A 57,671-nucleotide genomic window follows, 5' to 3' on the forward strand; every position below is an offset into this window, starting at 1 on the left:
CGGATCAACGCAGCGGTCGACACGCTTGTGGCGCATATCAAGCTGCGTCGTGTTCTGCGATCGCAGCGGAGTAAAGCAGCGGAACAACAAGCTAGGGCGCGGACACGGGCTGCGCAGCGCCCCGCGAGCGATGGCCGCGTGAATGCCAAGCCAGGCGCCGGGCAGCGAGAAACTCGCGCGCGGCGAGAGACCAAGAGATCGCGAGAGCAGGTGCGCCCCAAGTCGGTTGATGCGACACCTGCGCGCGCAACGCCTTGTGTGAAGGACACCGCCGGTCCCGACGTCACACTTATTCGTTTGGCCGCCGCCTCTTATCGTAGGGTGCTCGACCAGATCAGCCAAATTGAGACAGCTCCTACAGTGGATGTGATGGCGCTATCTTTTCCTGCTGCATAGCATTCTCTGAAAAACAAGCGGTTGATACCCGTGCGCTATCATGGCGTTTTCGATAGAATTCTTGGAGCAGCCTTAGAGTAAGGTACTTCCGGTTTCACCAAGAAACGCCCTAGGTGTCGGCCTTCGCGCGAACTTCGGTTGAGCCGTCGGTGGCAGTTGCGAATTCAGAGCTAGCTGATCGTGTCATTTCGCCAACGGAGCTTGGCAGGAAGAATAGACGGTCCGAGTGCCAACCGGTGAATTGACAAAGTCCACCTCAAAGCCCGCCGTAGCTTCCACATGGCTTCCGATCGTCTTTTCCTTGAACACTGTCCCATATCCGCCAAGTGACGCTAATTTGCGCCAGATCAAGGCGGCACGAGAGAAGAACTGTGATTGTGCGGTAAATCTGGTTGAGTGCGAGGAGCCAAGGGCGATGCCCAAGGAAAAGGAACACGTCAGTATCGAGACCGGCAAACGTGCCATCTTGGACAACGCTCAATTCGTCAACGCCCATGAAAATCCGGAAACCTGGAACCAGCACGTGGCGATTCATGCCATTCTCTGCGCATTGGAAGATCAAGCGGACCGGCTGAAAGCGATTGAAGAGCAAATCAAGGCGACCTGATCGCCGGTCAATCTGCTTAGGCGCTTTCGGTTTCGGTGGTCGGGATGCCGCGGAAGCACAAGGATTTCGCCTATTGTGTTGAGCGCGCAGCCCGCGAGGGCAGGTGGCTGTCATTCTTACCAAGCGGGGGGCAGACCAGAGCACTTGGTCAGATCTACATTTTTAGGTCTTGCAGCCCTCGGAAAAACGCGCTCCCTTGGCCACTACCTTCAGTCACCCTAAAGTGCAAAAAGGGACTGACGAGCGAATTCAGTTTATTTGTGCCCACGCAAACTCGGGAAAGCGCGTAGCATCTTTCACTGCAGGCGACGATAGCGTCGTCGCTTGCTCACCCATTGTGTAGATGTTGTTCTTGGCCACTGTCCTCTGTGCGCGGGTTTGATAGCAAAGTGCTGGTGATGGCCTCACTGCGGCCCACGGCGTTCGCGGCCTAATGGTGCGATGCGTTTGGTTGCTCAACACCAACTTACCTAAAGAGTCTCCTCAAGCCCCACGCGGTTATGCAAAACATGGTAGCTGATTAAGCCTGTGGTGGAGCAGATAAAGCAGAGCGAAATCGACCTATGAGATTGATCTTCGGGAGAGTGGTGCCCCCAAACAGAGTTACATCAAACGAGGCTCTAGATATATTGGAAGAGTGGGGCGAGCTTCTCAATGACCAAAATGAGGTTATCCACAAGCTGGACATGCAACCCTCGACAACAGCAGACCTTGGCTGACAGCGCGACAAAAGAATCGACAGAGCCCAATCTGCAAATTTAGTTTTGTAGCTGAGCGAGCTAGCGGCATAGTTTTGGCAGCAGGTGCATGATTGCCAGTGCAGTGACGAAGTACAAAAAGCTGACATTCGTGCCGCGCGCAGCGGTGATAATAACAACGAGGATCAAATCGCCGACAAATCCGACTCTGAGTTATTCGTCTCCGCTGACGTAGCACAGTTTCGCCGGTGCGGCAAAGTTTGCCGTACTTCGAAGCGGGCTTTCGATTTCCGGCCATTCAAATGCGCGATTGAAGCAAACTCAAGGCCGAGCGTAATCTACTCTGCCAATCCCAACAGGTCGTTTAGAGCGCTTGTCGCTGCATTTTCTACGGTCGTGGCGTCGAGCAAAGACATCATCTGATTGGCATAACTTAGTAACAGCCCTGGCTCCTGACTCTGTTGTAAAGTAACCTGAACGTTCACAAGTCCAGTGCGCACTGGATCCTCAATTACCATGGCGAGATCCTCGTCGCTTGGCGTGGATGGATTAGCTATCCAAGGTGACGAGGTGGTGAAGTAGCCAGCTGGATAGTAACTGCCGGGAGTAAGTTCAGTCAGGGCAAAGGCGAAAGCGGTCTCCTTTTCTCCGCCGGGAGTCGAAATCGTGACCGTTATTGCAAGATCCATTGTTCTGCGTGAGTTTATTGCCTCAAGTGGTTCGCGGAGATACACCGCACCTAAAACTGGACGAAACGCTTGGGCTTGGTGCCAGTCAAGCCAGATTTCAGCATATACCTCAGGTGGCAAGACAAGATTCATCTCATTGAGATCGACCGGGTCAAATTCTTCTGCGTCGTCGCCTTCATGGAAGTGCTTAAGGCGATCTAGTCCCATGACCCGCTCTATGGTAACCGCGTCACGCGGACTGTCATCCAGTCTACGCAGCCCATGATTTACTGATATGCAAGTCAGCGGTGAAGATGCATCTATCCCTCCACCCTCTTTGGGATCCAGTTGCACCGCCAGCGCACCTCTCGACACTATCACCGGCGGAGGGGTGTTTGCGTCAAGACGATGTTGGACAAATGCGCGCGCAAAGGACACGGCAGTTGAGGCACCCGCTTTAACGAGCGCTCCCGCCAGAATACTCAGGGCGGCGCCCCCTTCGGCACCGCCTACGGCGAACGGTGGTTTGTCATCAACGAAGCAAGCGCCATCGTCGCCCAATTTGAGTTCGGTTGTCTCACGCGGTTGTGCTTCGGAAACTTGCCCAACTGCAGGTGTTACAGCCAAGACCACCAATATTACCCCAGTGATTAGTCTCGTCGTCATTGGGCTACTCCTCCATCATTAGCTCAATTACTTTCTTGGAATAAGTAATACCTATATTCATACCCGGGATATCCCCGCAGGTAGCGCGACCGACCTCTGGTTTGTCGCCCGATCGAATAAACACCCCCCCGGAGAACAGCGTATTCTCCTTTGTGTTAAAGCCAATCACCGGCGCACCACTCATGCCGGGATAGGTTTGGCAATTCACGACAATGCAGCGCTGATTCCTAAAATTGGTTTTAGGATAAAATTGCTCTGGGTTAGTTGCTTTCGAATTTTTTTGTATGCATTGGTACTCAAAATTTCCACTTCTCCTAACACAGGTATCTGTGGCGTCCACGCGCACGGCTTTCGCCCATTCTCCGGGCAGCAAGTCATTTTGAACCACAAGAGATGGTCGGAATACGCCAGGAATTAAGACAAAGGCATCCCCACATAGATCCTTAGGGATTTCTAGATCAAAACGATTTTTTGAGCTAAGCTTTGGCAATTCAGCTCGCGCGCTTGTCCCGAGCTCAAGAATGGCAAGATCAGACTTGTCGGCAAGCTTGCCTCTACTTTGTGCTGGGTTGGTCAATACACTAAATGAAAAGCGGTCTTCTGGTGCTCCCAAAAGGCTGAAACGTAGTTCATGCACTTTTCTCCGCTTGCCCCCCGCGTCCCACAAACAGTGTTCAGCCGTGGCCACACGAGCATCGCTGAGACGAAAAGCCGTACAGAACGGAATCGCAGAATCCTTGGAAACCGAAAACAGAGCGCCAAGACGGTCATAGAGATAGTTACGAGTGCTTTCATGCCTTAGGTTTTCGAGACCCTTTTGGCATGCGGAGTCGTAGCGCTCATAGGCTGCTGCATTTCGTAGAATTACGTCATTGCTGATATCGGCCCACCGGAGGTTTCCGACGGCATGCTCGAGTTCGGACAGCGCGTCCGAACAAGCCTCGATCTTCAGCTTGAGTTCGTCTTTGTGGGTATCGATTTCGCTTTCGGCCCAAACCGTTTGAGGTGCCCCGACCCCCATAGTAGCCAAGGCCAGACACATGAGTTTCTTCTTTGTGAATCGAGTCATGTGGCTTACTGCGCTGGAGCTGCGAAGAGCGTTTCGCTTTCGCGAGACAGTATGTCATTGAACTTCATACTACGTAGGTCGATGCCCGATTTAGGCGCGACCTTAAGCGCCTCGGTGTCTGCAAGACCTTTTTTCCGATCCTCTGTAAGCAGTATCTGTTGCGCCTTCGACATTGAAAGCCCTGCGTGATCTAGACCACTTGTCTGAGCAAGGTCGGCCGCCCATTCGGGGTTCGCGTCGATGCCGATCTTCTCTCGTACCGCGAAAGCTATCCCATAGCTGGTCTCGGCTGAGGATTTGATTTTGATATCCAAAAGCACATTTTGTTCAACTCCAAGAAGGAAATCCATCGCTGGTCCTGGATAAAACGGTGGCGCCGGTATGGGCCCTGGCGGGAGAGGCAGTGGGCCAACGGGAATCTCATCGGCTCCCCCACCCTCGAGCACAGTCATTTGGTACGGTCCGACATCGAACGGGCTCACGGGAATCGGACCATCATCCGGTAGAGGCAACGGCTTTGCAGGGCTAAGAATTCTAGGATCCACACCAAATAGCACGCCGAGATTTGCTTCAGACACTCCTTCTTGGCGAAGTGCTTCAAACCAAATTATGCCAGGATCTAAGTTGGTTTCAGCTTCAGCGTTGCTTACGGTTAACGACAATAGAAAACATAGGAAAAACAGCCTTAGAAAGTCTCGCACGACAATATCTCCATTGCTCAAGAACTATTTCAGATTGCATTCTAGAAAAAGTAGTCTAGCACAATTGACCTTGCCCTGACCAACAGAATCGGCTTGTTTCGGTGGTGACGGTAGTATCGTTGCCTGACCCAGTCTCCTCATCGCCTAGTTTCAGAGGCTTCGCTGACCGAGGCAATCCCATCGAGAAGACGGCTTTGCTGAGGGTTTCCTGGTAGGATCGCAAGAACGACATGGCCTCCGCAAGCCCCAAAAAAGCTCACAAGGCATCGTGGGTTGCGGGCCGAATTCATGCTAAAGAACAAAAATCTTCTGTACAAGATGAGAATAGAAGTTCTATCGTATGGACGAAAAAATATTATAAACGAACGGGGAGCGCTCCAAGCTCTCCAGTAAGGTTTAAGTACAATTAGCATAGGGAAATTTCATGCTTAGGTTCTTGTTCCTATTTCTGCCCCTAGTACTTCTAAGCTCCTGCACAATCAGCCTTTTTCCGGAATTCGACGCCAAAATAGTTGAGAGAATAGAGGAAGCCAACGATCAAGCGCAAGTGCTGTTTGCGACGGTTGAACGTGGTTCTCCCGCTTCAGAGTTCACATCTTTGGAACCAACATATAATGAGGTGCTGGGCGGTCTATCGGCTGCACTGCTGCAAGTTCAGGTGCGCTCACAACCTAACATCTCGGAGCGAATTTTAAAGAAAATCGTGGGTAAAGAACGAATACGGGACTTTTGTCGCGAAAACGAGGATGTGGTGGCTGACGATCCACGAGCCTGCTTTTTAATCGTGACTCCGCTTGCTCTAGGCGAAGCACGAGAAAGCATTGCAGAGATGAAGAATGCCCATGAGCGACTCGGCCTTGGACCAGTTTTAGCCGCAAACTTTATAAATCTTTTCAATATTTCGATAGAGCAAGCGCTGACCGTTGAGGCGGCACTTGCGGGCAACTCGAGAGGGAACTAATGAGTATCGCATTGGATGAAGTTGCCGATGACATTTACTCCAAAATAAAGGAGTCGTTGGAGAGTGATTGGAACACGCTAAGTTCATTTCACAAATCACAGGGCAAGAAATTGGCGCGTCAAGCCGCTCTTTTGGCTCAGTTGAAGTTAAGCAACGAAGTGCCTCAAGACGATCCAGTTTTTGGAACTTTAATCGAGCAATTCGAAGACGCTACAAAAAACTTTGCTCAAGCGGTTGCAAACCTCACGATACTTACGCTCCAGAATGCATGGAATGCGATCGTTGATACGCTTTGGGGGGCTGTCAATGAGCTTCTTTCCGGGGCAGGATTGGGTCTACTACCGATTCCGCAACTTGGTGATTAGTTCTTGTTTTACGTTACAAGAGCCCCTTGCTGAGTAGGATGGAGTGGTGCTGACGCCACCCTTCCTTCTCATGACGCTAGCGTGGAATAGATCGAGTTGAAGGAGATTTCAGATGAGCCTTTCTTCCACTGTTTCCTTTGATGAATTGGGGATCAATCGACGCATGATCAATGGCGATTTGCGAGGATCACGCAATTCGACGATGCTCGGTCTGATCGGCAATCCTCGCGGCACCTACGATCAAACCTGTCGGAACCCGACCAACCCTCAGATTGCCGCACTCATGGTCACTGCCGATTTTGGTCCTTTCCGAGCGACGGGCTTGAAACCAGCGGTGGACGCGCTCAAAGACATCATGAAGGAAATCAAGCGCGACCATAGAGACGTTCACGACGCTCTGTCGACTGCCGGTATGTTGTGCTGCCGCTTAGTACGCGGCTCTTCGACGGCAATTTCGAACCATTCTTGGGGTACGGCGATCGATCTAAAGCTCGAAGGTAAACTCGATCGCCGCGGTGACGACCGAACTCAGGAAGGTTTGCTAAAAATCCGTCCGATTTTCAACAAGCACGGCTTCTTCTGGGGCGCTGCTTTTAGTACTGAAGATTCGATGCATTTCGAGGCCTCCGATCAACTCATCCGTGAATGGGCAGCAGGAGGGAAATTCGGGGACTTGCCGGGCGCACTTGATGATGGAATTCTCAATTTTGGCGATCGCGGTCCTGAAGTCGAAGTGCTTCAGCAGTTGCTGAACCTTAAGCTTGCCATGGACATAGACGTTGACGGCATTTTCGGCATGGATACTCAGAACGCGGTCAAGGAATTCCAGAGGCGCAATGGCTTGTCCATCGATGGCGTTGTCGGCCCCTCAACGGCAGGGGCACTGGGGGTCGATATTGGGTAAGATGGTTCTTATGGTGGCTGCACTTGCTACCATTTGCTTGAACACAACCGCCTGTAGCGGCATTTTGGACTGCCGACCGGCAGCTGCAAGCGAATACAGTGACCCGCTAAGCCGAAGCGGTTTGTCGATGGTGATCTGCGACCTGCCAAAGCCTGGCGAAGCCTTAGTCATTGTTACCGATCCAAGCCTCAGTTGGCCGGTTCTCCTAACACCCACACAGACCATCAGCTTTGAAGAAGATGTATTGGGTGGTAAACTCGAACTTGCAGGCCTGCCCTATTTCAATCCCGAACTAGATCAGGTGGTACATTTTGCCGACCCTGAGCGTCTGTTCATCTCTGTCACCATCAGCGATCCAACCACACTCGCCACCGCTCGCGTGTGGTTGCGCGTCGATACTCTGACCGGTCGCCTCGACATCACACACTAAGCACACCCTGTTTACTAGCCAAGGCTCCCGAACGTCTGTCGCACATAGGGCTGATCAAGGGCAATTCGATCCTGCTTCGGAATATCCCAGTACTTGTCGCTTGAGTGGCGAATACGGCCAAGTAAGTCCTTTAGTCGCATTCCATAAATGTCTTCTTCCGTCGCAGTTCTAAGCGCTTCAATCGAAGTGACTTGGACGTTGGTCAGGTTGGCCGCTTCGACGGCACCGCTTTGGGAGCCCGACTCGGACAACAATATCCCTCGGTCTGCTCCGACCTCTCTAACAATCTCGCGAAGCGCCAGCACATGGAGTTTCGAGACACTAGATTTCCAATTCTTGCACTCTACGATCCAAGTCGTTTCAAATCCGACATGCTTCGACTTTACAAGTACGTCAACGTCGTGTGTCGTACGAACCCCTTCGACCCGAACGTCGGTCTCAGCGCTAAGCCCTAGGCTTCTGAAAAAGCCTGCTGCCTCTTCTTGATAGTCTTTCCACTCCATAGGTTTTGCAGCTATCTTTGTTTTTTTGCTATCCAAGGCCTGCTCAATGTCACACCCTGTACATAGCGGTTTTTGAGTTTATTGTAGCAGGGTACATCATCGGAACAATGCAGGAGCTTCTCAACGAACTTGAGCAGCTCCGATGAAAGCACTGTCTCGATGATGTTCACTGTGAAGGCTCAGGTATCAAAGTCTGGAGGACTGACCACCCGAGGACGTAACGCGACAAGTGATGATTGTGGGTCCACTCAAAGACCTGAGCAGCGTAGCGGCCCCAAATGGGGGACGTTTTGCAATGTACGGGTTCATCAACCTATCTTGGGCTTAGGGCATCCACGCCGGAGTTGGATTGCAAAATGAGTATCGGTACGAACCAATGGCTGGCACAGTATTATGTAACCGATTGATCTTTAAGTGTTTGAATGGTGCCCCCACACGGACTCGAACCGCGGACCTACTGATTACAAATCAGTTGCTCTACCAGCTGAGCTATAGGGGCGTTGAACGGTCGTTTAGTCAGTTTGCGCAAAACGCGCAAGACGGAAAATGAACCCGGTTTGCGTTTGAACATCACAAGATGGCACGTTACTTTGCGGGACGTTCTTCCAATGGCGTGGACCCATATGCAGCTGCTCTTCCACACCGGCGCCCACTTCACGGAAGAAGAGCGTCTGATGCGGTGTCTTCTGAAAAACAAAGAGACGTTCAGCGCCTATGGTGCGGCGGTTCCGGGGCCGGGCAAGTACCGAAAACTGCTGCGTCAGACGATGGAAGCGATGGACGTGGCCGAGCCAGCCGAGAACGCGCGGGACATCCTGCTCGATGCAATCCTGGACAATGCCACCGCGGACCGCGTGATCCTGTCCAACAGCCACTTTTTCGGGCAGGCGCGGTGGGCACTGCGACGGGGTCTGATCTATCCGAATGCGCCCAAGCGCATGGTTCAGATGGCCGACATCTTCCAGTCTGACGAGATCGAATTGTTCATGGCGCTGAAGAACCCGGCGACGTTTCTGCCGGCGGTCTATCAGCGTTCGGATCAGGACGATCTCAGCGACTTCATGGGCGGGACCGATCCGCGCGCGGTGCGGTGGTCGGACACCCTGTTGCGCATCCGCGAGGCGGTGCCGCGCATATCGATCACCGTGTGGTGCAGTGAGGATTCCCCGCTGATCTGGCCCGAGATCATCCGCGAGATGGGGCAGGTTGAGCACGGCGATGATATCGTGGGTGCTTACGATCTTCTTGGCGAGATCATAGCCCCCGAGGGGATGGACCGGTTTCGCGCGTTTCTGGAGAAGCATCCCAAGATGAGCGAGATCCAGCGGCGACGCGCAATGGTTGCTTTTCTCGACAAATTCGCGATCGACGACGCGATTGAAGAAGAACTCGACATGCCGGGATGGACCGACGCCTTGGTCGAGGAACTCACCGAGATCTATGACGATGACGTCTTTGCGATCGCGCGGATGCCGGGTGTGCAGGTGATCGCGCCCTAGCCGCGCTTTGGGAACCAGTCAGAGCAGCACGCCCTGACCGGTGCGCGCAGACTCTTGTGCCGCCAGCCCCATCCGGACCGCCCATAGCCCATCGTCGAACGACACCTCAGGCGCGGCCAGATTGCCGCGCACCAGGTCGAGAAAGCGCTGGTGCTGATAGAAGGTCGAACCATTGTGATCACCCGCAGCGAGCAGGGTAGGGTCCACCGGGACGGCGCGCGTCTCGGGGCGTTTTGGGCTGCGCGGGCTGATCTCGACCATGGGCGTAGGAGCGGGGCCAAGGTCCTCCGGCCAGAAGCGTGTGGGCCCCGGCACGAAGGCCTCGATCTTGCCTGCCGGGCCCATAGCGGCGATGGTTTCCTGATAGCGTGCGCCCTCGGCAAACATGCACAGCTCCAGCATCGCGCGCGCGCCGCCGTCGAAGTCGACGATGACAAACCCGTTGTCGAGGATATCGGGCACGGCGCCACCGTAGCTTTCGTCGAGGTGGTTCACCGATTGCGCCGCGCTCGCCATGACGCGCAGGGGCCGGGTGCCGATCATCAGCCGCATCAGGTCAAAGAAGTGGCAGCATTTCTCAACAAAGGTCCCGCCGGTCTGTGTATTGAACCGGTTCCAGTGCCCCACCTTGTGCAAGAAGGGAAAGCGGTGCTCCCGGATCGTGAGCATCTTGATCCCGCCTGTCACGGCCTCGACCTCCTCCAGCAGCGCGGCGATTGGCGGCATGTAGCGATACTCCATCGCCACCCAAATTGGCGCCGGGTAGTGCGCGGCGAGATCCTTCAAAGCCGGGATGTCCGATGGATCGGTTAGAAGAGGCTTCTCCATTAACACGGGCAGGGGGCGTTTCGCCGCGATTTCGGTCAATTGACCCGCGTGGCAATGGTTGGGGCTCGTCACAACGAGACAATCGGTGGCGGCGCTCTGCAGCACCGCGTCAAAGCTTTCGGCGAACTGTGCATGCGGCGCGATCCGAGCCGCCGTCGCCTGCATCTCGGCATCCGGCTCATAAATCGTGGTCACCGCCGCATCCGGCAGAAGTGCGATGTTCTTGAGGTGCTCCTGCCCCATCATGCCGCAGCCGATCATGCCGTAGCGCGTTGTCTGTCCCATGTGACTCCTTACTTCAGCCGCTGCACGTAGACGGATTTATCCGTATCAAACCAAGTGCGGGAAAATTCAATAGGGGACGGTGCTGCAGCCCAGCTAAACCGTTCGATATAGCCACTGATGGTGCCCGGCGTGCCAAAACCCGGCGGTGTCCATGCGGGCAGGGGGGCGATGCTGACCCGGTCCTCGGCGCGTGTGATCCAGAAGCCGAGGTCCTCGAGATAGGTCTGATAGAGCGACTCGGTGAGCATATCGGCGGTGAGCACGCCCGCGCTGCTGTCGAGCCAGATTTCTTCGATCGCGATGGAGATATCGTTGAGATAGCGGCGCCTGCGGATGCGCGTGGCGGTCTCGCTGGTGCCGAAATCCGGCAGATCAGCGGGTTTTGGGAGCGTCTCGACGCCGAGCACATCCGCTGTGGGCAGCCCGCCGCCAGACAACAACTCGAGCCGGAACATCGCATAAAGCCCCGTTGGCTTCTCTGGCCGCCGGACGTAGTTGCCGGAGCCCTGAACACGGTCGAGCAACCCTTTCTGTTCCAATTCCGCCAGCGCCTTGCGCAATGTGCCGATGGAGGTGCTGAGCGAGACCGCCATTTCGCGTTCGGGCGGCAGCCGTTCACCATCCAGCAAGCGGCCCGCGTCGATATCCCGGATCAGAAGCTCGCTCAGTTGGATATATTTGGGCATCGTTGTGCCGCGGGGCGGGGGGATGGTCATGCGGGCCGACTGTGTGACATCAAAATTGATACACCATTGATCTACTATTTTGCGAGTGCTATGCAAGACAAATCAGCTTTCACTCGCGAAGGGAAATCCATGACCGTTGTGCCCGTCACCTCTGCCGATCTCGATGCGGCGGAAGTCTCCTGGTTCGCAGCCCTCTGTTCGGATGACTACCAGTTTCTGGGGGTGCCGGATGGGGATCTGCGCTCGTCCTGGGCGCATTGCTCCGAGATCGTGAAGACGGCTGAGGCACAGGGATTTAGGAACATCCTGTGTCCTTCTTCGTACCAGGTCGGGCAGGACACGCTGAGCTTCGTTGCGGGCTGTGCGCCGATCACGGACAAGATCAACCTTCTGGCCGCTGTGCGCTGCGGCGAGATGCAGCCCATCATGCTGGCGCGTACCATCGCAACGCTCGACCACATGCTGGAAGGGCGGCTGACGGTGAACATTATCAGCTCCGATTTCCCGGGCGAGAAGGCGGACAGCGAGTATCGGTATCAGCGGTCCCGCGAGGTTGTCGAAATCCTCAAGCAGGCTTGGACTAGGGACGAGATCGACCACGAGGGCCAGGTCTACAGCTTCAAGGGGCTGACCACGGACCCGGCGCGACCTTACCAGACCGGCGGGCCGCTCCTTTACTTTGGCGGCTACTCCCCTGCCGCGCTCGATCTGTGTGCCGAGCATTGCGACGTCTACCTGATGTGGCCTGAACCCAAGGACGCCATCGCGGGCCGGATGCAGGCGGTGCATGACCGCGCGGCCGAGAAAGGGCGCACGCTCGATTACGGTCTGCGCGTGCATATGATCGTGCGCGACACCGAGGCTGAGGCCAAGGAATACGCCGACTATATCGTCTCGAAGCTGGATGACGAGTATGGCCGCAAGATCCGGGAACGGGCGCTGGATGCCACCTCGCTCGGCGTGTTGCATCAAGCCAAGAACCGCGATATCGCAGATGAGTTCGGCTATGTGGAGCCGCACCTCTGGACAGGTGTTGGCCGTGCACGCTCAGGCTGTGGCGCGGCGCTTGTGGGCTCCGCCGATCAGGTGCTCTCGGAAATCGAGGCCTACCAGAAAATGGGCATCCGCGCCTTCATCTTCTCGGGCTATCCCCACAAGGAAGAGGCGGAGCATTTCGGCAGACTGGTCATGCCGCATCTGAAAACCTGTTCTCTGCCAGAGGCTTACGGCCGTGTGCCCGAGGCCGCTCCGGCGACACCACTCGCCGCGGGGGAGCGTCGCTGATGGAGCGCGTGGCCCTTTCCGATACGCTGGACTTCAGCCGCATCGTCTATGGCATGTGGCGGCTGGCGGACGACAGCGACACCTCGCCCGCACATGTGCGCGCCAAGATCGACGCCTGCCTCGCGCAGGGCATCACCACGATGGATCAGGCCGACATCTATGGCGGCTATGTGGCCGAAGAGGTCTTTGGCGCAGCTTTGAAAGAGAGCCCAGGCTTGCGGGATCAGCTCGAATTTGTGACGAAATGCGATATCGTTGCGCCCATCGGCAAGTACTCTGATCGGCGGGTGAAGTATTATGACACGTCTGCGGCGCATTTTCAGGCCAGCGTCGAGTCCTCGCTCACCTATATGGGTATCGAGCAGATTGACCTGTTGCTGATCCACCGGCCCGATCCGATGATGAATGCGGCGGAGACCGGCGGTGCGCTCGACGCGCTGATCGAGAGCGGCAAGATCAAGGCGGTGGGTGTGTCGAACTTCCGCCCCTGGGACTGGGACCTGCTGCAATCGGCGATGAGCCATCGGTTGGTCACCAACCAGATCGAGATCAGCCTCGCCGCGCGCGATTGCCTGATCAATGGTGATCTCGCACATCTCCAGCGTCACCGGATCAGCCCGATGGCCTGGTCGCCACTGGGCGGCGGCAGTCTGATGGCCGAAACGAACGATTTGACCGCCAAGATGGACGCGCTGGCTGCGGCACAAGGAGTTGACCGTGCCGCGGTGGCGGTGGCGTGGCTTCTGGCGCATCCGGCGGGCATTCTGCCGGTCATGGGCACAAACACACTGTCGCGCATCGCTACCTTCTCGGATGCGTTCACGGTCGAGCTCGACCGCGAGACATGGTTCGAGCTCTACGAGGCCGCGAACGGTCAGGAGGTGCCATGATGGCGGATGGAACACGACAAATGGCGGGGCTGCACAGCTTTACACCCGGGCCCGACACGGAGCGCCAATTGCGCACCGCCTTTGGCCAGTTTGCAACCGGCGTCACCGTTGTAACGGCCCAGACCTCGACTGGCCCCATCGGCATGACGGCGAACTCCTTCTCGAGCGTTTCGCTCGACCCTGCGCTGGTGCTGTGGTGCCCGGCGAAGTCCTCAAGCCGTTACGCGCATTTCATCGACGCCGAGCATTTCGCCATCCATGTGATGGGGGTCGAGCATGAACATATCGCGATGGGGTTTGCGAAATCCGGTCAGGCATTCGACGGGCTTGACGTGACGACCAATGCCAAAGGTGTACCACTGCTGGGCGACTGCCTCGCCCGCTTCGAATGCACGGCGCATCAGATCCACGACGCTGGCGACCATTCGATTGTTGTGGGCCGTGTCGGGTCAGCCGCGTTCCGGGAGGGGGACGCGCTGATTTTTTGCCAGGGCCGCTTCAGACGGTTTGACAATCAGGCCTAAAAGGCCAACCAATGAAGCGTGCGGGGAAAACCCGCACGTCGTGACCCGGAATACCCGGGCACAAGGGAGGAGGCTCCGGGATGGGAGCATTGCTGGCGGTGATGACACCGCTCCGGCTGGTCAACGAGGTCGTGCTCAAGCTGGGCAGGGGCCTCGGGGTGGTGGCTGTGGCGCTTATGGTCGCCGCAATTCTCATCCAGGTGTTTTACCGCTATGTGCTGAACAACGCGCTGCCCTGGCCGGATGAGGCAGCGCGCTTTTGCATGCTGTGGATGACGGGTCTGATGGCGCCCACAGCGTTTCGTCGTGGCGGTTTCGTGGCCATCGACACCGTTGTGCGGCTGCTGCCTGAACGTATCGGGGCTGTCATTTCGTTGTTGTTGCTTTTTCTGAGCCTAGGCGTCTTGGTCGTGGGCGCGCAGATCGGATGGTCTGAAGTCACTGGGTTTGCTGGAAAATTTGCAACGGCCTCGCTTTATCTGCCGACGAGCCTGAGCTTCGAGAATTGGTTTCGCGTACCGCGCAGCTGGATGATGGCCTCACTGCTCTTTGGTGTGATGGTGCTGATCTCCGTGAACGTCGAGCTGATCTTGCGCGCCCTCGTGAAGATGATGGGCGGGGCCGATCACCTGCCCGCGATCACAATCGAAGAACAGGTGGGGGCGGAGTAATGCTGGTCTGGTTCCTGCCGCTTTTCCTCGTCTTCCTGATGATCGGCCTGCCGGTCTTCTTCGGCCTGCTCGCCGCACCGGGCATCCTGCTGTGGCTGAACGGGCAGGAACGTGACATCACGCTGCTTTATCGCAACCTTTACAACGGGATGGACAGTTTTCCGCTGATGGCGATCCCCTTCTTCATGCTCGCGGGAGAGCTGATGAATCGCGGTGGCATCACGATGCGGCTAGTGGAGTTCTCGCAGGCGATGATGGGCCATTTCCGCGGTGGTCTGGCCCACGTGAATATCCTCTCATCGATGCTCTTTGCCGGCCTCTCCGGTTCCGCCGTCGCGGATACCTCAGCGCTTGGCTCGATGCTGATCCCGGCGATGGAGAAACAGGGCTACAAACGCCGCTTTGCGGCTGCAATCACGGCGGCGAGTTCCGTGATTGGCCCGATTATCCCGCCCTCGGGGATCATGATCATCTACGCCTATGTGATGGGCGAGAGCGTGGCGGCGCTGTTCCTTGCGGGCATCGTGCCGGGCATCCTTGTCGGCGTTGGTCTCATGCTGGTGGTGAAGTTCCAGGCCGACAAATACGACTTTCCCGTCGCCACGAAGAAGCATTCCTGGGGCGAGCGCGGGCAGGCGAGCCTCAAGGCGTTCTTCCCTCTGATGACTCCCGTGATCATCTTGGGTGGTATTCTGGCGGGTGTCTTCACGCCCACCGAAGCCGCCGCCGTGGCCGTGGCCTATGCGCTGATCATCGGGCTTTTCGTCATGCGCACGCTGCGACTGAGCGATCTGCCGGACGTGCTGAACCGCGCGGGCATCACCTCGGCGGTGGTGCTGTTGTTGGTGGGCGCCGCGATGGCGTTCAAGACGGTGGTCAGCCTCAGCCACGCGCCCGAGACCATGGCGGAGTTTGTCCTTAGTCTGACGAGCAACCCGCTGATCCTGCTGTTCCTGATCAACTTGCTACTGTTTGTCGTGGGCATGTTTCTCGACGCAGGCCCCGCGATCATCATCCTCGGCCCCATCCTCGGGCCGATCTTCGTGAGCCTCGGGGTCGATCCGATCCACTTTGCCATCATCATGAGCGTAAACCTGACCGTGGGCCTTGCAACCCCGCCCATGGGGCTTGTGCTCTTTGTGGCCTCATCGGTCTCTGGCGAGCGGGTCGAGACGATCTCCAAGGCGATCCTGCCGTTTCTGGCGGTCGAGATTCTGGTGATTTTCCTGATCACCTACATACCGGCCATTTCCATGACAATCCCGCGTCTGACGGGCTTTGCGAACTGACAAAACATCCAATGGGAGGAAAGACATGATCAAAAACACCCTGAAATCGCTGACTGTTGCGGCCATGCTGGCCGGGTCTGCGATGGCGGCAGCAGCGCAGGACTACACGTTGCGCGCCACGGCGAATTCCAATGAAAACGATGAGGACTATGACGGCCTTGTTGTTTTCAAGAACTACGTCGAGGCCGCCTCCAACGGCGCCATCGCAGTGGAGCTTTTCATTGGCACGCAGCTTTGCGGCAATGGGGCGGAGTGTCTGCAGGGCGTGGCTGACGGCACCATTGACATCTTTGTTTCAACCTCAGGTGGCGCCTCGGGCATCTTCCCGTACGTCCAGGTGCTCGACCTGCCGTATCTGATGGCGGATGACCGGATTGCCGAGCATGTGCTCTCAGGCGATTTCACCCGGAAGATGCGCGAGATGGCTCTGGAAGACTCCGGTGACGCCATCCGCCTCATGACCATTGGCAATACCGGCGGCTGGCGCAACTTTGCCAACACCAAGCGCCGGATCGCAGAGCCGTCGGACATGGAAGGGCTGAAGATCCGCACCGTGGTCGCCGACCTGCCGCAGGAGCTTGTGAAGGCGCTCGGTGCCGCGCCCACGCCAATCCCATGGCCTGAGCTTTTCACCTCCTTCCAGACCGGCGTGGTCGAAGGTTCCAAGAACGGCATCACCGACATCATGGGCATGAAGTTCCCCGATGCGGGGCTCAAGTATGTCACGCTCGACGGCCACGCGTACATGGGCGCGCTGTGGTGGATGAACAACGCACGCTTCCTGGAGATGCCGGAAGACATGCGCCGCGTAGTGGTCGATGGCTTCTACGCGCTGCAGCAGGCGACCTTTGCCTCGCCCAAGCGCAAATCCATCGAGGCCTACGAGCAGTTCGTGGCTGAAGGTGGCGACCTTTATGTGCCGACACCGGAACAGAAGGCGGCCTTCAAAGAGGGCGCGGCGCCTGTGTTCGACTGGTTCAAGGACAATGTGGCGCGTGGCGAAGAGATCTTTGAGGCCCTGACCACCGCCGTGGCTGAAGCGGAAGAGGAAATCGGGGCCGCGCGCGCATCTGATCTCAACTGACCTTCGCACGGGGCGGCCTTGGTGGTCGCCCCTGCATCACCTGAATGGGTACATCCAGACCTTGTAGTCCGCGACCAGCTCATGCGCTTTCTCGATCTCCGCCCTGGTCATCTTCTTCACGACCTCTTCGAGGCTGATCGCCGCGTCGGGGTCGCCGCCGATGGCCGAGAGCGTGTACCACATGTAGGCGCGCACCAAATCGGGCGCAGGCATGCCACGCCCGACCTCATAGTACCAGCCGACGCCCGACTGCGCGCCCGGGTGCCCCTTCATCGCCGAACGCAGGTACCACTCAAACGCACGAATGTCGTCGCGCGGCAGGCCAAGGCCCATCGCGTACATCACGCCGATCAGCTCCTCGGCGTCCGCATTGCCCGACCGCGCCGCGGGCCACAGGGCATCATAGGCCTCCTCAAAACGGCCCTCTTCCATCATGTCGCGCGCGCCTTCGATCTCGGCAAAGGCCGGCGGCGCGAGCAGCGCAAGCACAAGGCACATGGCGCGCATGGTGTTCTTCTCTCCTGTTTCGCGACCACCGTGTTGGCGGGGGATCTGCCGCCAGCGCTGACCGCCGCCGATTTCCTTGACTTCGACCGGGACCAGGCCGCGTTGGGCCAGTCCTTGTTCTACGATACGATCCTCTCGGGCAACCGGAATATCTCCTGCGCGCATTGCCACCACCCGGACTTTGGCACCGGCGACGGGCTCTCGCTCGGCATTGGCGAGGGCGGGCAGGGGCTTGGACCAGACCGGACGCCCGGCATCGGTCTGTCGCGGATCGCCAAGCGCATCCCCCGCAATGCGCCAGGGCTCTGGAACCTGGGCGCGCGCGATCTGACCGTGATGTTCCACGACGGGCGGTTGAGCACTTCCGATCTCTTTGGCAACGGATTCAACTCGCCGGCTGAAGAATGGCTCCCGAAAGGGTTGAACTCGCTGTTGGCGGCCCAGGCGCTCTTTCCGCTGGTGGCGCAGTTCGAGATGGCGGGAAATCCGGGCGAGAACGAGGTCATCGGGGCCGTTCACGACCGCATCGACAACGCCTGGCCGATCCTCGCCAAACGGGTGCGGACGGAAGGTGACTATGGCCCTCGGTTTGTCGCTGCCTTCGAGCATGTTGAAGCGCCCGAAGAGGTGACGATCGTCGAGATCGCGAACGCACTGGCCGCCTTCATGGCCATGGAGTGGACAAGCATCGATAGCCCGTTTGATCGCTATCTGGCTGGCGACACCGATGCGCTCAATACCGCGCAGCGTGCAGGGATGGCGCTTTTTTACGGCAAAGCTGAGTGTTCCATCTGCCATGCCGGACCGCTTATGAGTGACCAGAAGTTCCATGCATTGGGTCTGCCCGCTTTTGGGCCAGGTCGGACGCGCACGTTTGATCCCTATGCCCGCGACGTCGGACGCATGGGTGAAAGCAACCGACTCGACGACGCCTATGCCTTTCGCACGCCCATGCTGCGAAATGTCGCCCTGACCGCACCTTATGGACATAATGGAGCCTACGCGACGCTGGAGCAAATGGTCCGCCACCACCTCAACCCTGCTGCGATGCGCGCCGCTTGGCGACCGCGGGATGCGAGGCTGCCGGATGTGCCATGGTTGGCGCCGGTGGACTTCGTCATCCGGTCGGATGCCCGCGAGATGGCGCGTCAGGCGCGGGTCGTGCCTGACCGTGGGCCGGATCTCAACGATGTTGAAATCGCCCAGATCGTGGCTTTTCTGGAAAGCCTGACCGGCAGCACCGTGGAGACGCCGCCCTTCGGCGTGCCGGAGTGGTTCACTCCCTGAGCGCCTTGGCCAGCGCGTGATACGAGGCTTTTGGGTTCCGTTCCAAGGTTTCGAAATCAACGTGGATCAGTCCAAAGCGCTTCTCATATCCCAGCGCCCATTCGTAGTTGTCCATCAGCGACCAGAAGGTATAGCCCGCCAGCGGCACCCCTTCTGCCATCGCCTCCTGTGCGGCAGCAATATGGGCATTCAGATAGTCGATGCGCGCGTCATCGGGCACGCCCACATCGTCCGGGTTCGCCATGCCGTTCTCGGTGACATAGAGCGGCAGGCCCTTGGTGTAGTTTTCATGCACCCAGCCCAAGAAATGGTGCAACCCTTTGGGAAAAATCTCCCAACCCATCTGGGTCTTGGGCAGCGGCCCGTCCACCTCTTCATGCGCGGGCCAGGGGCCTTCCACAGGTGCGATCCGTTTGCAGGTGTAGTAGTTCAGCCCGCACCAGTCGAGCGGCTGTCCGATCAGGTCAAAATCGTCCCGCCATCCTGCGGGCATATGTGGGGCGAGGCCTTCCATCACATCCTCAGGGTAGGCGCCTTTGAAGAGGCCCCCGAGGAAGAAGCGATTGTAGTACCCATCGTAGAGCTGCGCGGCCCGTGCCGCCTCTGGGCTGTCATCCACTGGATGCGCGTACTCGAAATTGCAGACCGCGCCGAGGTTCTTCATTCCTAGCGCGCGCATGGCCTGGATCGCACGCCCATGCCCAGTCAGCACATGATGCATCGCATGGGCCGTCGCGCGGATGTCGCGCAGCCCCGGCGCGTGATGCCCCATGAAATGCGACAGCCAGCCGACGCACCAGGGCTCGTTGATCGGCGCGGCGCTGAACACGCGGTCACCGATGCGCTTCATGATCACGGTCGTGTAGTCCGCCAGCCAGTGCGAGACGTCCGGGTTGCGCCAGCCGCCCAGATCGGCCAGCGGCACCGGCAGTTCCCAGTGATAGAGCGTGACCATCGGGTTCAGCCCCCGTGCAAGCAGCCCATCCACAAGCCGGTCGTAGAAGTCGAGACCCTCTTCGTTGGGCGTGCCACGCCCTTCCGGCAGCACCCGCGCCCAACTGGTGGAGAACCGGTAGGCATCGAGCCCTAGCTCCTGCATCAGGTCGAGGTCTTCCTCCCAGCGGTGGTAGTGATCGCAGGCGATGTCACCGTTCTCGGCTCGCACTACGTTACCGGGGGTCGCGGCGAAGGTGTCCCAATGGGTCTTGCCCGCGCCAGCAAAGCTGTGCCCTTCGATCTGGTAGCTGGAGGTCGCCGCCGCGAATTGGAAGCCGTCGGGGAAATCCGATCTCTTGAAATCCATCCTGTGTCCTTTACGGGCAGCGGCCTGTCGAGGTGCCGATGACGAGCTCCGCTTCCCAGAGCTCGGTTTGCAACTCTTGGTCGGGCTGCGCAATTTGGTCAATGAGCAGTTCAGCACAGCGGCGGCCTGCCGCCCGGACGGAGGAGCGCATCGCGGTGAAGATGGGCTGCTCCTTACCGTTCGGCAGGTACGAGATTTCATCGTCGAAACAGAGAACGGAGACGTCCCGCCCCATCACCAACCCGCGCTCCTGCAGCGCGCGCCGGATGCCGAGAGCCGAGACAATGGACGCGGCAACAAAGGCCGTCGGTGGATCGGGATGGTCCAGCATCTCATTGGTCGCGGTATGCCCGCAAGGCTCGCTCATTTCGCTGGATCGCATCAGCTCGGCGTCAGGTTCGAGCGCGGCATGTTGCAAGGCCGCCAGATACCCGTCGCGCCGCCGCTGGGCGAAATCCATCCGTTCCTCGCCATTGATCAGCCCAATCCGCCGATGCCCGAGGTCCAGCAGGTGGCGGGTGCCGGTCTCAATCGCGCGGGTGTTGTTCACGTCGAGCCAGGCGTAGGGCGTGATCACCTCTGACGCGCGGCCATGCACCAGAAAAGGGATGTCGAGGTCGGCAAGAAAGGCGATCCGCGGGTCGTTTCGCGCTGGCGAATGCACGATGATCCCGTCCACCGCACCCTTCTCGGCGACACCGCGGTAGGCGCTCAATTCGTCCTCGTCGCGGACCAACGACAGGCTCATGTTGTACCCGTTCTGGGCATAAATCTCCCCGGCGCCGGCGATGAAGTCCGCAAAGACGATGTTGACCATCTCGTTCTGTTTGGAGAATGGGATGATATGCCCAATGGACATGGACCGACCGGTCGCAAGGGTCTGCGCACGGATGTTGGGGCGGTAGTTGTACTGCTTGGCAGCGGCGGCAACCCGCTTACGGGTCTGTTCGTTGACCTCGGGATATCCGTTCAACGCGCGGCTAACGGTCGTCTGCGACAGGTTCAGCCGTTCGGAAAGCTCGCGTAGATTCATAAGACCTGCAGTGCCAATTTTACCTTCAAACAGCGATCAGCCTAGGCAGCCCGGCTTGTCAGGTCAAAGCGGAAACCGCTGACCGAGGGGCAGGCGCCCGCAGAGCCTTGAAAAGCAGTGCAGAAACCCAACCTCGAGTTGACAGGTTTGATACCTTCCTCCAGTTTTCCGGCATCCAAAGCGCTTTGAAGTGATTCTTTGCGCACAAAAAATGATCAAGACGATGTCAAAACAGGCATTGCAACGGGAGGATCTCATGAAGGCACGTTTTTACGCGGGTGCTGCGGCACTGGCTCTTTTCGCGGGACTGGCGCATGCCGATGGGCACCAGCCTTTCGCCGTGGGTGAGGGCGATTTCAACTGGGACAGTTACAATGAATTCGCCGAGAAGTACGATCTGAGCGGCCAGACGGTTGAGATCACTGGCCCTTGGACCGGCGACGAGAAAGCCAAGGTCGACAAGGCGTTCTCCTATTTCACCAGCGCCACCGGGGCGACGGTGAACTACTCCGGCTCTGACAGTTTTGAGCAGGACATCGTGATTTCCGCCCGCTCGGGCTCGGCGCCCAATCTCGCTGTCTTCCCGCAACCTGGTCTGGCGGCGGATATGGCGAGCCAGGGCCTGCTCACACCGCTGCCTGATGGCACGTCGGACTGGGTGCGTGACAATTACGCGGCGGGGCAATCCTGGGTCGATCTCGGCACCTACGCGGATGAGAATGGCGAGGATCAGATGTATGGTCTTTTCTACCGGGTCGATGTGAAATCTCTGGTTTGGTACTCGCCCGAAGCCTTTGACGAAGCGGGTTACGACATCCCCGAGACGATGGAAGAACTGAAAGAGCTGACGGATATCATCGTCGAGGAAGGTGGTACGCCCTGGTGCATTGGTCTGGGATCCGGAGCTGCCACCGGCTGGCCCGCGACCGACTGGGTCGAAGAGATGATGCTGCGCACGCAAGCGCCAGAAGACTACGACGCCTGGGTCGCCAACGAGATGAAGTTCGACGACCCGAAAGTGATCGCGGCCATCGAGGAATTTGGCGCCTTTGCGCGCAACGATGACTACGTTGACGGCGGTGCGTCGGCCGTTGCCAACACGGATTTCCGTGACAGCCCCGCGGGCCTCTTTGCGATCCCGCCGAAGTGCTACATGCACCGTCAGGCCTCCTTCATTCCGGCTTTCTTCCCGGAAGGCACAGAAGTGGGCAATGATGTCGATTTCTTCTACTTCCCGGCCTATTCCGAGAAGGACCTCGGCAAGCCGGTTCTGGGTGCAGGCACGCTTTTTGCCATCACCAACCCATCGGATGCCGCGAGCGCCTTTGTTGAGTTCCTGAAAACACCCATCGCGCATGAGCTTTGGATGGCTCAGGGCGGGTTCTTGACCGCGCACGCGGGCGTGAACCCCGAGACTTACCTGGAAGACAGCCTCAAGGCGCAGGGTGAGATTTTGCTGAACGCGACCACCTTCCGCTTCGATGCCTCTGATCTGATGCCGGGCGAGATCGGCGCTGGGGCGTTCTGGACCGGCATGGTGGATTACACCACCGGAGCCAGCGCTGAAGATGTCGCCAAGGGCATTCAAGAGCGCTGGGACACGATCCAGTAAGCTTAAAGCAAATGGGTCCGGCGGCGCACTCCGCCGGACCAGACCCGCACATGCGTCTTGGGAGGGATCGCCATGTCACCGCTGCTCCAGGGAATCATCACAGTTGTCGTCGGGGTCGGCGGCTGTGTCGGCTATTTCTTCCTGTCCAATCTGATCCTCGACAAGGTCATCTTTCCGCCCCGCGCGGATAATCCCGGTCAGAATATCAACCGCGCCAATCTGGTGCGCCCCTGGCTCTTCCTCTTTCCGGCGATGGCGGCTTTGGGGCTGTACCTCGTCTATCCCGTCGTGGGCTCCTTCTACCGGTCACTTTTCAATCGGTCGGGGGACGAGTTCATTGGCTTTGGCAACTACACAACGATGTTTGCCGACGACGGCTTCCAGATCGCGTTTTTCAACAACATGCTCTGGGTGCTCTTTGTCCCTGCGGCGGCGACTTTCTTCGGTCTGCTGGTCGCGCAACTCACTGATCGGCTCAAATGGGGCAATATCGCGAAGTCGTTGATCTTCATGCCGATGGCGATCTCCTTCGTGGGCGCGTCGCTGATCTGGAAATTCGTCTATGCCAACAACGCTGACATTGGGTTGATCAACGCGATCCGGGATTTCTTTGGCGCGTCCGAGCCGCTGGATGTGCTTCAGGTGCGGTTCTGGAACAATTTCTTCCTGATGTTCATCCTGGTCTGGATTCAGACTGGCTTTGCCATGGTGATCCTTTCCGCCGCCCTGCGCGGCATCCCCGAAGAGACCATCGAGGCGGCGATCATCGACGGGGCGAACCCGTTTCAGGTCTTCTTCAAGATCAAGGTGCCACAGATCATGGGCACCATCGTGGTGGTCTGGACGACGATCACGATCCTCGTGCTCAAGGTGTTTGACATCGTCTACACGATGACAGGCGGCAATTTCGGCACCGACATCCTGCCCAGTTACATGATGTCCTACATGTTCCGAGATGACGGGCGCGCCACGGCGGTGGCCTTCATCATCATGATTGTCGTTCTGCCGGTGATGATCTGGAACATCAGGCAGGCCCGGGCGGAGATGAGATAATGGACAATATCGCAGGCACAAAATCTTCGCTGAGCTGGGCCGTTAATCTCTCAGTGATCTTCCTCGTGGTGCTCTGGCTGATCCCAACGGTCGGTCTGCTCGTCTCTTCCTTCCGGGACCGTGATCAGATTTCGGCCTCGGGTTGGTGGTTGTCACCCTTCGCAGTGGAGCAGAATTTCCAGGCTAAGATCCCTGCAGGTGAAGTGCGCCAAGACGGCGAGTTCTTCGTGATCGAAGGCAACATCTTCTCGGGTGGTGAGGGCGAAGTCATTCGCTTTGGCGGCGCACGGTCCAACCCGACGGTGGCTGCGGCGGGAGAGACGGCAGAGCTGACCCGGGATCGGTCCCTGACCGTGCAAGAGAACGGAGACTTCGTCTACCGCTCACCAGCCGAGATCAAACGCGACCCGAGCGTCTATTATTCGACCGCGACACCGCCTGATTTCTCACTGGACAACTACCAGACGATCCTCTTCTCAAACAATATGGATATCGCCTTCATCAACACGCTTACGGTGACGATCCCCGCGACGATCATCCCGATCCTCATCGCGGCCTTTGCGGCCTATGCGCTGGCGTGGATGGATTTTGCGGGGCGCGGGCTGTTGATCGCGATGGTCGTGGGGCTTTTGGTCGTACCGCTGCAACTGGCACTCGTGCCGCTCCTGCAATTCCACAACTCCATCGGGATCGGTCAAAGCTTCTTAGGCATCTGGATGGCGCACACCGGATTCGGGTTACCGCTCGCGATCTATCTCTTACGCAACTACATGGTGGGATTGCCGCGTGATATCATCGAGAGCGCCAAGGTCGATGGGGCGACAGATTTTCAGGTTTTCACCAAGATCGTGCTGCCGCTGAGCTTCCCGGCGCTGGCCTCCTTCGCCATCTTCCAGTTCCTGTGGACGTGGAACGATCTGCTGGTCGCCAAGGTCTTCCTGCCATCGAACTCCGAGTCCTGGGTGATGACCGTGAAGATCGCCGATGATCTTTTGGGCTCACGTGGCGGGGATTGGGGCATTCTGGCCTCTGCGGCCTTTATCTCCATCGCCGTTCCGCTCATCGTTTTCTTTACAATGCAACGATATCTGGTGCGCGGCCTGCTGGCTGGCTCCGTGAAATAGAAAGTCAAACAAGAATGACAAAGATGGAACACCATCTGCATTTGCCCGTGATCGACAAGGACTGGTGGCGCGGCGCGGTGATCTACCAGATCTATCCGCGCAGTTTTCAAGACAGCAATGGCGATGGCATTGGCGATCTGATCGGCATCTCGCAGCGGATGAGCTATATCGCCTCGCTTGGTGTCGATGCGATCTGGATCTCGCCCTTCTTCACCTCGCCAATGAAGGACTTCGGCTACGACGTGAGCGATTACTGCGATGTCGATCCGATGTTCGGCACGCTGGCGGATTTCGACGTGGTGGTCGAGGCCGCACATCAGCACGGGCTGAAGGTGATGATCGACCTGGTGCTGAGCCACACGTCTGATCAGCACCCCTGGTTTGTCGAAAGCCAGTTGAACCGCACCAACTCCAAGGCCGATTGGTACGTCTGGTCCGACCCCAAGCCCGATGGCACGCCGCCCAACAACTGGCTGTCGATTTTTGGCGGGCCTGCGTGGCAGTGGGATCCAGGGCGTGAGCAATACTATCTGCACAACTTCCTCGTTGAGCAGCCCGATCTGAACTTCCACAACGACGACGTGCAAACTGCGATCCTGGCCACGACGCGCTTCTGGCTGGATCGCGGTGTCGATGGCTTTCGGCTCGACACCATCAACTTCTACTATGCGGACAAGCAGCTGCGCGACAACCCGGCGCTGCCGCCCGAGCGGCGTAACGCGAACATCGCGCCCTCGGTGAACCCGTACAATCATCAGGAACACATCCACTCGAAGAACCAGCCAGAGAACCTCGAATTCCTGAAACGCTTCCGTGCGCTGCTCGATGAATATCCCGCCGCGGCCTGTGTGGGTGAGGTGGGGGATGCGCAGCGGGGGCTGGAACTGCTGGGTGAATACACCAGCGGGCCCGAGATGGTGCATATGTGTTATGCTTTCGAGTTCCTCGCCAAGACCAAGCTGGATGCGACGCGGGTCGCCCAGGTCTTTGACGAGCTGGGTCGGGTGGCCAAGAACGGCTGGCCGTGCTGGGCCTTCTCGAACCACGATGTGGAACGCCACACGTCCCGCTGGGATCTGCCGCCCGCTGCACAGCGCATGTTCGCCACTCTGATCATGTGTTTGCGCGGCTCGGTCTGTCTCTATCAGGGCGAGGAACTCGGGCTGCCCGAAGCGGATGTGGCTTTCGAGGACCTTCAGGACCCGTATGGCAAGCAATTCTGGCCAGAGTTCAAGGGGCGGGATGGCTGCCGCACGCCGATGGTCTGGGAAGCCTCCAACCAGAATGGCGGGTTCTCCGAGGGCTTCCCTTGGCTGCCCGTCAGCCACGATCATCTCAATCGGTCGGTCGGACTGCAGGAGGATGACCCGAGCGCCATCCTGCACCACTATCGCCGGGCGATTGCCTTCCGCAAGGACCACCCCGCGCTGATCAAGGGCGAGCACGGTGGCGTTTTCGCCTATGGTGACGTGCTTCAGTTCACCCGCGAGCATGAAGATGAAACGCTGTTCTGCGCCTTCAACCTGTCGGATACGCCGTCGCTGCACGGGATGCCACCGGGGGATTGGGTGACCATCGGGCACGAGTTGGGCGGGGCGACCCCGTCTCCGGATTTCAAACTGCACCTGGGGCCGTGGCAGGTTTGCCTCGCGCTGAAACAGGACTAAGCCGCACGTCTTGGGAGGGACACTGATATGGCCAATCTGCAACTGACGGACGTGGGCAAAGCCTATGGCGGCAACGTCGAGGTGCTCAAGCACATCGATCTGGACATCACAACGGGCGAGCTGATCGTCTTCGTGGGGCCATCTGGCTGTGGTAAGTCAACCCTGCTGCGCATGATCGCCGGGCTGGAAAAGATCACCTCGGGCGAGCTGACCATCGATGGGGACCGCATGAACGACGTGCCGCCCGCGCAGCGCGGCATCGCGATGGTGTTCCAGTCCTACGCGCTCTACCCGCATATGACGGTGCGCGACAACATGGCCTTTGCCCTGAAACTCGCGAAGAAGTCGCCGCAGGAGATCGACGAGGCGGTGAGCCGCGCGGCCAAGGTGCTGCAGCTTGATCAATACCTCGACCGGCTGCCAAAAGCCCTGTCGGGTGGCCAACGGCAGCGGGTGGCGATTGGGCGGTCCATCGTGCGGGACCCGAAGGTTTATCTCTTTGATGAGCCGCTCTCGAACCTCGATGCGTCCTTGCGTGTGGCGACCCGGATCGAGATCGCGCAACTCAAGGAGAGCATGCCGAACTCGACGATGATCTACGTGACCCATGACCAGGTCGAAGCGATGACCCTGGCCAGCCGGATCGTAGTGCTGGCGAACAAGGGGATCGCACAGGTCGGCACGCCGCTGGAACTTTACGAAAAGCCCGAGAACGAATTTGTGGCGCAGTTCATCGGCTCGCCCGCGATGAATCTTCTGTCGGGCGAGATTGTGGAGACGGGCGAGGTGACAACGGTCTCCTGCCCAGAAGGGGGCGGCACCTTCCAATCCAACGTTCCCACGCGCGAGTCTGAAAAGGGCATGAATATCAACGTCGGTATCCGGCCCGAAGACATGATCGCCACGGATGGCGACAATTATGCCTTTGCCGACAAGGTCACTATCGTCGAGGCATTGGGCGAGGTCACGCAGCTCTATTTCGAGGCGCCGAGCTCGTCCAAGGACACTGACACGGTGATCGCGAAGCTGGCGGGTATTCACACCAACATGCGCGGGCAAACTCTGAAGCTCACCGCGGATCCGTCGAAGGTCCACCTTTTTGCAAACGGGAAATCGCTTTTGTATCGTCAATGACATCGCGGGCCGCACGGGCGGGACCAGGTCTCGCTGAAACGGCACGTCAATTTTGAAGAAAATGCATTTTTGCAGACCCTTTCGGCGAACGCCGGATTTACACATGATCCAGCATCGCAGTAGTGTCAGCAGCGCCGGGGGGTGAAAGGAAAAAAGTCTTGGTAGCGAGTTACAGCACACTGCTGATCCTGTTGTGCTTATTACAAGTCAAACACATGCTGGCGGATTACTTCCTGCAAACCAAATCCATGCTGGAAGGGCGTGGCCAGTATCTGCATCTCGGCACGTTCGTGCATGCAGGTATCCATGCGGCAGGATCATTTATCGCGCTCAGCCTCGTTGGCGCGCCGGTTTCGTTCGTGGTGCCGGTCGTCCTGCTGGAGTGGGCCGTACACTTTCACATCGATTGGTGGAAGGGGCGCCACACAACCCATCAGAAGCTGACACCATCGGATTCCGGCTATTGGCGCGCATCCGGTGTTGATCAGGCGCTGCACCAGCTCACCTACATTGGCATGATCTGGTTGTGGCTGATGTCGCAAGGCTCCGCCTGACGTCAGAAACCTGATCGCTGCCAACCGCAAGTCCGAGGCGGCGGCGGTTGTCTGACGTTTCTCGGGGTCTCCCTCAGATTGCAAACCCTCTCATTGATTGCTTTTTCAATTGATTTGGGTAACGTGAAGGCATTGTTTTTACGTGGTTTGTATGTGGTTACGGGGGATGCCGATTTGAAACGAATGCGCACGCTGCTCTGCGCGGGCCTGATGATGTCGTGGGGTGTCGGCGGTGTGTCCGCCGAAACCCTGCGTGAGGCTGTGCGCTTTGCCGTGACCACCAACCCTGCGATCAAGGCGTCACAAGCCCAGATGCGCGCCTCGGCGTTCGAGCTCATCCAGCTGCGGGGCGAATTTGAACCGCGGGTGATCCTGTCGGGCGAGACTGGGTGGCAAAGGGTCGATGACCCGAACTCGCTGTCGGCGTCGGACAACGACAGCACCAAGGCGCGCCACCAGCTGGGGCTGCGAGCCGAGCTGGTTCTCTTCGATGGGTTTCGCAGGTCCAACTTGGTTTATGCGAACGCGGCACGCGTGGACGGCAGCATCTTCAGCTTGCTCGATGCGTCCGAGACGATGGCGCTCAACGCCACCGAAGCCTACATTGATGTGCATCGCCACCGCCTTCTGCGCGAAGTGGCACAGCGTAATGTCGAGAAGCATGAAGAGATCGGTGCGCGGGTGCGGGAGCTTGTGCAGGGCGGGCGGCTGCCCTACAGCGACGAACTAACAATTGATGATCGGATCCGCTCCGCACGCCTTGCTCAGCTTGATGTGGAACGTGCGCTTCGCGACGCAAATGCGCGCTATGAAAGAGTTATTGGCCGTCCACCAGGCGGCGGGATGCGCGTGCCATCCGCGCAAACGCCGCCATCTTTGACCCAGCTGACGCAGACGGCTGTGGCCAACAGCTACCGCGTTCAATTCGCGCGGACGCAGATTGACCAGACCCGCTTTCAGGCTGAGGTGGCCCTCGCAGACCGCTATCCGGAATTCACACTGAACGCTGGTGTCGTACGTGACATCAACCGCAATGGCGTCGCGGGCAATCGGACGGATGAGACCATTGGCGTCGGGTTGCGCTGGACGCTCTATCGGGGCGGGCGTGAGGCAGAGCGGCGCGCATTGGCTGAACAGAACAGCCGCGCGCTGGCCGAGCAGGCGGTGGCTGTGCGCGATGTGCGCGAGCTGGCTGCGCGGACGTGGAACACTTATCGGACCAATGCCGACCGTGCCGCGCAGCTGACCGATCAACTGCGGATCAACCGATTGATCGTCGAAGTCTACGGGGATGAGTTCCTCGCCGCAAAACGCACTCTGCTGGACCTCTTGGAGGTTGAACGGGCACGGTTCAACGTGGAGTTCGAGGCCGTGGGTGCGCAGGCCGGGCTCGCTTTCAGCACCTACCGTGCGCTCGCTGCGCAAAGCCTTCTCGCCGATCATTTCGGTCTTGCAAAGAGTGACCTGGCCTTGGAGCCAGTCTTCCAGGAGCGGGTGAAAGACAACCCGACGGCGATTTTCGACACGACAATTGAGCCGCTGAAATGACGCTGGAGGCGCATCCCAAGGCGGGCGGCGCGGTCGCTGATCCTTCGGACCGCCCGCGCATCGGTGTGGTATTTGCGCCATCCCACCCCGTTGTGGCGTGGATGGCCGATGCCTTTGGCTTGCCGTATTCTGCCGAGGCCGTGCAGGCGCGCTTGCCCGATGGTGCGTCGATGTCGGACCCGCACATTCTGATGCGCGCGTTTGAAGCCATCGGGCTGTCATCCCGTCTCGTTCTGCGCGATCCAGGGAGCATCGATGCGATCGCGCTGCCCTTCGTCGTCTGGCGGACGGGCGGAGACGCTCTGATCGTGCAGGGTTTCGCGAAAGGTGGAAAGATCGTTCAGTTCGTCGACCCGGCAGAGAGCAACCTGGTGCAGGATGTCTCCCTAAAGCAGCTGCGCAAGGAAATCCGTCCGGAGTTGATGCTGGTGACGCGCAGCAGTGACCGTGCCGCAGGGATGAGCGCGCCTGAGACGATTGTGGAGGCAGGGGGCGGTAGATCATGGTTCTGGGGGCCGGTGCGGGCCAATTGGGGCAACTGGACCCAGGTTCTTGTGGCTGCACTGCTGTTGAACGTGATGTCGCTTGCACTGCCGCTCTTCGTGATGAACGTCTATGACAAGGTGATCCCTAATCTGGCCTATGTCACGCTCTGGACGCTGGCTATCGGGGTTGGCATCGCGCTTGTGCTCGATCTGATGATGCGGATCATCCGGGCCAATGTGCTCGAGAATATCGGTCGGCGGGTCGACCTGAAAGTCGCTGCAACGCTCTTTCGGCAGGCGATGAACACGCAGCTGCTGAACCGGCCGGGGGGGGCTGCAGGTATTGCCAGCACAATTCGGGACTTCGAGGTCGTGCGCGAATTCTTCGCTTCGGCCACCTTTGTCGCCGTTATTGATGTCCTGTTTATCGGGATTTTTGTCGCGGCCCTGTTCTGGGTGGTCGGGCCCATTGCAGTTGTCCCGCTGCTTGCCGTGCCGGTTGTGCTGGTGATCGCGATTGCCGCGCAACTTCCGCTGGGCCGCAGCGCAGGCCGCGCGCAACAGATGGCAACCAAGCGACACGTTGTCTTGGTCGAGGCCCTCGGAGGCGTCGAGACCATCAAGAGCCTCAACGCAGAGCCGGTGATGCAACGCGAATGGGAGGCGGCGGTCACAGCATCGTCTCAGATCAACGGGCGCACCCGGTTCTGGTCGAACGTTGCGACCAACGGCACAATGCTGGTTCAGCAGGCCGTCTCGGTGCTGATCATCGTGTGGGGTGTCTTCCTCGTGGCGGAGGGGGCGATCACCGTGGGTGGGTTGATTGCCGCCAATATTCTTGCGGGCCGCGTGTTGGCGCCACTGGGGATGATCGCTCAGACGATTTTCCGCGCGCAGTATGCGTTCAAATCCCTCGCCGCGCTCAACCGCTTCATGGCCCTGCCGGTCGAGCAGAGCAGCGCGGTCAAAAGCGACGCGCGGGTCAGCAAAGGGGCGGTCCAGCTTGATGAGGTCAGCTTCGCCTATCCCAAGGCGCCGAGGCCCGCACTCAACGCTCTGACGTTCTCGGTTGGCGCTGGCGAATGCGTCGCGCTGCTTGGCCGGGTTGGATCGGGCAAGACGACCACCGGCAAGCTGCTTGCGGGACTGATCGAGCCTGACAGCGGCACCGTACTGATCGACGGCATCGCCCTTTCGCAATACGAGCGAGCAGAGCTGCGCCGGGGTATCGGGTATCTGCCGCAAACGCCGGATCTGTTTACCGGGACGCTGCGCGAAAATCTAATCATCGGGCAGCGCGACGCCAGTGACGAGGACATCGCGCAAGCGCTTTATTATGCTGCGATGGATGAGTTCATGGCCGAAGCGCCCGAGGGGCTCGACATGTTCGTGGGCGAGCAGGGCAAGCACCTTTCCGGCGGGCAGAAACAGGGTGTGGCACTTGCGCGCCTGCTGCTGCGGCGTCCCAAGACGCTGTTTCTGGACGAGCCGACAAACGCGATGGATCAGCGGATGCAAGGCCAGATCATCGGGCGCCTTGAGGAGTTGAACCGGACCGGTGTGGGGCTGATCATCTGTACGCACCGCCAGTCGCTCGCGGCGATGGCCGACCGGCTGATCGTGATGGACCAGGGGCGTGCAGTGCTCGACGGGCCGCGCACCGAGGTGTTGACCAAGCTGCGCGCCATGAGTGCAGCGAAGGCTGCGGGGTAGCGCGATGTTCGGCAACCGGATCGAGGATGAGTTTGCTAACAACATCTCGGGCGCCGATGCCGCGGTGCGCGAGAGCGGCCCGTGGCGCCTTCTGCTCGCGGTTTTCCTTGGCATGATTGCGTTTCTCGGTTGGGCCGCGACATACGAGATCGAGGAAACAGCGCGGGCAACGGGTCGGGTCATCCCGTCCCAACAGGTGCAGGTCGTCCAGAGCCTCGAAGGCGGCATCGTGCGCGATATCACCGTCGCCGAAGGCGATATCGTCGCGCCCGGTGATGTGCTGATGCAAATCGACGACACCCGCTTTGCAGCGGAACGGGGCGAATTGCGCGAGCGCGAAGCTGCGGTTTTGGCGGAATCCGCGCGGTTGCGGGCCGAGGCGCAGTTTGCCGAGGACCTGACGTTCGAGGATGCCTTGCGCGCCCGCGCGCCTTTGGCAGTGGCCGCGGAGCAGGAAGTCTTCCTGTCGCGGCGCGAGCAACTCACCCGCGAACTGCAGGTCCTTCAAGCACAGCTTTTGCAACGGCGCGGAGAGCTCGAAGAAATCAAGGCGCAGCGCGCGCGGACCGAGGGCATCATCGCGCCCTTGCGGGCCGAGATTGCCTTGACCCAGGACATGTTCGAGCGCGGGCTCGTGCCGCAAATCGAGCTCCTGCGCTTGCAGTCCAGGCTGGCGGAGCTGAGCGGCGATCTTGCTGTGGGCCGCGCCAGCGAGCCGCGTTTGCACGCCGCGATCGTCGGAGCCGAGAACCAGATTGATGCCGCACGTTCAGCCTATGCGCTCTCGGCCCGCCAGCGGCTGGCCGCACTGCAACTCGAACTGGCTGTGGTCCAAGAGACCCTGCGCAGCGCGGACGATCGGGTGACGCGCGCGCAGTTGCGAGCGCCGGTGCGAGGCACGATTAACCGCATCAACGCCACGACAATCGGTGCCGTCGTGCAACCCGGCGCCGCGCTGGTCGAGATCGTGCCGATTGACGACAGCCTTTTGATCGAGGCCGATCTGGGCCCCCGCGACATCGCCTTTGTCAGCCCGGGCGAGCCCGCCTCGGTGAAGATTTCGGCCTATGACTACCTGGTCTATGGCGCGCTGGACGGCGAGGTTGTCCGCATCGGAGCGGATACGATTTCCAGCGATGAGGGCGGGGAGTTTTTCCGTGTGATCGTGCGCACCGAGAAGTCGCACCTCGGCACCGAGGATAAGCCGTTGCCAATCACGCCGGGGATGATCGCTTCGGTTGATATTCAGACCGGCGAACGCACGGTGCTGTCCTATCTCGCCAAGCCGATCCTGCGCGCGCAGGCTGAGGCGCTGCGCGAGCGATAGTCACTTCTTGGTCGAGGCGAAGACCCCGTCCCAATCGGCCACAGGCGGGTTGAGACGCAGGTCGCTCAGACGGGTCGCGTAGAGGTTCAGATAATCCTGCAGCCCGATCCCCAGCGTTTCGAACCGCGCGCGCAACTCGCTGAGCAGTGTTTCCACGCGGTCCCAGTCCTGCGCACGGTAAGCGGCCAGCATCTCGGCGTTGCGCGCCCAGGTCTCTTGAAAGGCACCGTTCTCGCGGAGCGTCTTATCGCCTAGCAGCGCGAAAATGGTCTCGGGCACCTCCTTGCCCACCACACGCACGCGGTCGAGCTCGAGCATCGCGAAATCATCCCCGACCTCCCGTGCGGTGGCATGGCCGAGAATGATGGACGCCCCGTAGTAGCGCGACTGCCCTTCAAGACGGGAGGCCACATTCACCGGATCGCCGAGCGCGGTGTAGTCGAACCGCGTGTTGCTTCCCATGTTGCCGACTACGCATTGGCCTGTGTTGATGCCGATACCGACGTTGATCCGATGCACCTTGACCCAGGGCTTGCGCTTGTCAGTGGCCTGGCCTTTTTGGCCGACCCGCTTGCGCTTTTGCGCGCGCAGCCGGGTTTTGTTGAAGTCCTCCACATCCGCGATCATCTTCAAAGCGGCGCGGCAGGCGGCGCGCGCATGATCGTCATTGGCCAGTGGCGCATTCCAGAAGGCCATGACCGCGTCACCCATGAATTTATCGATGGTGCCTTTCTCATCCATGATCGCGTTCGATAGGATGGTGAGGAACTGGTTCATCAGCAAAGTCAGCGCTTCGGGATCGTCGCGGAATTCTTCAGCGATGGCGGTAAACCCGCGCACATCGCTGAAGAGCAGCGTCAGCTGCCGCGATTCACCACCGAGGGTCAGCTGGCTCTGGTTCTCGCTCAGTTGGTCCACGAGATCTGGCGAAACGTACTGCCCGAAGGCGCTGCGGATCTCGCGGCGCTGCCGCTCTTCGCGCAGGTAGTTGACGGTTGAGATCAGGATCACGGTGATCGCCGCTGCCAGCACCGGGAACGACGGGTCGAGCAAGATGCGTTGGTCGTAGAAGAGATAGTAGGACAGGGCGATGTAGCTGCCCATCAGCAGGAGGGAGGACAAGATCAGCGCGCGGGCCGAGATCGAGGGGGCGAAGATGATCACCAGAACACAGAGCGCAAGGGTGGTGATCAGCTCAATCGCGATGGTGTAGTTGGGTCGGATCAGCAGGCTTTGGGCCATGATGTTTTCCAGCACCTGCGCGTGGATCTCGACTCCGGCCATGGCTACGCCGAGTGGGGTGGCGCGGAAGTCCTCCAACCCGATGGCGGAGGTGCCGACCAAGACAAGATGGCCCGCCAGCCGGCCCTCCGGTGTCCGGCCATTCAGCAGATCGGTTGCAGAGACATAGCGGCTTTGCGACGACGGGGTCAGGTAGGGCCAAACGGTCCCGTCGCGGGCCGTCGAGATGAGTTGGCGCGCAAGGACTATCCCTTCGACACCTGCGTCATTGGTGCGCACGACGAACGGATCGCCTCCCGTTGCAACGCGCAAAAGCTCCGGCGTGAGCCCCAGCCGAATTTCCCCCTGAACGCTCATCACCAGCGGCACGCGTCGGTACACACCATCTGCATCCGGACGCGTGGCGAACATGCCCCGACCGGCAGCCTTGGCTTCGAGCACGGGCAGGTTCTGGACGATATCGGGGAACTTCATCAGGTAGGGCATCGGGTTCGGCCCGATCAACGCATGCGGTGCATCCGCCATCGCGCGCTTTTCGTCTCGGTTGCCCGCGGATGTGCGCACGCTGGTTTGGCCGACGATGACGCGGGAACCGGCGAAAGCCTCTGCCAGGATGTCGTCATTGTCGGGCAGACCCTCGAGCGCCGTAGCCAATGGATCGGGCATCGCGGGATTGTCCCGCGCGATCTGCGGTGGCGAGAGGCGGTCTGGCTCGGCAAAGACAATGTCGAAACCGATGGCGACCGCGCCCTGGTCCGTTGCCCGACGCACCAGATCGGCGACCTGGTTCCGCGGCCACGGCCACTGGCCGATCTCTTCGATGCTGCGGTCGTCGATGTCGAGGATCGCGACAGGCAGTTGGGTCAGTTCCCGCGGCTTCGACTGGTGGTAGAGATCGAAGGAGGCGTTGCGCAGCGCAGCCAGGGGCGCAGGATCCCCGATGCGGATCACAAGCCCGCATAGCAGACCCAGTATCGCGATAACGCGGACCCAGCCGACCCATTTTGTGAACCACTGACGCATCGCGGTGATGATCTGCTCCAGGCCAGATGTCTGCGCGAACCCCGCGCGGGGCAGGCCGGTTTGTCCGGTTGCGAGCCTATACTGACCGAATCGGACGGTGGATCAACCCGCCGGTACCACCTGCGATTGTTTGCGATCTGGAAATAATCAAGGTTTTTTTGCCGGGCCAGAGAGAATATGGCATTTTTCGGGCGATTATTTGACGAAACGTGCGGTGCATCACATACCCTCCCGACGAATTAGGTTAAGAATTGTTTAAATCAGGTTTTTGAGGATCAAGAGCGTGTCGCTCAATCATGAGGCGCAAAATGAGGACCCGGATGAGGTAGTTACCCTGTGGGGTGATGCCTCCGGCGTCGTCGTTGTGCCGGACAGTGCGCTTCTCTTTAACGGTGAATTCTTCCGCGTCGGTCCTGATCTCTACATCGTAAACGATGGGGTGGCGAACTTCCGCGTACCTGACTACTTCGCGCAGCCTGACGCTGCAGATCTGAAGGATTTGAACGGGGCTGTCCTGCGCGGTGATCTGGTCGAACGGCTTGCCGGACCCATCGCGCCGGGCCAATACGCGCAGTCTGGCGCGGTTGATCAGCCCAGCCCCATCGGTCAGGTCGAGAGCGCCGAGGGCACCGCGTCAGTCCAGCGCGCCGATGGCACGGTCGAGACGCTGCAGGTCGGCTCGAAGATCTATCAGAACGACGTGGTTGCGACGGGCGACGGAGCGTCGGTCTCTCTCACCTTCGTGGATGGCACGATCTTCACCCTGACAGCATCCTCGCGCATGGTGATCGACGAGCTGATCTATGATCCACAGTCCGATGCGAATTCCGGCACCTTCAGCCTGATCCAGGGCGGGTTCGTGTTCATCGCGGGCCAGGTCGCCAAGACCGGTGGGATGGACGTCAGCACACCGTCGTCGACCATGGGTATTCGCGGCACCACGGTCGTTGTGCAGGTGGGCACCGTGAACGGGGTCGACACCACCGAGGTGTCGCTGACCACCGATCCCGATGGCGGGCAGGGTCGCGTCGAGCTGCGCGATATCGACGGCAACCTCGTCGCTATGATCACCCAGACCGATACCAAGTGGATCGTCTCCGCCGCGACCGGTGAGACGCGTGAAGTCGCGCGCAGCCTGCTCGATGACGCAGAAGACAACCTGCTGATTGCCGAGGCCTTCGCTGCCTATCGGTCGGCCGTTGAGCGGGTCGATGCCGGGCAAACCTTCGTATCGGGATCGGATACGAGCCCAAGCCCCTCTAACCCATCTACGGACACACAACCTGACGCGGGCCTCGGTGTGGACGGGCTCGATGAGCCCGGGGCAATCCAGTTGCCGCCGCCAGTTGAGACCGATGAGACCGAGCCGGATGCCGACACCTTCGACGAAGGGCTGAATGCGGTTCAGGAAGATGGCCCGGTTGTGGTCGTCAGCGGCCCCGAAGATGCGGGCGAGGATGATGCGATCATGGGTGACATCACCGTGATCGGTAGCGCTGCGGGGACGGTCTTTACCGTTACATCCGGCCCTGCGAACGGCAGTGTGCGTGTGACCGCGGATGGCCAGTTCGACTATGTGCCCGACCCGGATTTTAACGGCACCGACAGCTTTACCTTCTCTGCGATCCAGCCAAATGGCGAGGTCACGGAAGGCACGGTTCTGGTTGAGGTGCTGCCTGTGAACGACGCACCGATCGGCGACGTCACCTCGGTGGCGGGACCCGAGGACAGCATTCTGACCGGGGTCATCGCGGCAAGTGACATTGATGGCGATGTGCTGAGCTACGCGATCACCGAGCTGCCGGAGAACGGTGAGGTCACGCTTTTCCCGGATGGAACCTTCTCCTATCGGCCCGACGCCGATTTTACGGGTCAGGACGGGTTCGGCGTTCTGGTGACAGACCCGGCGGGCGAGACTGCGCTGGCGACCGTCGTGATCGAGGTCTCGCCAGTCAACGATGCGCCGATCATCACCACCGTGACCGGTGCAAACCTCGGCACGGTAACCGAAGGGGACGAGATCGCCGATGCGAGCGGGCAGCTCAGCGCCGAAGACCCCGACCAGGACAGCACGATCACGTGGACCGGGACCTCCACAGCGCTCTTTGGCACCTTTGCGATCACCGCGACAGGGGCCTGGACCTATGTTCTGGATAACGCCCGCGCCGACAGCCTCGCCGATGGCGAGACCGTGGTCGAAACCTTCACGGCGGTCGCGACCGACGACATGGGCGCCTCTGTCTCTCAGACCGTGGAAGTCACCCTGACCGGGACGAACGATGCGCCAACCGTGGCGCAGAACACCGTCTTCGAGACCCCGCAGAACGGCATGATCACCGGTCAGCTCGAGGCCAGCGATGTAGATGGCGCCGGAGCGTTGATCTTTGCCTTGGGCTCGCAGGCGCCGAGCAACGGTGTCCTCGCACTCGGCACCGACGGAAGCTTCGAGTACACGCCGACGGAAGGCTTCGTTGGGCTGGATCGCTTCAGCTATACCGTCACCGATGCTCAGGGCGGCGTATCAACCGCACAGGTCACGGTTGCGGTTGAGAGCGGAAGCGGTGGATCGGGCGCGCAATCGGTCTCGTTGTCGTTCAACGAGGAGGCCAATGCCGACACGGCAGCCGGGGCCTTTGCCATCGAAACCGTGGCGCCAGAGGCGCAATCGGTGAACCTGGTGATTGCGATGGACAGCTCCGGCAGCATCGGGGCGGCGGATTGGGCCGCGCAAAGAGAGGCCGTCAAGGATGCCATCCTGCTGCTGGCCGAGCAGTTCGACGGCTCCGCCACGACGGTCGATGTGCAGATTATCAGCTATTCCGACAGCGCCACATCCATCGGCCCCTTCGATCTGCAGGATCCAAACCTGCCCGATGCGATCCTTGAGCTGCCGTTCCTGCGCGGTGTGACACGTTGGGATCTCGCGCTCGACGAGGCCAACAGCTTTCTGACGAGCGAGCCGTCGGATGAGGCCAACTTCCTGCTGTTCATCACTGATGGTGTGCCCTCGAACGGGCAGTGGCGCGACTCGTTGGATGCGCTGAAGAACCCGCCGGGCGCCGGTTTTACCCTCGACATTCAGACCTTCGGCATCGGCGATGAGTACGACCCTACACTGCTGCAGGAAATCGACCCGGACCCGACCTTGCTCGTCTCCGCGGAGGACCTTGCGGCGGCACTGACTGAAACGCCGGTCTTCGCGCCCACGCTCATCTCGCTCGAGGTATCGCTGGAGGCCGATGGCATCGATCATGGCACCATCGCAACGGAGGACAGCGCTGCGCTGATCGTCGAAGGGACGGACTTCGAATTGCCACTGGCCAGTATCGAGAACATCGAGGCGCTGCTGGGCGCCGACAACCGGATCAATGCGCGCGCGCGATTTGATCTCGATGGCGATGACAGCACTGCCGAGGTCGAGCTTTTCTCGAGTGAAGTGCTCGCCAAGGCGGATACCGCGCAAGATCTCGCGGGTCTTGAGGGTGCTGATCTGCTCTTGGGCAGCGATCTTGCGGATGCGATCGAAGGTGGCGCTGGTAACGACGCGATCCTGGGCTTTGACGGCGATGATACGATCGACGGCGGCGAGGGCGCGGATGTGGTCCTTGCAGGCGCGGGCGACGATGTGTTGCGTGTCGGACAGGCGCCGGATGACGGTATGGATGTACTTGATGGCGGGGCGGGGCGCGACATCTTGCAGATCGATGTGGCAGGCAACCTCTCGGACGATCTGATCCCCTCCCTTGATCTGCGTAATATCGAAGCCATCGATATGGAGAACGGCAAGGCTAACGTTCTGGAGATTTCGCTGGAGGACGTCATCGATCTGTCCTCGACGGGGGACAGCGAGCTGGAGACGCTGCTTGATCAGGCTCTCCCCGAAAGCGCGATCATCTATGGCGATGCATCGGATAGCCTCACCCTGATCAGCAGCGGGGCAGGTGGGTTCCAGAAGGTCTCGGACACGCCCATCGACGATGGCAAAGGCAATACGCTCGACATCTACTCCTACGTGGAAGGCGGCAATGTGTTGGCGACCTTGGGCGTCGACACGGATATCGATGTAACAGGAGCGGTGGTGACAACCTGACCGCTTTGGGCCGGTGCTCAGACGGGCGCTTCGGCCTTCCGTGCAATCGCAGCCGCAAACTGGCGTTGCTGTTCCGCGCCCCATGCCTGAACCGAGTATTTCTTAACGACCCGGCGCAGTTCGGTCATACGATCACGCCGTTCCTCCTCGGGCATATCCAGCGCCTGCAGGATCGCCTGATCCATCGACCGGTGTGAGAACGGGTTGGTGATCACCGCAGAGTTCAACTCGACCGCCGCACCGGCGAATTCGGACAGGACCAAAACGCCATCGCCATCGGTCCGCGCGGCAAGATACTCCTTGCACACCAGATTCATCCCATCGACCAGCGGTGTGATCCAGGCCACATCTGCTGCGAGGTAATACTTGATCAGATCGTCGAAAGGGATCGCTCGGGAAATCAGCGCAATAGGCTGCCACTCCAACGTGCCAAAGCGGCCATTGATCCGGCCCGCGGTTTCCTCGATGCCGGTCTGCGTGCGCGCATAGGCCGACATGTTGCGGTCCGCGCTCACCGACACATGCATCAGCTTGACCTTGCCGCGAAGCTCTGGCGTGTCCGTCAGAACCCGCTCGAAACTCTCGAGCTGGTCGACGCCACCCTTGGTGTAATCAGTACGGCCCACCGACAGGATCAGTCGGCAATCGCCCAAAGCCTCTCTGATCTTCTCGGCATCGGCCTTCACCTCCGCGTCGGTCGCACGCTCTTCGATAAAATCGACCGCGACGCCCACGCTGGCCGAGCTCACGGCAATGTCGCGGCCTTCGAAACTGAGCAGGGTCGGCGCTGATCGTTCGCTGAGCGCCGTTCCGTCCGAGACCAGTTCCTCGGCGACCATCTCACGGTGTTTCACCTCGACGTCGAACAGGCTGCGCACAACCGAGACGAAGTTCGAGGCATAGCGCGGAACGTGGAATCCGACGATGTCGCAATCCAGAAGGCTCTTCACGATTTCTCGCCGCCACGGCAGCACGTTGAACATATCCGCTGCCGGAAACGGTGTGTGGTGGAAAAACGAAATGGTCACATCCGAGCGCAGCTGGCGCAGATATCCCGGCACAAGCCAAAGGTTATAGTCGTGTATCCAGACGCGCGCGCCCTGTGCGGCCTCGCGCGCAGCAGCCTCGGCAAAGGCCCAGTTCACTTCGCGAAAGGTGGGCCAATCGACAGGGTCGTAGTTAAACTTCTCCTTGAAGCTGTGCAGGATAGGCCAGAAGGCCTCTTTGGACGAGACGTGGTAGAAGCTGCTCACCTGCTCCTGGGTGAGAGGCAGGCGCGAGACCGAGTAGTCACCGTGCGCATCGCTGATCTCGACCACCTTCTCAAACTCCGGGTTGGCCGGATCCTCCGCCAGTTTCCAGGCAATCCATGAGGCGTGTTCGGCGGTCCCGAAAAAACTCTTGAGCGTGGGTACGATACCGTTCGGGCTCTTGTTCTCACGCAGAATGATTTCGCCATCTTTCTCCACCTCCTCATAGGGTTGGCGGTGGTAGACGATCACAAGATCGGAGGGCATGGGTCAGACCTTTTCGGGTGTTGGATGCAAGTCGAAATGCGCGACAGCTTCGAGTATTCCCGCGGCGCCAACGCCATCGGCACGGTAGATCTGCGGCAAAGGTGGCAGCGCGTCGAGAAGCGGCGCCTCAGAACCGCCGACGGCGACGGCGGGCGTGCCAGCGATCAGCATCGAGAGATCATTCAGCGTGTCGCCTGCCGAGAGCACGCTGGTCTGCGGAATGCCGAGATGCGCGAGCAGGCGCAGGAGCGACGGGCCCTTGCTTACACCCGTGGGCAGCACGTCGAAATAGCGGTTGTCCGAGATGAGCACGTCGAAGCCCATGGCTTGAACCGTCTGGGCGGTGGAGGGATCAAAGGCCTCGGGGTCATAGTCATAGCTCACGCGATAGCGGAATTCGGTGGGCTGCAGCGTCAAGCCCGGCGCGTGTTCGAGATGCGCTTTTACCTTGTCACCGCTGCCATTCCAGCGGTCGGCAATCTCCTGTTCCAACGTCTCAATGGGCTGGATTTGGCGTGCTGGTGTCACCTGCGCGATGGTCGTACCCACGTCGCCGATGACATACTCCGGCCAGGGTACGTCGCCGCTGCCGCACAGCTGGTGAATGAATTCTGGATCGCGCCCGCTCACAAAGACCAGCCCCACCGTCGCGCGGTGGGCCTCGATCCACTCATATAGTGCCGTGCGATCAGCCTCGCGACCTCCGAGAAAAGTTCCATCGAGGTCGGTTGCCAGAACGAACTTTCGGTCTGCCAAGGGCGGTGTCACGGCACGCGCCCCTGCAATTGCCCAACTTTCGGCTGCGCCGGATTGCGCAGGGAGATGTCGAGCGCACGAGGTTCAGCTTCAATCGGGCGCGTCCACAGATCGGCAAAGGCCTGATGCAGATCAGCACCGCCGTGCAGGATTGCATGTACCGTTTCGCAAATCGGCATCGACACTCCGACCCGGCGGGAAAGATCAATGATCGAGGCCGCATTGGCCTCGCCTTCAACGACCACGGGGCGACCGTCAAAGCATGCTGTGCGCGGCACTCCCTGGCCCAGCTGAACCCCGAGCGACATGTTGCGCGAAGTCTGGCTGGAGCAGGTCAGTGTCAGATCACCTGCGCCCGCAAGGCCGGTAACCGTTTCCCGGCGACCGCCCAACGCTTCAGCAAGGGCTTTCATTTCGTCCATGCCGCGCGTGATCAGCGCTGCGCGGGTGTTCTCGGCAAAGCCTGCGCCGGTCATCATGCCACAGCCAATGGCGATGACGTTCTTGATTGCGCCGCCAATCTCCACGCCGACCAGATCATCCGAGATATAGGTTTTGAAGAAGGGCGTGCTCATCGACACCGCCAGCCGCGCTGCCGGGCTTTGATCCGGTGCGAGCCGATCTGCATGGCTGAACTCGAAAGCGACCGTTGCAGCGGTCGGGTGACCAAGTGCGGTCTCTCGTGCGAAAGTGGGGCCCGAGATCGTGCCAACCGGCACATCACCGAGTTCTTCCGCTGCAACCTGGGACATGAGCAGGCCGGTCATTGGCTCGATGCCCTTGGTGCAGACCGCAACCGGCGCGCCAGGTGGCAGGAACGCTTTGAGGTCTGCCGCCATGATCCTGACCGCGCCTGACGGCACAACCATCAGCACGGCATCAGCACCTGTTAGCGCTTCCGAGAGCTGCGTCGTCGCCGTCAGGCTCGGGGGGAGGGTCACATCGGGCAGGTAAGCGGGGTTTTCATGGCGGCTGTTGATCGCGTCCACGATGTCGACATTCCGCCCGAAGAGCCGCACTTGTCGCCCCGCTGCGGCTGCCACGCTCGCCAAAGCCGTTCCCCATGCGCCTGCGCCCACAAACGCAATGCGATCGTAAGGTTTGCTGTGCACTTCAGAGCCCGTTGCAGGGGAGTTCGTCACCATCGTCACCCTTTGTATTTTGGTATGGGAGGCCCGTAATGCGTTTGGTCATCAGGGCCTCGACCATTTCGCTTGTCGTTCGAAGTAAAGTGTCCGGCGCCAAGATCAAGATACACAGTCTGTTTGCGACATTCTTCTTATGCACCATTTCAGACGAATGCCTGAAAAATGGGCGGTTTTCAGTCGTTAGCGATCCAATTCACCGTCTTCGGAAGCAGTTCCGCTATGAGCCACATAACTTGAAGACATCAGCTTAGTATTTTGCTTTTTATCACTTTTATTTCGTTCTCAATCAACGACTGGCGTTGAAGCTCCCAAAACGCAGGCCCGCTGCGATGAGATGCTCCCGATCTCCGGCGGGCGCGCGTATGTCGCTTTTGGACCATCGCGGCGGCGCCAGCAAAACCCAGCGCAGCGACGCCATCGGCGGATTTGACGCGATACGGGAGGTGGACGTTTGTCTGTTTGCAGCCACACCGTGGTTTCCGCTAAGACGTGAAGTCAGCTGCGGTTTGCAAGGTCGATCAGTTGCCGGTTGGTCCTTGCGCGTTACATCGCCAAAGCGGGGGATATGGTGCAGGTTATGATGAAGAGCAACGGTTTGCTGACCCGTGGTGGTGCGGTGGCGCTTGCCATGGCGCTGGTCCTTGCGGTGCCAGTTTCGGCGTTGGAGGTCGGACTACAGGGCGCGATAGGGGAGGAGTTGCAAGCGGACCTTGAGGGCGGCTCGCTCCTGTTTGAACAATCGCAGGCCGAAACGGATGTCTCCGCGCAGGAGATTGTCGCACTGGCGCAGGCCGATTATCAGCGGCTGCTTGCGGTGCTCTACGACTATGGGTTCTACGGGGCGACGATTCGCATCGCACTTGATGGCCGAGAGGCGTCGAACATTACATCTGTCGCGCCGCCGCCCAGTGTCAGGCGGGCTGAGATCACGGTGACACCGGGGCGGGCCTTCCGGTTCGACCGCGCGGAGATTGGCCCGCTCGCTCCGAATACCGATTTGCCCGAGGGCTTCCGGTCAGGCGAGCCTGCGCGGCTGACCCTGTTGCGCGACACGGTCAGCGCCGCGACAGAGGGGTGGCGCGCCGAAGGACACGCAAAGGCCAAGTTGCAGAGCCAGCGTGTCACAGCACAGCACGCTGATCAGACGCTGAATGTGACCCTGCGCATGGACCCGGGTCCGCGACTGCGCTTTGGCCCGTTGAGCGTCATCGGGAACGAGGCCGTCCGAGCCGAGCGTATTCTCGAGATCGCCGGGCTGCCCATGGGCTCCGTCTATTCACCGGAAGACCTGGAACGCGCCGCAGCACGTCTGCGTCGGACCGGTGCGTTCCGCTCCGTCGCGATGATCGAGGCCGAGACGCCGACCGCTGATGGCGCGCTGCCGATCACCGCGCGCGTGAGCGAAGAAAAACCGCGAAGGTTTGGTTTCGGGGCCGAGATCTCGACCGTTGAAGGATTGTCGTTCAGCGCGTTCTGGCTGCACCGCAACCTCTTTGGCGGGGCCGAGCGGCTGCGTCTTGACGCCGAGATCGAAGGGATTGGAGGCGAGACCGGCGGCACTGATTTCCTCGTGGGCGCGCTTTATCAGCGCCCGGCTACCTTCAACGAGGACACCGGTCTCTATATCCTGGGCGAAATCGAGCAACAGGATGAGGTCAACTTCTTCTCCCGCCAAGCCACGGTTGGCATCGGGATCGAACGCATTGCGTCGGAGGAACGCAGCTATCGACTGGGCATTGGTCTGCGGCGGGCCAATACGCGCGATGCTTTTGGGGAAAACAACTACACGCTCTTTCTCGTGCCGCTCGGAGCGACCTTTGACTATCGCGACAAGGCGCTTGATGCGCGCCGCGGATACTACTTCGACACTGAGATCAAACCGTTCTTGGCCATTGACGGCGCTGACGACGGCGTGTTGACCACCGTGGATCTTCGCACCTACCGAACCTTTGGCGATGTCCGCCCCACAACCATTGCTCTGCGCGGGCAGCTTGGGTCATTGGTGGGCCCCGGCCTCCCGGTCGCGCCTGCGGACTTTCTGTTCTACTCGGGCGGCAGCGATACGGTGCGCGGCCACGAATACCAGTCCCTTGGTGTTGATCTCGGTGGCGGGCGCATCGTTGGCGGGCGGTCTTTTCTTGGCCTGTCGGCGGAAGTTCGGATGCGCACGACTGGCAATCTGGGCTATGTCGGTTTCTTCGATGTGGGCTATATCGGAGAAGAGGTGTTCCCTGATGGTTCCGGCGAATGGCAAAGCGGCGCGGGCGTCGGTTTGCGCTACGATACGCCCATCGGGCCCATCCGGTTGGACGTCGGCGTGCCCACATCGGGAGACGACCAAGGTTCGTCGGTTCAGGTCTATATTGGCATAGGACAGGCTTTCTGATGCAGATCATCCGCTTTTTCGCTGCCGCTCTTTTGATTTTGCTGCCCTCGGTCGTTCCGGCGCAGGAGGATGATGGCGGCTTCCTGACCCGTACCATTGAAGACCTGCTCTCGGGCGCGGGCCGTGAGGTGAACATCGAAGGGTTCGAAGGGGCGCTGAGTTCCGAAGCGTCGTTCGACCGGATGACAATCGCAGATGATCAGGGAATCTGGCTGACGCTGGAGGATGTGCGGCTCAACTGGAGCCGCCTGGCCTTGTTGCGCGGGCGGTTAGAGGTGGATCGGCTGAGCGCGGCTGTGCTGGATCTGCCGCGTTTGCCCGAAACGGAGGACACAACCGAGATTCCTTCCGCCGAGGCGACAGAGTTCGCCCTACCAGAGCTGCCGGTCTCGGTGAACATCGAGTTGATCGAGCTTGAACGCATCTTGCTGGGCGAACCCCTTCTCGGGGCCGCAGCCGAGTTGGGCGTGCAGGCCAGTGCGCGGCTCGATGATGATGGCGCGTTTCTCGATCTGACCGCAAACAGGGTGGATGCGACGCAAGGCACCTACATCGTGAACGGCAGTTTCGCGCGCGAGACATCAGAAATCTCGGTGCAGATGGAGCTGGACGAGGGGGCAGGTGGGCTGGCTGGTCGGCTGATGAACCTGCCCGGCGAACCCTCCATCGACTTGACTGTGGGCGGCACCGGGCCGCTCAATGATTTCACGGCGGATATCACACTGGCTACAGATGGGCAGGAGCGGGTGGCCGGGCAGGTCGTGCTCAGCGCCCTGCCGGTCGAAACCGAAGGTGCATCCCCCGACCGCCGCATCCAGGCGGACCTCGGCGGTGACATCACCGCTTTAGTTGCGCCTCAGTCGCGGGACTTCTTCGGCCCCGACGTCCGTATTGATCTGGACGCGCTCCTACTCGCTGAAGGTGGTGTTGATGTGCAGGGCTTCGATCTCGACGCCCAGTCGGCTCAGCTATCCGGTGCCGTGCGGTTGAATGCGGATAACTGGCCGGTGTTCATTGATGTAGCCGGTCAGATTGCGCGGGCCGACGCCGCGCCCGTCATCTTGCCCGGGTCGGAGACAGAAACGGCGGTGCAACAGGTCACGCTTGACGTGCAATACGATGCGGCGGATGGGGACGCCTTCCGCGGCGTCTTCGACGTGGCCGAGCTCGCGCGCGACGATCTGCGCCTGGAGGCGGCGCAACTGACCCTCGACGGCACATTGCAAGGCGCGTTGGGCACGGTGGGCCGCTTTCTCGGAGACCTGGACCTGACCGCAAGTGGACTCGCGTTGGCCGACCCGAACGCAGCGCAGGCGCTGGGGCAGGACGTCAGCGGCAAGGCCAATATCGACTACGTCGAAGACCAACCAATCCGGATCACCGGCCTGGAACTCAAGGGTGGCGACTATGGTTTGGCGGGCGATATCATCATCGACGGTCTGGACGGTGGGTTTCCGACGCAACTTGATCTTCGGGTGAAAGCCGAGGAGTTGGCGCGCTTTGCCGGGCTGGCCGGGCAACCGATTGCAGGCGGGGCTGAACTGGCCGTATCTGGAACAGTTACGCCGCTTAGCAGCATGTTCGATCTGGCGATCCGTGGCACCACGACCGATCTGACTGTCGGTGTGCCGCAGGCGGATGCAGTTCTGGCTGGGCAGACCGATTTGACGCTGCAAGCCCGGCGGGACGCCTCGGGCACTTTTGTCGAGGGGCTGGACCTCAGCAATGACGCGCTGGATGTCACGGGCGATTTCGATCTGCGGACCGACAACAGCGTGGTCTCGGCGCGGGCTGCCTTGGGGGATGTGGGCCTCGTGCTGCCGCAATATGAAGGCCCCGTGACTGTCATCGCGGAGGCCACGCAGGACAGCCTCGGTTGGCAGGTCGATCTGAGCGCAGATGCGCCCTATGACAGCCAGTTGAACGTGCAGGGACGCGCCACAGGTCCGCAAACAGACGTGACGTTCGATCTGTCCCTGCCGGAGGTGCGCCCGCTTGTGCCCAGCGTGCAGGGCCCGCTCGATGCGGCGGGTCGCGTTTGGCTAACCGATCAAGGATACAACGTCGACGTGAACGCCGATGGTCCGTTTCAGTCCGAGGTGAGCGTCGCAGGGCTGGCGACCGGGCCGGACGCGGCAGTGGCCTTCTCTGCTGCGCTGCCCGATATCAGCGTCTTCGTGCCGCAAATACGGGGGCCATTGTCGGTCGCCGGTGAGGCCGCGCGGACCTCGGAAGGCTGGCGTGTGGACACCGCAGCCGAGGGTCCCGCGGGCACCGATGCAACGGTGGCGGGCCTTGTCCGCGAGGATGGAAACGTGGCGCTCGATGTCGAGGGCTCACTGCCGCTGGGGCTCTCCGAGCCGTTTCTCGCGCCGCGCAGCCTGACCGGCCAGGCCCGGTTTGATCTGGCCGTCAACGGGGCGCCAGCGCTCGAGGCGGTCTCGGGGCGCATAACGACAACCGGCGCCCGCTTTGCGGCGCCGAACCTTCGGCTGGTGCTCAGCGATCTGGACAGCACGCTTGATCTTTCGGGTGGCAACCTGCGGATCAACGCCGAAGGTGGCGTCGAGACGGGCGGGCGTATCGCAGCCTCCGGGGCCTTGAACCTCGCCAGCCTTGCCGCAGACCTCGATGTGGCTCTGCGGAGTGTCGGCTTTGTCGACCCGCGGCTCTTCTCGACGGTGCTCGATGGCGCCATTTCGGTGGAGGGGCCCCTGACGGGTGGTGCGCGGATTGCAGGCACAATCGACGTGGGCGAAACTCTGGTCACCGTCCCATCGTCCGGGCTGACCAGCATCGGGGAAATCCCCGACATCACCCATGTGAATGCGCCCGCTGCCGTCACGGCGACCCGCAGACGGGCCGATGTGATCCCTGAACCCGAGGCTGCCGGAGGCGGCGGTGCTGCAAATGCCTATCGTCTCGGGATCCGGGTGAATGCACCCCAACGCATCTTCGTGCGCGGACGGGGGGTCGATGCCGAGCTTGGCGGCGCGCTCGAGATTGGTGGAACAACAGCGCGGGTGATCTCAACAGGCCAGTTTGAGCTCGTACGGGGCCGTCTCGACATTCTTGGGCGCCGCTTTGATCTGGTGGAAGGTTTCATCCAGTTCCAGGGCGATCTGGTGCCCTACATCCGCTTCGTAACCTCGTCGAACACCGAGAGCGGGACCGCTGGCGTCGTCCTCGAAGGGCCTGCGACCACGCCGGATGTCTCCTTCGTGTCAACGCCGGACGCGCCCGAGGATCAGGTGCTGTCACAGCTACTCTTTGGGCGCGACATCAGCGAAATCTCGGCCTTCCAGGCCTTGCAACTCGCCAATGCGGTGGCGACCCTGGCTGGTCGGGAAGGTGTGGGCCTCATCGGTAGCCTGCGTGAAGGGTTCGGGCTCGATGACTTTGATGTAACCACGACCGACGACGGCGAGGCCGCGGTTCGGGCGGGCAAGTACATCTCAGAGAACGTTTACACCGATGTGGTTACCGGTGGCGGCGAAACGGAGCTGTCGATCAACCTCGATGTAACGGACTCGCTGACCGCCCGCGGCACGCTGGAGCAGGATGGCAACACCGGGTTGGGTATCTTCTTCGAGCGCGACTACTGACACTCAACCGGGCAGGCCATCCGTGAAATGCCCAAAGCGTCCCCGGTCAAAGAGCAGGCCTGAGCCACCGACCTGGCCTTCGATGACCTGCTGAACCTCCCCAAGGATCAGGGAGTGATCTCCAGCGGGGTGGATCGCGTACGTGTTGCAGTGAAATTCGGCCAAGCACCCCAAAAGACGCGGTGCACCGAATGGTCCCGCTGTCCAATCGAAGCGCTCGAACCCGTCACCATTGCCCGCAAAGTGACGGGCGAGATCAAGCTGCTTGTCGCTCAGCACGTGGATGCAGAACTGTGCCGCCTGAGCGAAGGCATCGTGGCGGCCCGATGAAAGCGCGGGGGACCAGAGTACCAGCGGCGGTGTCAGCGAGACCGAGGAGAAGGAATTTGCGGTCATGCCCAGCGGGCCAGCATCCGTTTGTGTCGTCACCACAGTGACCCCTGTGCCGAAGCAGCCGAACGCGCGCCTCAGGTCCGCGGTACGGTCCGCGCTGGGTTCGAAACCTCTTGGTTCAGCCGACACAGCGGTCCCCCGATCTCCAAATCATGTCTTGCAGGGCACATCGCTGCGCCGTCCATCTGACGCGACATGTAACGCGGTGCCCCTGTAGGGCAAGCGCCCCCGGATCAAAGAAGGCCGGCGCCAGTGCACCGGCCCGAAGGTGGGATCAATGCGCCAGTTCAGTTTTTGTTCATGCGGTTTTCGATGAGGTCTTCAACGACCGAAGGGTCGGCCAGCGTGGACGTATCTCCAAGTGCCCCGAAATCGTCCTCGGCGATCTTGCGCAGGATCCGCCGCATGATCTTGCCGGAGCGGGTCTTTGGCAGGCCCGGGGCCCATTGGATGAGATCGGGGCTGGCAATCGGCCCGATCTCGGTCCGCACCCAAGTCCGCAGTTCCGTTCGCAGCTCTTCGGTGGGGTCTTCGCCGTTCATCAGAGTGACGTAGCAATAGATACCCTGGCCTTTGATATCATGCGGATACCCCACAACGGCCGCTTCGGCGACTTTCGCATGGGCGACCAGCGCGCTTTCGACCTCCGCCGTGCCCATCCGGTGCCCGGAGACGTTGATCACATCATCGACCCGGCCGGTGATCCAATAATCGCCATCCGCATCACGTTTGCAGCCATCGCCGGTGAAGTAATAGCCTTTGTAGTCGGCAAAGTAAGTCTTCTCAAAGCGCGCGTGATCGCCCCAGACCGAGCGCATTTGCCCCGGCCAGCTGTCGGCGATGCACAGCACGCCCTCGACATCGTTCCCCTCGATGATCTCTCCGGAGGCCGGCTCCAGGACCACGGGTCTGATCCCGAAGAAAGGCTTCATCGCAGAGCCGGGTTTCATCGCGTGAGCGCCGGGCAGGGGGGTCATCAGATGCCCGCCTGTTTCCGTCTGCCACCAAGTGTCGACAATCGGGCAGCGGCCCTTCCCAACGACCTCGTTGTACCAGTTCCACGCCTCCGGGTTGATCGGCTCGCCCACGGTGCCGAGCACTTTCAGATCGCTGAGGTCGCATTTTTCGACGAATTCCTTGCCCTGACCCATCAGCGCGCGGATGGCGGTCGGGGCGGTGTAGAACTGGTTCACCTTGTGCTTTTCGCAGACCTGCCAGAAACGTGAGGCGTCCGGGTAGGTCGGCACACCCTCGAACATAAGCGTCGTGGCGCCATTAGCCAGCGGGCCATAGACGATATAGCTGTGGCCCGTGACCCAACCCACATCCGCCGTGCACCAATAGATATCGCCATCGTGGTAGTCGAAGGTGATCTCATGGGTCATCGCCGCATAAACCAGGTAGCCGCCGGTCGTGTGCACAACACCCTTGGGTTGGCCGGTGGAGCCGGAGGTGTAGAGGATGAAGAGCGGATCTTCGGCGTTCATCTCGACCGGCGCGCAGTCGGCCGAGGCATCCGCTGCAAGTGCGTTGTAGTCATAGTCCCGCCCGTCGATCCAGGTGGTCTGACCGCCTGTGCGTTTGACCACCAGCAGTTTGACATCATCGGCGGTGTGCAGGAGCGCCTGATCGGCGTTTGACTTCAGCGGCGTGTTGCGCCCGCCGCGCGGCGCCTGATCAGCGGTGATCACGACTTTTGCGTTTGATCCGTTCACCCGAGCGGCGAGCGCATCCGGCGAGAACCCGGCAAAGACGATAGAGTGAATGGCCCCGATCCGCGCGCAGGCAAGCATCGCATAGGCGGCTTCCGGGATCATCGGCAGGTAAATGATGACCCGGTCGCCCTTCGTCACGCCAAGATTTTGCAGCACATTCGCCATCTTGCAGACCGACGTGTGCAACTCTTTGTAGGTGATATGCATCGCCGGATCGTCGGGGCTGTCCGGTTCCCAGATGATCGCGGTTTGATCGCCACGCGTCTCCAGATGCCGGTCAATGCAATTGGCCGACACGTTCAGCGTGCCATCGGCAAACCAGTTGATCGAGACGTTGCCCAGCGTGTAGTCGACATCCTTCACCTGGGTGAATGGCTTGATCCAATCGACCCGCGCGGCCTCCTTGCGCCAAAAGCCGTCCGGGTCCGTGATCGAGGCCTGGTACATCTGCTCGTACTTGGCGGCATCCACATGCGCTTGTGCGGTCATCTCGGCCGAGGGTGGATAGGTTCTTGCGGCTGTTGCGGTGTCGGACATGAAGGCTCCTCCCTTGGGTCGTCACTGTGCGGAGGAGCGGCACGCCGCCTGAACACCCCGTCCGGTCTTCATCTCCTCCAGGGCCGATCATAACGCCAATCGGAAAGAAGGGAATAAGCCCAAAGGACAATAGATTGCCGAATGATCCGCATGTGTTTTCTGGGCTTGGCAGGCCGGACCCGCTTGGGTAGCCTTGCGTCAAGCGTGCCCGCTCAATGGCACGTCATAAGGGAGAAATCACATGAACAGATACTTGTCCGGCGCCGCTGTCGCCGCAATTAGCTTTGCATTCGTCTCGGAAGCCGCTGCCACCGAATGGAACGTCTCGGTCTGGGGCAAGCGCCGCGCCTTCACCGAGCACGTCGAGAAACTGGCCGAGCTCGTCTCGGAGAAGACCGGCGGCGAATTCACCATGAACATAAGCTATGGTGGCCTGTCGAAAAACCGCGAAAACCTCGATGGCATCTCCATCGGTGCCTTCGAAATGGCTCAGTTCTGCGCAGGCTATCACCGCGACAAGAACCGGGTGATCACCGTGCTTGAATTGCCGTTCCTCGGGGTGGAGAATCTCGAGCAGGAGGTGGCCGTATCAGCCGCGGTCTATGCACACCCGGCTGCGACGGAAGAGATGGCACAGTGGAATGCCAAGCTGCTGATGACCTCGCCCATGCCGCAATACAATCTCGTGGGCACCGGCGAGCCGCGCGACGAGCTTGCGGAGTTCGAAGGTATGCGCGTGCGGGCCACGGGTGGCCTGGGTGAGGCCTTCAAGGCGGTGGGTGGTGTGCCCACGTCCGTGACCGCGACCGAGGCCTATCAGGCGATGGAAGGTGGCGTTGTCGACACGGTGGCCTTCGCGCAGCACGCGCATCTGAGCTTCGGGACGATCAACCAGGCGGACTGGTGGACGGCCAACCTCAACCCCGGCACGGTGAACTGCCCGGTGGTCGTGAACATCGACGCCTACGAGTCCCTGTCGGATGCACATCGCGAGGCGCTTGACAGCTCCGTCGACGAGGCGATTGACCACTATCTCGCCAACTACGCCGAACTGCTCCAGCGCTGGGATTCGGTGCTCGAGGAAAAGGGCGTGCAGAAGGTCGAGATCGACGCCGCCGTGATCGATGAATTCCGCGCAATTGCCGCGGAACCTGCCAAGGATGCCTGGATCGCCGAGATGGAAGCACAGGGCCTGCCGGGCCAAGAGCTCTATGATCTCGTGGTCACCACTCTGGCCGAGGCCAAGGGCGGCAGCTAAACCATCCGGGTCGCGCCTGCCAAAGGCGCGGCCCCACCCATAACAAACGGGGGCAGAGCGATGGCAGGATCCGCTGCGGTGCTCGAAGATTCCAGCCTGCTCAGCAGGTTGGACCGCACACTTCTACCAGTTGAACGGCTGTGCGCTCTGCTGAGCGGGTTGGCGATCTTCTCGCTGATGTTCCTTGCGGCCTATTCGGTCACCGGGCGCAAGTTCTTCGGATCGCCCCTCGCCGGATATGTCGATTACATCGAAGCTGCTATGCCGATTATCGCCATCATGGGTATCTCCTTTGTGCAGCGTGACGGCACTCATGTGCGCATGGACATGCTGGTCAGCGCCCTGCGCGGACGGCTCTTGTGGTTCTTCGAACTGGTCTCCGTTCTGCTGATCCTGTTGCTGATCGTTGCGCTGACGTGGGGTGCCTGGGATCACTTTGATCGGTCTTTCGACTGCGCGCGCCCCTTGTGCAGCCGCGACAGCTCCATCGATATCGGCCTGCCGATCTGGCCCTCCAAGCTGGTGGTGCCCATCGCTTTCGCCGTTCTGACCCTGCGGCTGCTTCTGCAGGCCTGGGGTTACGGACGCGCGCTGATCCTCGGGCTTGAGAGCCCTGTTGCGGTGCCGCTCAACTTGTCCGTGGCCGAACAGGCGCGGCTCGAGGCCGAAGCGCTGGACGGGGCGGACTGATGGAGCCCATTGAAATCGGTTTGTGGGTCAGCGGTGGCCTTTTGGTGTTTGTCGTCTCGGGCATGCGCGTGGCCTTTGCCGCGGGCCTCGCGGGATTTGTCGGGCTGGTCTGGCTGCGCTGGAACGGGTTCGATTATGACCCTGCGCGCTTCTGGAAGGCCGTGGAGATCAGCGTCAAGATCGCGGGCCTCACACCGCATTCGAAGGTCTCGGCCCAGGTGCTCAGCCTGATCCCTGTCTTTATCCTGATCGGCTATCTCGCGTACTACGCCAGGTTGACCACGGCGCTTTTTGTGGCAGCGAAGCGATGGATCGCCTGGGTGCCCGGCGGCTTGGCTGTCTCGACTGTCTTTGCCACAGCGGGCTTTGCGGCTGTTTCGGGGGCGTCCGTCGCCACGGCGGCGGTGTTCGCGCGCATCGCGATCCCCGAAATGCTGAAGATCGGCTACAACAAGCAATTCGCGGCTGGCGTTGTGGCCGCAGGGGGCACACTCGCCTCGCTCATCCCGCCTTCGGCCATCCTTGTGATCTATGCGATCATTGTCGAGCAGGACGTGGGCAAACTGTTGCTCGCCGGGTTCCTGCCGGGGATGTTTTCCGCGGTCGTCTATGCCACGCTGATCATCGGCATTGCCGTGGTCTTCAAGACCGTGGGCCCACCGGTCGGCGGGTTTTCCTGGCGCGAGCGGTTTGAATCCTTGCCGCCCGCACTGCCAATCCTAGCGGTGGTCGTGATCATCATCTTCTTCGTTTACAATCCCTTCGGGGATGCCTGGGGCACGCCGACGGAAGGCGGCGCTATTGGCGCCTTCATCATCTTTCTGATGGCGCTCTATCGCGGCATGCGGTGGGGGCAGTTGAAGGACGCCTTGCTCGACACAGCCAAGCTCACGGTGATGATCTTCTCGATCATCTGGGGCGTGCTGATCTACGTGCGGTTTCTTGGCTTTGCCGAGCTTCCCGAAGCCTTTGCGGGTTGGATCACCTCGCTCGAGATGTCACCGATGCTGATCCTGATCTGCATCCTTCTGGCCTATGCGGTTCTGGGCATGTTCATGGATGCCATCGGCATGCTGCTCCTCACACTGCCGGTGGTCTACCCGGCGGTGATGGCGCTGAATGGGGGCGAGTTCGTCAGCGCGGCGGACAGCGCCTTTGGCATGTCAGGGCCGATGTGTGCGATCTGGTTCGGTATTCTGGTGGTCAAAATGGCGGAGTTCTGTCTGATTACACCACCTATCGGTCTGAATTGCTTTGTCGTGGCTGGTGTGCGCGATGACCTCGCGGTGCAGGATGTCTTCAAGGGCGTGACACCCTTCTTCGTCGCCGACGCGGTCACCATCGCCTTGCTCGTGGCCTTCCCGGGGATCGTGCTCTTTTTGCCGTCACTCGCGGGCTAATAGGGCAGTCCAACGTAGTTCTCGGCCAGCGCCTTTTGCGCGGCGTCATTGGTGCGCAGGAATTCCAGCTCGGCGTGCTGCATGCGCAGGTCAAAATCGGACTGGTCGGGGAACCGGTGCATGATCGAGGAAAACCACCAGCTGAAGCGTTCGGTCTTCCACACGCGCGCCAATGCTTTTTCCGAGTATCGTGCAAGCCCTTCATCCTCCTTGTCGATGTAGTACTGGGTGAGGCCTTCAAAGAGATAGTGCACATCTGACGCGGCGGTGTTCAGCCCCTTGGCGCCGGTGGGCGGGACGATGTGGGCGGCATCGCCGCAGAGAAACAGGCGACCCCAACGCATTGGTTCGGTCACGAAGGACCGCAGCGGAGCGATTGATTTTTCGATCGAAGGGCCGGTGACCAACTGATCTGCATGGCTGGCGGGGATGCGCCGTTTCAACTCGGTCCAGAAGGCGTCATCGCTCCAATCCTCCGGTTTGTCGGCCATGCTGCACTGAATGTAATAGCGCGACAGCTGTGGGTTGCGCATCGAGCAGAGCGCGAAGCCCCGGTCGGAATTGGCATAGATGAGCTCGTCGGTGATCGGTGGTGTCTCACTGAGCACGCCGAGCCAACCGAAGGGGTAGATCTTCTCATACTCGCGCCGGGCCGTCTCCGGGATCGACCTGCGGCTTATGCCGTGAAAGCCATCACAGCCAGCGACGAAATCGCAGTCGATGCGCCGGTCTTCGCCGTGCACGCGATAGGTGACGTAGGGCGCGTCCCGATCTGCATCTTGGATGGTGACGGCCTCGACTTCAAACTCCGTGTCGCCGCCGCAGGCCTCGCGCGCATCATAGAGATCACGGGTTACTTCGGTTTGGCCATAGACCATCACCTGGCTGCCGGTATGCTTGTTGAAATCTATCCGGAACAACGTTTCGTTGTAAGAGATCAAGGTGCCATGATGGGGGATGCCTTCGCGCTTCATGCGGGCATCGGCGCCCGCCTTGCCCATCAGCGCGACCATGCCGTGCTCAAGCACACCAGCGCGGATGCGGCTCAGCACATAGTCCTTGGTTTGCCGTTCCAGCACGACGCTGTCGATGCCCTGTGTGTGGAGCAATTGGGCCAGCAGCAAGCCGGACGGTCCACCGCCGATGATGACAACTTGTGTGCGCATGGGCCTCCTCAAGTGATCCCCCGCGGCGCAGAATAATCGACGCGGACACGATGGCAATGCAGAAGCCAAACGCGACCGCTGGGATCAGGACGCCTTGTTGCTGCGTTCGTCCTCTTCGAAGATGCGATGCACATCTTCCCGTGACATCGGGCGCCCAAAATAAAACCCCTGCACCGAGTCGCAGCGTTCCGTGCGCAGGAAGGACAGCTCGTCCTCGACCTCAACACCCTCGGCGAGAACCGGAATTTTCAGCGCGGCCCCCAGCAGGAGGGTCGAGCGCACGATGGCCGCGCGCTGTTGATCCAGATGCACATTTTGCACAAAGCTGCGGTCGATCTTGATCTTGTCGAACGGGAAGGTCTGCAGCGTGGCGAGCGACGAATAGCCGGTGCCAAAATCATCCATCGCGATACGAATACCCATCTCCTTCAGGCGATGCATGACGCGTAACGTATGGGCCTGATCGTCGATGATACTGGCCTCTGTCACCTCCAGCTCCAGCCGTTCGGGAGGAAGGCGGCTTTCAAAGAGGATATCGGACACATGCTCGAGAAAGGATGGTTGTACCAGTTGTTGAGGTGCGACGTTCACGGCGATGTTGTAGGGCTTGGGCCAGGTCATCGCCTCGAAACAGGCTGTCCGCAGGACCCACAGACCGATCTCGCGGATCAGCCCCGATTCCTCGGCCGCCGGGATGAAATCGCTGGGGGGAATCCGACCCTTGGTGGGATGGTTCCAGCGCAGCAGCACTTCGAACCCGACGGGCGCCAACGACTGGATGTCATTTTGCAACTGATAGGCCAGCTCGAACTCATCATTTGCGATGGCTTGCCGCAGATCGCTGATCATGACGATCTTCTCGCGGCTCTGCTGGTCCATTTCCGCATTGTAAGGGCAGATGTGGCGTTCCGGCTCCATCTTGGCCCGGTACATGGCGAGGTCTGACTTATGCAGCAGATCGTGCAGCACACGTCCGTCATTTATGGTGGTCGCGGTTCCGATGGATGCGCCTACGACCACCGAGACCTGATCGATCTGTATCGGCTCGACCACCAGGGCATGCAGGCGTTCGGCAAAGGCCGTGACCTGATCTTGCCGCCGAATGCCGCGCTTAAGTGCGACGAACTCGTCGCCGCCCGCGCGCGCCACGAATTCATCCGGTTCGAGCACCTGGGCAAACCGCTGGCCCACGGTTGAGAGAACCTTGTCGCCCGCCGAGTGCCCGTAAACATCGTTCACCTCCTTGAAGAGGTTGAGGTCGATGGTCAGAACGGCGACCCGTTCGGTCTCGTCGTGGCCGAGGCGCGACGAGAGTTCGGTGACCTTCTCGTTGAGATACATGCGGTTTGGCAGGCCGGTCAGGGGGTCCTGAAGAGCAGCGCGCTGAAGC

46 protein-coding genes and 1 tRNA gene (2 of these 47 cut by a window edge) are annotated in these 57,671 nt (G+C 60.2%); 29 read left to right on the forward strand and 18 right to left on the reverse strand.

The window, feature by feature from the left end; genetic code table 11:
* Together ACVC7O_RS08975 and ACVC7O_RS08980 are read left to right on the forward strand one after the other, a co-directional pair.
* On the forward strand, nt 1-396 hold the 3' portion of the coding sequence (locus ACVC7O_RS08975; RefSeq protein WP_458325747.1) for a J domain-containing protein. It extends 150 nt beyond the left edge of the window; only the last 396 of its 546 coding nucleotides appear in the window; its start codon lies beyond the left edge, outside the window; its stop codon occupies nt 394-396.
* A gap of 415 nt (nt 397-811) precedes the next feature.
* Nucleotides 812-1,003 carry a hypothetical protein gene (locus tag ACVC7O_RS08980; protein ID WP_458325748.1) on the forward strand — a complete coding sequence of 64 codons (192 nt, stop codon included), beginning with the start codon at nt 812-814 and terminating at the stop codon, nt 1,001-1,003.
* A 1,036-nt stretch (nt 1,004-2,039) separates the two neighbouring features.
* On the opposite strand, the gene ACVC7O_RS08985 is transcribed toward ACVC7O_RS08980, so the two are convergent.
* Genes ACVC7O_RS08985 through ACVC7O_RS08995 form a run of 3 tightly spaced genes read right to left on the reverse strand, consistent with a single transcriptional unit; the run spans nt 2,040 to nt 4,454 of the window.
* Complete coding sequence (locus tag ACVC7O_RS08985) at nt 2,040-3,035, reverse strand: hypothetical protein (protein ID WP_458325749.1); 996 nt, start codon at nt 3,033-3,035, stop codon at nt 2,040-2,042.
* A 4-nt stretch (nt 3,036-3,039) separates the two neighbouring features.
* Nucleotides 3,040-4,077, reverse strand: a complete 1,038-nt coding sequence (locus ACVC7O_RS08990; protein WP_458325750.1) for a hypothetical protein — start codon at nt 4,075-4,077, stop codon at nt 3,040-3,042.
* A 32-nt stretch (nt 4,078-4,109) separates the two neighbouring features.
* Complete coding sequence (locus ACVC7O_RS08995) at nt 4,110-4,454, reverse strand: hypothetical protein (protein ID WP_458325751.1); 345 nt, start codon at nt 4,452-4,454, stop codon at nt 4,110-4,112.
* A gap of 775 nt (nt 4,455-5,229) precedes the next feature.
* Here ACVC7O_RS08995 and ACVC7O_RS09000 point away from each other — a divergent pair.
* The 4 genes from ACVC7O_RS09000 to ACVC7O_RS09015 all read left to right on the forward strand — a co-directional run bounded on the left by ACVC7O_RS09000 (nt 5,230) and on the right by ACVC7O_RS09015 (nt 7,465).
* Nucleotides 5,230-5,766, forward strand: a complete 537-nt coding sequence (locus ACVC7O_RS09000) for a hypothetical protein (protein ID WP_458325752.1) — start codon at nt 5,230-5,232, stop codon at nt 5,764-5,766.
* Nucleotides 5,766-6,131 carry a hypothetical protein gene (locus tag ACVC7O_RS09005; protein ID WP_458325753.1) on the forward strand — a complete coding sequence of 122 codons (366 nt, stop codon included), beginning with the start codon at nt 5,766-5,768 and terminating at the stop codon, nt 6,129-6,131. The genes ACVC7O_RS09000 and ACVC7O_RS09005 overlap by 1 nt, the downstream gene beginning before the upstream one ends.
* 112 nt (nt 6,132-6,243) lie before the next feature.
* A complete protein-coding gene (locus tag ACVC7O_RS09010; protein ID WP_458325754.1) occupies nt 6,244-7,035 on the forward strand; it encodes a peptidoglycan-binding protein in 792 nt (263 codons plus the stop codon).
* A gap of 121 nt (nt 7,036-7,156) precedes the next feature.
* The gene (locus ACVC7O_RS09015) at nt 7,157-7,465 is read left to right on the forward strand and encodes a hypothetical protein (RefSeq protein ID WP_458325755.1); all 309 of its coding nucleotides are present in this window, start codon (nt 7,157-7,159) and stop codon (nt 7,463-7,465) included.
* 14 nt (nt 7,466-7,479) lie between these two features.
* Here ACVC7O_RS09015 and ACVC7O_RS09020 read toward each other — a convergent pair whose 3' ends face one another.
* On the reverse strand, nt 7,480-8,004 hold the full coding sequence (locus ACVC7O_RS09020) for a restriction endonuclease (RefSeq protein ID WP_458325756.1): 525 nt from the start codon (nt 8,002-8,004) through the stop codon (nt 7,480-7,482).
* Nucleotides 8,005-8,391: 387 nt separating this feature from the next.
* Nucleotides 8,392-8,467 (reverse strand) — tRNA-Thr (locus ACVC7O_RS09025).
* A gap of 109 nt (nt 8,468-8,576) precedes the next feature.
* Here ACVC7O_RS09025 and ACVC7O_RS09030 point away from each other — a divergent pair.
* Nucleotides 8,577-9,467 (forward strand): hypothetical protein, encoded by an 891-nt coding sequence (locus tag ACVC7O_RS09030; RefSeq protein ID WP_458325757.1) that lies wholly within the window; start codon nt 8,577-8,579, stop codon nt 9,465-9,467.
* A gap of 18 nt (nt 9,468-9,485) precedes the next feature.
* Here ACVC7O_RS09030 and ACVC7O_RS09035 read toward each other — a convergent pair whose 3' ends face one another.
* Entirely contained in the window at nt 9,486-10,580 is a 1,095-nt protein-coding gene (locus ACVC7O_RS09035) for a Gfo/Idh/MocA family protein (RefSeq protein WP_458325758.1), read from the reverse strand.
* A gap of 8 nt (nt 10,581-10,588) precedes the next feature.
* Nucleotides 10,589-11,296, reverse strand: a complete 708-nt coding sequence (locus tag ACVC7O_RS09040; protein WP_458325759.1) for a GntR family transcriptional regulator — start codon at nt 11,294-11,296, stop codon at nt 10,589-10,591.
* 99 nt (nt 11,297-11,395) lie between these two features.
* Here ACVC7O_RS09040 and ACVC7O_RS09045 point away from each other — a divergent pair, with 99 nt between their 5' ends.
* The 6 genes from ACVC7O_RS09045 to ACVC7O_RS09070 all read left to right on the forward strand — a co-directional run bounded on the left by ACVC7O_RS09045 (nt 11,396) and on the right by ACVC7O_RS09070 (nt 17,008).
* The gene (locus ACVC7O_RS09045) at nt 11,396-12,550 is read left to right on the forward strand and encodes an LLM class flavin-dependent oxidoreductase (RefSeq protein WP_458325760.1); all 1,155 of its coding nucleotides are present in this window, start codon (nt 11,396-11,398) and stop codon (nt 12,548-12,550) included.
* Complete coding sequence (locus ACVC7O_RS09050; protein WP_458325761.1) at nt 12,550-13,440, forward strand: aldo/keto reductase; 891 nt, start codon at nt 12,550-12,552, stop codon at nt 13,438-13,440. The genes ACVC7O_RS09045 and ACVC7O_RS09050 overlap by 1 nt, the downstream gene beginning before the upstream one ends.
* Nucleotides 13,440-13,964, forward strand: a complete 525-nt coding sequence (locus ACVC7O_RS09055) for a flavin reductase family protein (RefSeq protein WP_458326061.1) — start codon at nt 13,440-13,442, stop codon at nt 13,962-13,964. The genes ACVC7O_RS09050 and ACVC7O_RS09055 overlap by 1 nt, the downstream gene beginning before the upstream one ends.
* Before the next feature lie 80 nt (nt 13,965-14,044).
* Entirely contained in the window at nt 14,045-14,635 is a 591-nt protein-coding gene (locus tag ACVC7O_RS09060) for a TRAP transporter small permease subunit (protein WP_458325762.1), read from the forward strand.
* Nucleotides 14,635-15,924 (forward strand): TRAP transporter large permease, encoded by a 1,290-nt coding sequence (locus ACVC7O_RS09065; RefSeq protein WP_458325763.1) that lies wholly within the window; start codon nt 14,635-14,637, stop codon nt 15,922-15,924. Before ACVC7O_RS09060 ends, ACVC7O_RS09065 begins: the two co-directional genes overlap by 1 nt.
* Nucleotides 15,925-15,949: 25 nt before the next feature.
* A complete protein-coding gene (locus ACVC7O_RS09070) occupies nt 15,950-17,008 on the forward strand; it encodes a TRAP transporter substrate-binding protein (RefSeq protein WP_458325764.1) in 1,059 nt (352 codons plus the stop codon).
* 36 nt (nt 17,009-17,044) lie between these two features.
* Here the strand turns inward: ACVC7O_RS09070 and ACVC7O_RS09075 are convergent, their stop codons facing one another.
* The gene (locus ACVC7O_RS09075; RefSeq protein WP_458325765.1) at nt 17,045-17,515 is read right to left on the reverse strand and encodes a tetratricopeptide repeat protein; all 471 of its coding nucleotides are present in this window, start codon (nt 17,513-17,515) and stop codon (nt 17,045-17,047) included.
* 30 nt (nt 17,516-17,545) lie between these two features.
* Here ACVC7O_RS09075 and ACVC7O_RS09080 point away from each other — a divergent pair, with 30 nt between their 5' ends.
* The gene (locus ACVC7O_RS09080) at nt 17,546-18,802 is read left to right on the forward strand and encodes a cytochrome-c peroxidase (RefSeq protein WP_458325766.1); all 1,257 of its coding nucleotides are present in this window, start codon (nt 17,546-17,548) and stop codon (nt 18,800-18,802) included.
* Here the strand turns inward: ACVC7O_RS09080 and ACVC7O_RS09085 are convergent.
* Both ACVC7O_RS09085 and ACVC7O_RS09090 read right to left on the reverse strand, forming a co-directional pair.
* A complete protein-coding gene (locus tag ACVC7O_RS09085; RefSeq protein ID WP_458325767.1) occupies nt 18,792-20,105 on the reverse strand; it encodes a GH1 family beta-glucosidase in 1,314 nt (437 codons plus the stop codon). The genes ACVC7O_RS09080 and ACVC7O_RS09085 overlap by 11 nt on opposite strands.
* A gap of 10 nt (nt 20,106-20,115) precedes the next feature.
* On the reverse strand, nt 20,116-21,138 hold the full coding sequence (locus ACVC7O_RS09090) for a substrate-binding domain-containing protein (protein ID WP_458325768.1): 1,023 nt from the start codon (nt 21,136-21,138) through the stop codon (nt 20,116-20,118).
* Nucleotides 21,139-21,394: 256 nt separating this feature from the next.
* On the opposite strand from ACVC7O_RS09090, the gene ACVC7O_RS09095 reads away from it, so the two are divergent.
* The 9 genes from ACVC7O_RS09095 to ACVC7O_RS09135 all read left to right on the forward strand — a co-directional run bounded on the left by ACVC7O_RS09095 (nt 21,395) and on the right by ACVC7O_RS09135 (nt 33,355).
* On the forward strand, nt 21,395-22,750 hold the full coding sequence (locus tag ACVC7O_RS09095; RefSeq protein WP_458325769.1) for an ABC transporter substrate-binding protein: 1,356 nt from the start codon (nt 21,395-21,397) through the stop codon (nt 22,748-22,750).
* Between the two features lie 72 nt (nt 22,751-22,822).
* The gene (locus ACVC7O_RS09100) at nt 22,823-23,803 is read left to right on the forward strand and encodes a carbohydrate ABC transporter permease (RefSeq protein WP_458325770.1); all 981 of its coding nucleotides are present in this window, start codon (nt 22,823-22,825) and stop codon (nt 23,801-23,803) included.
* Entirely contained in the window at nt 23,803-24,927 is a 1,125-nt protein-coding gene (locus ACVC7O_RS09105; RefSeq protein ID WP_458325771.1) for a carbohydrate ABC transporter permease, read from the forward strand. Before ACVC7O_RS09100 ends, ACVC7O_RS09105 begins: the two co-directional genes overlap by 1 nt.
* A gap of 14 nt (nt 24,928-24,941) precedes the next feature.
* Nucleotides 24,942-26,594 (forward strand): alpha-glucosidase, encoded by a 1,653-nt coding sequence (locus ACVC7O_RS09110; protein WP_458325772.1) that lies wholly within the window; start codon nt 24,942-24,944, stop codon nt 26,592-26,594.
* A gap of 27 nt (nt 26,595-26,621) precedes the next feature.
* Nucleotides 26,622-27,728, forward strand: coding sequence for an ABC transporter ATP-binding protein (locus ACVC7O_RS09115; RefSeq protein ID WP_458325773.1), 1,107 nt, complete (start codon nt 26,622-26,624; stop codon nt 27,726-27,728).
* Between the two features lie 158 nt (nt 27,729-27,886).
* Nucleotides 27,887-28,282, forward strand: coding sequence for a DUF3307 domain-containing protein (locus ACVC7O_RS09120; protein WP_458325774.1), 396 nt, complete (start codon nt 27,887-27,889; stop codon nt 28,280-28,282).
* A gap of 183 nt (nt 28,283-28,465) precedes the next feature.
* Nucleotides 28,466-29,830, forward strand: coding sequence for a TolC family protein (locus tag ACVC7O_RS09125; RefSeq protein WP_458326062.1), 1,365 nt, complete (start codon nt 28,466-28,468; stop codon nt 29,828-29,830).
* On the forward strand, nt 29,827-32,028 hold the full coding sequence (locus tag ACVC7O_RS09130) for a type I secretion system permease/ATPase (RefSeq protein ID WP_458325775.1): 2,202 nt from the start codon (nt 29,827-29,829) through the stop codon (nt 32,026-32,028). Before ACVC7O_RS09125 ends, ACVC7O_RS09130 begins: the two co-directional genes overlap by 4 nt.
* Nucleotides 32,029-32,032: 4 nt before the next feature.
* On the forward strand, nt 32,033-33,355 hold the full coding sequence (locus tag ACVC7O_RS09135) for an HlyD family type I secretion periplasmic adaptor subunit (RefSeq protein ID WP_458325776.1): 1,323 nt from the start codon (nt 32,033-32,035) through the stop codon (nt 33,353-33,355).
* Here ACVC7O_RS09135 and ACVC7O_RS09140 read toward each other — a convergent pair whose 3' ends face one another.
* Nucleotides 33,356-35,620, reverse strand: a complete 2,265-nt coding sequence (locus ACVC7O_RS09140; protein ID WP_458325777.1) for a CHASE2 domain-containing protein — start codon at nt 35,618-35,620, stop codon at nt 33,356-33,358. It lies immediately after the preceding gene.
* 283 nt (nt 35,621-35,903) lie between these two features.
* On the opposite strand from ACVC7O_RS09140, the gene ACVC7O_RS09145 reads away from it, so the two are divergent.
* A complete protein-coding gene (locus ACVC7O_RS09145) occupies nt 35,904-39,710 on the forward strand; it encodes a tandem-95 repeat protein (protein ID WP_458325778.1) in 3,807 nt (1,268 codons plus the stop codon).
* Between the two features lie 17 nt (nt 39,711-39,727).
* Here the strand turns inward: ACVC7O_RS09145 and ggpS are convergent, their stop codons facing one another.
* From ggpS to ACVC7O_RS09160, 3 genes are read right to left on the reverse strand one after another with little or no spacing between them, the layout of a single operon-like run.
* Complete coding sequence (gene ggpS, locus ACVC7O_RS09150) at nt 39,728-41,227, reverse strand: glucosylglycerol-phosphate synthase (RefSeq protein WP_458325779.1); 1,500 nt, start codon at nt 41,225-41,227, stop codon at nt 39,728-39,730.
* Nucleotides 41,228-41,230: 3 nt separating this feature from the next.
* Complete coding sequence (locus ACVC7O_RS09155; protein ID WP_458325780.1) at nt 41,231-41,995, reverse strand: HAD-IIB family hydrolase; 765 nt, start codon at nt 41,993-41,995, stop codon at nt 41,231-41,233.
* Complete coding sequence (locus ACVC7O_RS09160) at nt 41,992-43,128, reverse strand: NAD(P)H-dependent glycerol-3-phosphate dehydrogenase (RefSeq protein WP_458325781.1); 1,137 nt, start codon at nt 43,126-43,128, stop codon at nt 41,992-41,994. The genes ACVC7O_RS09155 and ACVC7O_RS09160 overlap by 4 nt, the downstream gene beginning before the upstream one ends.
* A gap of 580 nt (nt 43,129-43,708) precedes the next feature.
* Between ACVC7O_RS09160 and ACVC7O_RS09165 the strand changes: the two genes are divergently transcribed.
* Together ACVC7O_RS09165 and ACVC7O_RS09170 are read left to right on the forward strand one after the other, a co-directional pair.
* Entirely contained in the window at nt 43,709-45,517 is a 1,809-nt protein-coding gene (locus ACVC7O_RS09165; protein WP_458325782.1) for an autotransporter assembly complex protein TamA, read from the forward strand.
* Nucleotides 45,517-49,122 (forward strand): translocation/assembly module TamB domain-containing protein, encoded by a 3,606-nt coding sequence (locus tag ACVC7O_RS09170; protein WP_458325783.1) that lies wholly within the window; start codon nt 45,517-45,519, stop codon nt 49,120-49,122. The genes ACVC7O_RS09165 and ACVC7O_RS09170 overlap by 1 nt, the downstream gene beginning before the upstream one ends.
* 3 nt (nt 49,123-49,125) lie before the next feature.
* On the opposite strand, the gene ACVC7O_RS09175 is transcribed toward ACVC7O_RS09170, so the two are convergent.
* A complete protein-coding gene (locus ACVC7O_RS09175; protein WP_458325784.1) occupies nt 49,126-49,551 on the reverse strand; it encodes a flavin reductase family protein in 426 nt (141 codons plus the stop codon).
* A gap of 251 nt (nt 49,552-49,802) precedes the next feature.
* The gene (gene acs / locus ACVC7O_RS09180) at nt 49,803-51,767 is read right to left on the reverse strand and encodes an acetate--CoA ligase (protein ID WP_458325785.1); all 1,965 of its coding nucleotides are present in this window, start codon (nt 51,765-51,767) and stop codon (nt 49,803-49,805) included.
* A gap of 241 nt (nt 51,768-52,008) precedes the next feature.
* Between acs and ACVC7O_RS09185 the strand changes: the two genes are divergently transcribed.
* From ACVC7O_RS09185 to ACVC7O_RS09195, 3 genes are read left to right on the forward strand one after another with little or no spacing between them, the layout of a single operon-like run.
* Nucleotides 52,009-53,025: a C4-dicarboxylate TRAP transporter substrate-binding protein gene (locus tag ACVC7O_RS09185; protein WP_458325786.1), complete on the forward strand. Its 1,017-nt coding sequence runs from the start codon at nt 52,009-52,011 to the stop codon at nt 53,023-53,025.
* A gap of 60 nt (nt 53,026-53,085) precedes the next feature.
* Nucleotides 53,086-53,715, forward strand: coding sequence for a TRAP transporter small permease subunit (locus ACVC7O_RS09190; protein WP_458325787.1), 630 nt, complete (start codon nt 53,086-53,088; stop codon nt 53,713-53,715).
* Nucleotides 53,715-55,115, forward strand: a complete 1,401-nt coding sequence (locus tag ACVC7O_RS09195; RefSeq protein WP_458325788.1) for a TRAP transporter large permease — start codon at nt 53,715-53,717, stop codon at nt 55,113-55,115. Before ACVC7O_RS09190 ends, ACVC7O_RS09195 begins: the two co-directional genes overlap by 1 nt.
* Here ACVC7O_RS09195 and pobA read toward each other — a convergent pair.
* Both pobA and ACVC7O_RS09205 read right to left on the reverse strand, forming a co-directional pair.
* Nucleotides 55,112-56,281 carry a 4-hydroxybenzoate 3-monooxygenase gene (pobA, locus tag ACVC7O_RS09200; RefSeq protein ID WP_458325789.1) on the reverse strand — a complete coding sequence of 390 codons (1,170 nt, stop codon included), beginning with the start codon at nt 56,279-56,281 and terminating at the stop codon, nt 55,112-55,114. The two genes, ACVC7O_RS09195 and pobA, sit on opposite strands and share 4 nt — an antisense overlap.
* Before the next feature lie 84 nt (nt 56,282-56,365).
* Nucleotides 56,366-57,671, reverse strand: partial view of a putative bifunctional diguanylate cyclase/phosphodiesterase gene (locus tag ACVC7O_RS09205; RefSeq protein ID WP_458325790.1) — the 3' portion only. 743 nt of this gene lie beyond the right edge of the window; only the last 1,306 of its 2,049 coding nucleotides appear in the window; its start codon lies beyond the right edge, outside the window — the gene reads right to left on this strand; it ends in the stop codon at nt 56,366-56,368.

It is taken from the genome of Roseobacter cerffii, from assembly GCF_054226325.1.

Coding starts and splice junctions, on each gene's coding strand:
- ACVC7O_RS09125 (WP_458326062.1), top strand. CDS start 28,466: ATGCGCACGCTGCTCTGCGCGGGCCTGATGATGTCGTGGGGTGTCGGC.
- ACVC7O_RS09050 (WP_458325761.1), top strand. CDS start 12,550: ATGGAGCGCGTGGCCCTTTCCGATACGCTGGACTTCAGCCGCATCGTC.
- ACVC7O_RS09075 (WP_458325765.1), bottom strand. CDS start 17,515: ATGCGCGCCATGTGCCTTGTGCTTGCGCTGCTCGCGCCGCCGGCCTTT.
- ACVC7O_RS09085 (WP_458325767.1), bottom strand. CDS start 20,105: ATGGATTTCAAGAGATCGGATTTCCCCGACGGCTTCCAATTCGCGGCG.
- ACVC7O_RS09195 (WP_458325788.1), top strand. CDS start 53,715: ATGGAGCCCATTGAAATCGGTTTGTGGGTCAGCGGTGGCCTTTTGGTG.
- ACVC7O_RS09035 (WP_458325758.1), bottom strand. CDS start 10,580: ATGGGACAGACAACGCGCTACGGCATGATCGGCTGCGGCATGATGGGG.
- ACVC7O_RS09100 (WP_458325770.1), top strand. CDS start 22,823: ATGTCACCGCTGCTCCAGGGAATCATCACAGTTGTCGTCGGGGTCGGC.
- ACVC7O_RS09140 (WP_458325777.1), bottom strand. CDS start 35,620: ATGCGTCAGTGGTTCACAAAATGGGTCGGCTGGGTCCGCGTTATCGCG.
- ACVC7O_RS09115 (WP_458325773.1), top strand. CDS start 26,622: ATGGCCAATCTGCAACTGACGGACGTGGGCAAAGCCTATGGCGGCAAC.
- ACVC7O_RS08985 (WP_458325749.1), bottom strand. CDS start 3,035: ATGACGACGAGACTAATCACTGGGGTAATATTGGTGGTCTTGGCTGTA.
- ACVC7O_RS09130 (WP_458325775.1), top strand. CDS start 29,827: ATGACGCTGGAGGCGCATCCCAAGGCGGGCGGCGCGGTCGCTGATCCT.
- ACVC7O_RS09105 (WP_458325771.1), top strand. CDS start 23,803: ATGGACAATATCGCAGGCACAAAATCTTCGCTGAGCTGGGCCGTTAAT.
- ACVC7O_RS09065 (WP_458325763.1), top strand. CDS start 14,635: ATGCTGGTCTGGTTCCTGCCGCTTTTCCTCGTCTTCCTGATGATCGGC.
- ggpS (WP_458325779.1), bottom strand. CDS start 41,227: ATGCCCTCCGATCTTGTGATCGTCTACCACCGCCAACCCTATGAGGAG.
- ACVC7O_RS09135 (WP_458325776.1), top strand. CDS start 32,033: ATGTTCGGCAACCGGATCGAGGATGAGTTTGCTAACAACATCTCGGGC.
- ACVC7O_RS09010 (WP_458325754.1), top strand. CDS start 6,244: ATGAGCCTTTCTTCCACTGTTTCCTTTGATGAATTGGGGATCAATCGA.
- ACVC7O_RS09095 (WP_458325769.1), top strand. CDS start 21,395: ATGAAGGCACGTTTTTACGCGGGTGCTGCGGCACTGGCTCTTTTCGCG.
- ACVC7O_RS08980 (WP_458325748.1), top strand. CDS start 812: ATGCCCAAGGAAAAGGAACACGTCAGTATCGAGACCGGCAAACGTGCC.
- ACVC7O_RS09185 (WP_458325786.1), top strand. CDS start 52,009: ATGAACAGATACTTGTCCGGCGCCGCTGTCGCCGCAATTAGCTTTGCA.
- acs (WP_458325785.1), bottom strand. CDS start 51,767: ATGTCCGACACCGCAACAGCCGCAAGAACCTATCCACCCTCGGCCGAG.
- ACVC7O_RS09000 (WP_458325752.1), top strand. CDS start 5,230: ATGCTTAGGTTCTTGTTCCTATTTCTGCCCCTAGTACTTCTAAGCTCC.
- ACVC7O_RS09070 (WP_458325764.1), top strand. CDS start 15,950: ATGATCAAAAACACCCTGAAATCGCTGACTGTTGCGGCCATGCTGGCC.
- ACVC7O_RS09040 (WP_458325759.1), bottom strand. CDS start 11,296: ATGACCATCCCCCCGCCCCGCGGCACAACGATGCCCAAATATATCCAA.
- ACVC7O_RS09045 (WP_458325760.1), top strand. CDS start 11,396: ATGACCGTTGTGCCCGTCACCTCTGCCGATCTCGATGCGGCGGAAGTC.
- ACVC7O_RS09060 (WP_458325762.1), top strand. CDS start 14,045: ATGGGAGCATTGCTGGCGGTGATGACACCGCTCCGGCTGGTCAACGAG.
- ACVC7O_RS09170 (WP_458325783.1), top strand. CDS start 45,517: ATGCAGATCATCCGCTTTTTCGCTGCCGCTCTTTTGATTTTGCTGCCC.
- ACVC7O_RS09090 (WP_458325768.1), bottom strand. CDS start 21,138: ATGAATCTACGCGAGCTTTCCGAACGGCTGAACCTGTCGCAGACGACC.
- ACVC7O_RS08995 (WP_458325751.1), bottom strand. CDS start 4,454: ATGGATTTCCTTCTTGGAGTTGAACAAAATGTGCTTTTGGATATCAAA.
- ACVC7O_RS09110 (WP_458325772.1), top strand. CDS start 24,942: ATGACAAAGATGGAACACCATCTGCATTTGCCCGTGATCGACAAGGAC.
- pobA (WP_458325789.1), bottom strand. CDS start 56,281: ATGCGCACACAAGTTGTCATCATCGGCGGTGGACCGTCCGGCTTGCTG.
- ACVC7O_RS09190 (WP_458325787.1), top strand. CDS start 53,086: ATGGCAGGATCCGCTGCGGTGCTCGAAGATTCCAGCCTGCTCAGCAGG.
- ACVC7O_RS09055 (WP_458326061.1), top strand. CDS start 13,440: ATGGCGGATGGAACACGACAAATGGCGGGGCTGCACAGCTTTACACCC.
- ACVC7O_RS09030 (WP_458325757.1), top strand. CDS start 8,577: ATGGCGTGGACCCATATGCAGCTGCTCTTCCACACCGGCGCCCACTTC.
- ACVC7O_RS09160 (WP_458325781.1), bottom strand. CDS start 43,128: ATGGTGACGAACTCCCCTGCAACGGGCTCTGAAGTGCACAGCAAACCT.
- ACVC7O_RS09165 (WP_458325782.1), top strand. CDS start 43,709: ATGATGAAGAGCAACGGTTTGCTGACCCGTGGTGGTGCGGTGGCGCTT.
- ACVC7O_RS08990 (WP_458325750.1), bottom strand. CDS start 4,077: ATGTGTCTGGCCTTGGCTACTATGGGGGTCGGGGCACCTCAAACGGTT.
- ACVC7O_RS09005 (WP_458325753.1), top strand. CDS start 5,766: ATGAGTATCGCATTGGATGAAGTTGCCGATGACATTTACTCCAAAATA.